At 56.9% G+C, this 57,671-nt stretch carries 48 protein-coding genes (1 of these 48 cut by a window edge); 27 read left to right on the top strand and 21 right to left on the bottom strand.

Annotated features, from left to right (window positions below; all coding sequences use genetic code 11):
* The first annotated feature begins 64 nt into the window (after positions 1 to 64).
* Complete coding sequence (locus QD409_RS18720) at positions 65 to 907, top strand: hypothetical protein (protein ID WP_430763347.1); 843 nt, start codon at positions 65 to 67, stop codon at positions 905 to 907.
* 560 nt (positions 908 to 1,467) lie between these two features.
* Here QD409_RS18720 and QD409_RS18715 read toward each other — a convergent pair.
* The 3 genes from QD409_RS18715 to QD409_RS18705 all read right to left on the bottom strand — a co-directional run bounded on the left by QD409_RS18715 (position 1,468) and on the right by QD409_RS18705 (position 2,623).
* A complete protein-coding gene (locus QD409_RS18715; protein ID WP_430763346.1) occupies positions 1,468 to 1,914 on the bottom strand; it encodes a hypothetical protein in 447 nt (148 codons plus the stop codon).
* 63 nt (positions 1,915 to 1,977) lie between these two features.
* Positions 1,978 to 2,139, bottom strand: coding sequence for a hypothetical protein (locus QD409_RS18710; RefSeq protein WP_430763345.1), 162 nt, complete (start codon positions 2,137 to 2,139; stop codon positions 1,978 to 1,980).
* A 10-nt stretch (positions 2,140 to 2,149) separates the two neighbouring features.
* Positions 2,150 to 2,623, bottom strand: a complete 474-nt coding sequence (locus tag QD409_RS18705; RefSeq protein ID WP_430763344.1) for a phospholipase D family protein — start codon at positions 2,621 to 2,623, stop codon at positions 2,150 to 2,152.
* Between the two features lie 140 nt (positions 2,624 to 2,763).
* Here QD409_RS18705 and QD409_RS18700 point away from each other — a divergent pair, with 140 nt between their 5' ends.
* The gene (locus QD409_RS18700; RefSeq protein WP_430763343.1) at positions 2,764 to 3,063 is read left to right on the top strand and encodes a hypothetical protein; all 300 of its coding nucleotides are present in this window, start codon (positions 2,764 to 2,766) and stop codon (positions 3,061 to 3,063) included.
* 103 nt (positions 3,064 to 3,166) lie between these two features.
* Here QD409_RS18700 and QD409_RS18695 read toward each other — a convergent pair whose 3' ends face one another.
* The gene (locus tag QD409_RS18695) at positions 3,167 to 3,754 is read right to left on the bottom strand and encodes a hypothetical protein (RefSeq protein ID WP_430763342.1); all 588 of its coding nucleotides are present in this window, start codon (positions 3,752 to 3,754) and stop codon (positions 3,167 to 3,169) included.
* Entirely contained in the window at positions 3,747 to 3,932 is a 186-nt protein-coding gene (locus tag QD409_RS18690) for a hypothetical protein (protein ID WP_430763341.1), read from the bottom strand. The genes QD409_RS18695 and QD409_RS18690 overlap by 8 nt, the downstream gene beginning before the upstream one ends.
* 273 nt (positions 3,933 to 4,205) lie before the next feature.
* Here QD409_RS18690 and QD409_RS18685 point away from each other — a divergent pair, with 273 nt between their 5' ends.
* Together QD409_RS18685 and QD409_RS18680 are read left to right on the top strand one after the other, a co-directional pair.
* Complete coding sequence (locus QD409_RS18685) at positions 4,206 to 4,874, top strand: SOS response-associated peptidase family protein (protein WP_430763340.1); 669 nt, start codon at positions 4,206 to 4,208, stop codon at positions 4,872 to 4,874.
* Positions 4,875 to 4,915: 41 nt separating this feature from the next.
* Entirely contained in the window at positions 4,916 to 5,563 is a 648-nt protein-coding gene (locus QD409_RS18680) for an SOS response-associated peptidase (RefSeq protein ID WP_430763339.1), read from the top strand.
* 366 nt (positions 5,564 to 5,929) lie between these two features.
* Here the strand turns inward: QD409_RS18680 and QD409_RS18675 are convergent, their stop codons facing one another.
* From QD409_RS18675 to QD409_RS18665, 3 genes are all read right to left on the bottom strand, one after another.
* On the bottom strand, positions 5,930 to 6,226 hold the full coding sequence (locus QD409_RS18675) for a hypothetical protein (protein ID WP_430763338.1): 297 nt from the start codon (positions 6,224 to 6,226) through the stop codon (positions 5,930 to 5,932).
* A 54-nt stretch (positions 6,227 to 6,280) separates the two neighbouring features.
* Positions 6,281 to 7,426, bottom strand: a complete 1,146-nt coding sequence (locus QD409_RS18670) for a PIN domain-containing protein (RefSeq protein ID WP_430763337.1) — start codon at positions 7,424 to 7,426, stop codon at positions 6,281 to 6,283.
* A gap of 238 nt (positions 7,427 to 7,664) precedes the next feature.
* Positions 7,665 to 7,889, bottom strand: a complete 225-nt coding sequence (locus tag QD409_RS18665) for a c-type cytochrome (protein WP_430763336.1) — start codon at positions 7,887 to 7,889, stop codon at positions 7,665 to 7,667.
* A 466-nt stretch (positions 7,890 to 8,355) separates the two neighbouring features.
* Here QD409_RS18665 and drt5 point away from each other — a divergent pair, with 466 nt between their 5' ends.
* The 5 genes from drt5 (at position 8,356) to QD409_RS18640 (ending at position 14,669) form a co-directional block, all read left to right on the top strand.
* Positions 8,356 to 9,882 carry an antiviral reverse transcriptase Drt5 gene (gene drt5 / locus QD409_RS18660; protein WP_430763335.1) on the top strand — a complete coding sequence of 509 codons (1,527 nt, stop codon included), beginning with the start codon at positions 8,356 to 8,358 and terminating at the stop codon, positions 9,880 to 9,882.
* A complete protein-coding gene (locus tag QD409_RS18655; RefSeq protein ID WP_430763334.1) occupies positions 9,879 to 11,915 on the top strand; it encodes an ATP-binding protein in 2,037 nt (678 codons plus the stop codon). Before drt5 ends, QD409_RS18655 begins: the two co-directional genes overlap by 4 nt.
* A 99-nt stretch (positions 11,916 to 12,014) precedes the next feature.
* On the top strand, positions 12,015 to 12,413 hold the full coding sequence (locus tag QD409_RS18650) for an RNase H family protein (RefSeq protein ID WP_430763333.1): 399 nt from the start codon (positions 12,015 to 12,017) through the stop codon (positions 12,411 to 12,413).
* 344 nt (positions 12,414 to 12,757) lie between these two features.
* On the top strand, positions 12,758 to 13,777 hold the full coding sequence (locus tag QD409_RS18645) for a thymidylate synthase (RefSeq protein ID WP_430763332.1): 1,020 nt from the start codon (positions 12,758 to 12,760) through the stop codon (positions 13,775 to 13,777).
* Positions 13,755 to 14,669 carry a hypothetical protein gene (locus QD409_RS18640; RefSeq protein WP_430763331.1) on the top strand — a complete coding sequence of 305 codons (915 nt, stop codon included), beginning with the start codon at positions 13,755 to 13,757 and terminating at the stop codon, positions 14,667 to 14,669. The genes QD409_RS18645 and QD409_RS18640 overlap by 23 nt, the downstream gene beginning before the upstream one ends.
* A 3-nt stretch (positions 14,670 to 14,672) precedes the next feature.
* Here QD409_RS18640 and QD409_RS18635 read toward each other — a convergent pair whose 3' ends face one another.
* The 4 genes from QD409_RS18635 to QD409_RS18620 all read right to left on the bottom strand — a co-directional run bounded on the left by QD409_RS18635 (position 14,673) and on the right by QD409_RS18620 (position 17,016).
* Positions 14,673 to 15,770, bottom strand: coding sequence for an ImmA/IrrE family metallo-endopeptidase (locus QD409_RS18635; protein WP_430763330.1), 1,098 nt, complete (start codon positions 15,768 to 15,770; stop codon positions 14,673 to 14,675).
* Positions 15,767 to 16,099, bottom strand: a complete 333-nt coding sequence (locus QD409_RS18630) for a hypothetical protein (RefSeq protein ID WP_430763329.1) — start codon at positions 16,097 to 16,099, stop codon at positions 15,767 to 15,769. The genes QD409_RS18635 and QD409_RS18630 overlap by 4 nt, the downstream gene beginning before the upstream one ends.
* 71 nt (positions 16,100 to 16,170) lie before the next feature.
* Positions 16,171 to 16,548, bottom strand: a complete 378-nt coding sequence (locus tag QD409_RS18625) for a hypothetical protein (RefSeq protein WP_430763328.1) — start codon at positions 16,546 to 16,548, stop codon at positions 16,171 to 16,173.
* Positions 16,549 to 16,605: 57 nt separating this feature from the next.
* Positions 16,606 to 17,016, bottom strand: a complete 411-nt coding sequence (locus QD409_RS18620; RefSeq protein ID WP_430763327.1) for a hypothetical protein — start codon at positions 17,014 to 17,016, stop codon at positions 16,606 to 16,608.
* 194 nt (positions 17,017 to 17,210) lie between these two features.
* Here QD409_RS18620 and QD409_RS18615 point away from each other — a divergent pair, with 194 nt between their 5' ends.
* From QD409_RS18615 to QD409_RS18600, 4 genes are all read left to right on the top strand, one after another.
* On the top strand, positions 17,211 to 17,432 hold the full coding sequence (locus QD409_RS18615) for a hypothetical protein (protein ID WP_430763326.1): 222 nt from the start codon (positions 17,211 to 17,213) through the stop codon (positions 17,430 to 17,432).
* Between the two features lie 96 nt (positions 17,433 to 17,528).
* Entirely contained in the window at positions 17,529 to 18,281 is a 753-nt protein-coding gene (locus QD409_RS18610; RefSeq protein ID WP_430763325.1) for an ImuA family protein, read from the top strand.
* Positions 18,202 to 19,713 carry a DNA polymerase Y family protein gene (locus QD409_RS18605; RefSeq protein ID WP_430763324.1) on the top strand — a complete coding sequence of 504 codons (1,512 nt, stop codon included), beginning with the start codon at positions 18,202 to 18,204 and terminating at the stop codon, positions 19,711 to 19,713. Before QD409_RS18610 ends, QD409_RS18605 begins: the two co-directional genes overlap by 80 nt.
* Positions 19,710 to 22,967, top strand: coding sequence for an error-prone DNA polymerase (locus QD409_RS18600; RefSeq protein ID WP_430763323.1), 3,258 nt, complete (start codon positions 19,710 to 19,712; stop codon positions 22,965 to 22,967). Before QD409_RS18605 ends, QD409_RS18600 begins: the two co-directional genes overlap by 4 nt.
* 56 nt (positions 22,968 to 23,023) lie before the next feature.
* Here the strand turns inward: QD409_RS18600 and QD409_RS18595 are convergent, their stop codons facing one another.
* Complete coding sequence (locus tag QD409_RS18595; RefSeq protein ID WP_430763322.1) at positions 23,024 to 24,496, bottom strand: restriction endonuclease; 1,473 nt, start codon at positions 24,494 to 24,496, stop codon at positions 23,024 to 23,026.
* A gap of 476 nt (positions 24,497 to 24,972) precedes the next feature.
* Between QD409_RS18595 and QD409_RS18590 the strand changes: the two genes are divergently transcribed.
* The 4 genes from QD409_RS18590 (at position 24,973) to QD409_RS18575 (ending at position 34,526) form a co-directional block, all read left to right on the top strand.
* Positions 24,973 to 27,510 (top strand): DEAD/DEAH box helicase family protein, encoded by a 2,538-nt coding sequence (locus QD409_RS18590; RefSeq protein ID WP_430763321.1) that lies wholly within the window; start codon positions 24,973 to 24,975, stop codon positions 27,508 to 27,510.
* A 122-nt stretch (positions 27,511 to 27,632) separates the two neighbouring features.
* Positions 27,633 to 27,803, top strand: coding sequence for a hypothetical protein (locus QD409_RS18585; RefSeq protein WP_430763320.1), 171 nt, complete (start codon positions 27,633 to 27,635; stop codon positions 27,801 to 27,803).
* 65 nt (positions 27,804 to 27,868) lie between these two features.
* The gene (locus QD409_RS18580; protein WP_430763319.1) at positions 27,869 to 31,636 is read left to right on the top strand and encodes an SIR2 family protein; all 3,768 of its coding nucleotides are present in this window, start codon (positions 27,869 to 27,871) and stop codon (positions 31,634 to 31,636) included.
* Positions 31,637 to 31,775: 139 nt separating this feature from the next.
* Positions 31,776 to 34,526 (top strand): HD domain-containing protein, encoded by a 2,751-nt coding sequence (locus QD409_RS18575; protein WP_430763318.1) that lies wholly within the window; start codon positions 31,776 to 31,778, stop codon positions 34,524 to 34,526.
* A 470-nt stretch (positions 34,527 to 34,996) separates the two neighbouring features.
* Here the strand turns inward: QD409_RS18575 and QD409_RS18570 are convergent, their stop codons facing one another.
* On the bottom strand, positions 34,997 to 36,136 hold the full coding sequence (locus tag QD409_RS18570) for a restriction endonuclease (protein WP_430763317.1): 1,140 nt from the start codon (positions 36,134 to 36,136) through the stop codon (positions 34,997 to 34,999).
* Positions 36,137 to 37,690: 1,554 nt separating this feature from the next.
* On the opposite strand from QD409_RS18570, the gene QD409_RS18565 reads away from it, so the two are divergent.
* Entirely contained in the window at positions 37,691 to 37,852 is a 162-nt protein-coding gene (locus tag QD409_RS18565; RefSeq protein ID WP_430763316.1) for a hypothetical protein, read from the top strand.
* Between the two features lie 197 nt (positions 37,853 to 38,049).
* Here the strand turns inward: QD409_RS18565 and QD409_RS18560 are convergent, their stop codons facing one another.
* On the bottom strand, positions 38,050 to 38,529 hold the full coding sequence (locus QD409_RS18560) for a hypothetical protein (protein ID WP_430763315.1): 480 nt from the start codon (positions 38,527 to 38,529) through the stop codon (positions 38,050 to 38,052).
* Between the two features lie 402 nt (positions 38,530 to 38,931).
* Here QD409_RS18560 and QD409_RS18555 point away from each other — a divergent pair, with 402 nt between their 5' ends.
* The 5 genes from QD409_RS18555 (at position 38,932) to QD409_RS18535 (ending at position 47,056) form a co-directional block, all read left to right on the top strand.
* Positions 38,932 to 39,819, top strand: a complete 888-nt coding sequence (locus QD409_RS18555) for a hypothetical protein (protein ID WP_430763314.1) — start codon at positions 38,932 to 38,934, stop codon at positions 39,817 to 39,819.
* Positions 39,816 to 42,083, top strand: a complete 2,268-nt coding sequence (locus QD409_RS18550; RefSeq protein WP_430763313.1) for a hypothetical protein — start codon at positions 39,816 to 39,818, stop codon at positions 42,081 to 42,083. The genes QD409_RS18555 and QD409_RS18550 overlap by 4 nt, the downstream gene beginning before the upstream one ends.
* 62 nt (positions 42,084 to 42,145) lie before the next feature.
* Positions 42,146 to 43,165 carry a TniB family NTP-binding protein gene (locus tag QD409_RS18545; RefSeq protein WP_430763312.1) on the top strand — a complete coding sequence of 340 codons (1,020 nt, stop codon included), beginning with the start codon at positions 42,146 to 42,148 and terminating at the stop codon, positions 43,163 to 43,165.
* Positions 43,158 to 45,020 carry a hypothetical protein gene (locus QD409_RS18540; RefSeq protein WP_430763311.1) on the top strand — a complete coding sequence of 621 codons (1,863 nt, stop codon included), beginning with the start codon at positions 43,158 to 43,160 and terminating at the stop codon, positions 45,018 to 45,020. Before QD409_RS18545 ends, QD409_RS18540 begins: the two co-directional genes overlap by 8 nt.
* A 164-nt stretch (positions 45,021 to 45,184) precedes the next feature.
* Positions 45,185 to 47,056, top strand: coding sequence for a hypothetical protein (locus QD409_RS18535; protein ID WP_430763310.1), 1,872 nt, complete (start codon positions 45,185 to 45,187; stop codon positions 47,054 to 47,056).
* Positions 47,057 to 47,169: 113 nt separating this feature from the next.
* Here QD409_RS18535 and QD409_RS18530 read toward each other — a convergent pair whose 3' ends face one another.
* Complete coding sequence (locus QD409_RS18530; protein WP_430763309.1) at positions 47,170 to 47,346, bottom strand: hypothetical protein; 177 nt, start codon at positions 47,344 to 47,346, stop codon at positions 47,170 to 47,172.
* Positions 47,347 to 47,424: 78 nt separating this feature from the next.
* On the opposite strand from QD409_RS18530, the gene QD409_RS18525 reads away from it, so the two are divergent.
* Positions 47,425 to 48,366, top strand: a complete 942-nt coding sequence (locus QD409_RS18525) for a LysR family transcriptional regulator (protein ID WP_208858729.1) — start codon at positions 47,425 to 47,427, stop codon at positions 48,364 to 48,366.
* A 185-nt stretch (positions 48,367 to 48,551) separates the two neighbouring features.
* Here the strand turns inward: QD409_RS18525 and QD409_RS18520 are convergent, their stop codons facing one another.
* From QD409_RS18520 to QD409_RS18510, 3 genes are read right to left on the bottom strand one after another with little or no spacing between them, the layout of a single operon-like run.
* Positions 48,552 to 49,658 (bottom strand): methylenetetrahydrofolate reductase, encoded by a 1,107-nt coding sequence (locus QD409_RS18520; RefSeq protein WP_092856273.1) that lies wholly within the window; start codon positions 49,656 to 49,658, stop codon positions 48,552 to 48,554.
* A gap of 3 nt (positions 49,659 to 49,661) precedes the next feature.
* Positions 49,662 to 50,240 carry a methylenetetrahydrofolate reductase C-terminal domain-containing protein gene (locus tag QD409_RS18515; protein WP_092856275.1) on the bottom strand — a complete coding sequence of 193 codons (579 nt, stop codon included), beginning with the start codon at positions 50,238 to 50,240 and terminating at the stop codon, positions 49,662 to 49,664.
* Positions 50,233 to 50,364: a hypothetical protein gene (locus QD409_RS18510; RefSeq protein WP_280949857.1), complete on the bottom strand. Its 132-nt coding sequence runs from the start codon at positions 50,362 to 50,364 to the stop codon at positions 50,233 to 50,235. Before QD409_RS18510 ends, QD409_RS18515 begins: the two co-directional genes overlap by 8 nt.
* A gap of 439 nt (positions 50,365 to 50,803) precedes the next feature.
* Here QD409_RS18510 and QD409_RS18505 point away from each other — a divergent pair, with 439 nt between their 5' ends.
* From QD409_RS18505 to QD409_RS18495, 3 genes are all read left to right on the top strand, one after another.
* Positions 50,804 to 51,532, top strand: a complete 729-nt coding sequence (locus QD409_RS18505) for a phosphodiester glycosidase family protein (RefSeq protein WP_208858732.1) — start codon at positions 50,804 to 50,806, stop codon at positions 51,530 to 51,532.
* A gap of 106 nt (positions 51,533 to 51,638) precedes the next feature.
* Complete coding sequence (locus QD409_RS18500; protein WP_430763308.1) at positions 51,639 to 53,114, top strand: glycosyltransferase family 2 protein; 1,476 nt, start codon at positions 51,639 to 51,641, stop codon at positions 53,112 to 53,114.
* 75 nt (positions 53,115 to 53,189) lie between these two features.
* Positions 53,190 to 55,712, top strand: a complete 2,523-nt coding sequence (locus tag QD409_RS18495) for an FkbM family methyltransferase (protein ID WP_430763307.1) — start codon at positions 53,190 to 53,192, stop codon at positions 55,710 to 55,712.
* Between the two features lie 117 nt (positions 55,713 to 55,829).
* On the opposite strand, the gene bmt is transcribed toward QD409_RS18495, so the two are convergent.
* Both bmt and QD409_RS18485 read right to left on the bottom strand, forming a co-directional pair.
* Positions 55,830 to 56,807 (bottom strand): betaine--homocysteine S-methyltransferase, encoded by a 978-nt coding sequence (bmt, locus tag QD409_RS18490; RefSeq protein WP_430763306.1) that lies wholly within the window; start codon positions 56,805 to 56,807, stop codon positions 55,830 to 55,832.
* A gap of 158 nt (positions 56,808 to 56,965) precedes the next feature.
* On the bottom strand, positions 56,966 to 57,671 hold the 3' portion of the coding sequence (locus QD409_RS18485; RefSeq protein ID WP_092855139.1) for a quaternary amine ABC transporter ATP-binding protein. It continues 347 nt past the right edge of the window; the window shows 706 of its 1,053 coding nt (coding positions 348-1,053); the start codon falls outside the window, past its right edge; it ends in the stop codon at positions 56,966 to 56,968.

Raw genomic sequence — 57,671 nt, 5'->3', positions numbered from 1 at the left:
TTATACGCATTGTGAATGTGCAGGTTTTTGCTACTTTAAGTGATAATTCGAGGGGGCGTCGGCAGTGAAAAATGGTCTCGTTATTGCGGGTTTAGTAATTTTCTCGGGGTGCACATCATTTGAAACTCCGTTGGAAGGTAAAGATGACATAAGGCTAGTAGGTGACAGGGTCATTTGCGAATTTCGTGATGCGTACAACATGCAGATGAAGAAAGGGAATACTTGGCTGCAGAACTATGCGGTATCATATTTGCTGACGCTGAAACGCGAAGACTCGATAAACGGAGGCCCACACATTGGGTACAAGGCTTCATTTAGTCACGACCGCAGTTTCTCACTCGGCGACGGTGCTTCGATTGGCGCAACTGGAACTGGAATACGTACCATCACAACAAAACGGCAGTTCAAGCTTGCTGACCTTCCCGCCGTAAAGAACTGTCCTGTAGCTCCACCAAAGATGTTCCGGGGGAGTCTCGGCATTGGAGAAGGTCTCGAGGAGGCTCTTAGTGCTCAAGGCGGGGCGGCAGCCGGCCCACCGTTTCAAAACAATCTCGCTGATCTCGGCTATACGATTTCGTTCGAAATCAAAACGTCCGCATCCGTCGATCCGACGTTCGGTATTCAGCGCATAACCGGAGTGGGAGTGAACATGGGCGCCTACTCGGATAAGACGAATACACTCGACATTGCTTATACCGACGCCACTCCTCGTCCTCAGGTCATAGATGTGCGAGTCACGAATTTTCCAGGCCAGCCGGGGTTGGTGGGAACGCCGCCCCGTCCCGGCGCTCACAAGAAACCGCTTATCGGAATTCCTCAATTGCTGATTTCTCCAGAGGTGGAGGATCGCCTCAATCAGACAATCAATAGGCTTCAGAACGACAGGCTACAGAACCGACTGCGCTAGCTTGCCAGGATCGTTGGCTTGTGTTTCGGCGTGCAATATTGACCAGATAAGGGGTCAACATTGCACGCCGATCGGTAGGGTATTCGCAGTAGTGTCTCTCCGAGATTGGCGTTTCGGAGGGGAGGGCCCTCGCTGCAACGTCGTCGGCCATCATTGAATCCTTTCCGTCGTCCATTTGATGGCTAGCGATGGCGGCGGCATCAGCGAAGTTGTTGTGCGGCGCCACCGTCAGGGGCGCAGAATAAATGCGGCCGCCTCCCGCACGGCTCCAGATTTGTCGAATTCGACCTGTCGGTCATATTGCCGCCCGGCATCTACCCGCAACGAGTTGCGGCCGACACTGTCCAGGACGACGCGTCTTGCCACCGGCGATCGATCTAGGATTGCTCTGTCAGCGACTTCGATTGGTGAGACTGAACAAGCAAGCTCTCTGTGACTGTAGGTTGGGATCCACCGCTTGAGATTATAGCGTTTGTCGATCCATTCCCGAAGAAAACCGGATCGCCATCTTGCCTTTCCGTCGATTAGCGCCTCGGCCGCAATCGCCCGCACCAGCGGGTTCACTGATCTGATGGAGATGTCCTCCAAGTGGCCATCGAGCAAGGGTGCGCGCAGCGCGTGGCGCAGCGTCTATGGCGACGGGCTGTTGTTTGCTGGATCAGCAGCTTTGCGAGTTCGGCTGTAATATCTGGCCGAGCGTAGAGCTGCTCGATCATGGATCGTTCAGGCTTACCCCATCGTTGCCAACCACGTTGCCGTCCAAACAAATCAAGCGCAGCGCGAGCGATGATATCGGGCTGTGTGAGTGGGAACACGCGCTGTGCACAGAAGAATGCCGCCGTGCGAACCGGTCCGACCCAATCGTTCATTCGCCACATGACCGCTGCGACAAGGAAGGGAGATTGGAGTCCGCCCTTGATCTTGTTGAGGAAAGCCTCACGCAGATAGCCATCGCCATGGAAGATGTAGACGAACTCCAGGCTAGGCGTCTGCTCGGGAAGTTTCAAGGACATCTGCGGTTTCGACAGTTTGGTCCAGAAGGAACCGGTCGGCATCGCATAAAGTTGAGCTTAGTGGCGGATCTGGAGCGAGACTGTGGCAATTGACGCCGGCGGAATCGCCTTGAATTGGTGAAGGAGTATCCCGATCTGGGCTTCCAGCTCAATGCCCTGATGCAGTGACTTGAGAAGCGCACGGGTCTTGGGCGACAGAACCTCGCGATTTCTATTCATCGGTTGCTTCCTAATTCGAGCCGTCGAATGTGCGAGCGGCTTTGAGCCGCTCATCCCAATTCTCGGTGAAGCGCTTGGCGATCTCTCGGCTATCGATAAAGGTGACGTTCTCCGCGTTTCGCTTTTGGGCAGCGGCGGTGAAATTGTATGAGCCGCCAATCACCAGGTGGCCATCGACGATAGCGATCTTGTTGTGCGCAATTGCCGGCTCGAAATCGATCCAGGCTGGGATTCCAGCAGCCTCGAGCAGTGTTGCACCGGAATACTTTCGCTCATTCACCTTATCCAGAATCGCCAGAACCTCGACGCCGCGTTTCGCGGCGCGCTGCAAGGCGGGAATGATGGGTAGGGAGGTGAATCCATATGCCTGCAAACGGATCGAGGACTGCGCCCTGTCGATGACATCAACAATGCGCTCCTCGCACCGCTCCGCCGGCGTAAAGCAGACCGAGACCCTTGCCTCTGCTGGCTGTGCAGCAAGCATTGGAGAAGCTGGTAGAACTAGGGTGAGGCTTGCAATGATGAGTTTCATGCGGGAATGGATATCAGCTCACGGACACAATGCAATTCAACGCCTTCTGGTAGTGGACGCCGACGATAGGGGCTTACAAGGTGGCCCTGCGAATGTCCGTTCAATTGAAATTTGGCGAAGAAAGATGGTTCCCGGTCAACCTAAGTCATCCGATTGAGGGGCGCGAGCAGAGCATCCGTGTTCGCGTTGTTATCGAGGGAGAGGAGCTGATTGTCGACGAGGTCGGCGATCGCCAACAAGACCTCGCGTTCACACCAACCGGCCTCCGTCGCCCGACCTACGAACGCTCTGAATTCGACTTGAAGTTAATCCTGGCAGTGAAGATTCCTGTCAGGGTGATTATCGTCCACGGCTGGCGGTGCGATGTCGGACATATCCGAAAGGTGGACTGATTTGCCAGCTTTGACAATCGTTCATCACGAAAATCTAAAACACCTGCGGGCTCGACATCGCCTCCTAGGCGACGATGTCGCGTGCACCGCCGCGCTGCTAATTTCAAGCTGCCTTCGCGGCGAGCATATCGTTGATGCACTCTTCGTTCCGGGCCTCAAACTGCTGCATTGGAAAGGCATTGATGAATGTGCGGATGGTCTCGTCGAGATCGGCGCCAGATTGAGACCAGCCCGGCCCACAGTCGATCTGCATTCCAGCAAGATCCTCGACTCGGAAGAGGCCGCAGGTTTCGTCAGCCTCGTCGTCAACCGCAAGCTCGAGCGTACCGAAGGATCTATGGTCGTCGATCCAGTAAACCGGAATCTGGAGGAAGCGGATACCGGTCCGGTTGCCAACTTCGGTCAGTAGTAAATCGTGAACCTCATCAGAGTTCAGCGGCTTTGGCTCATCCCAATAAAGTTCTTCGTCCAAGGTCGGATAGTCCATCACCTTCCCCAGTAGCTCGCGCATACTGTCGAGATGGCGCCGCATTTCGCGCGACTTGCCTCGGAAACCGGGCCTGTCGTCCCTGAATGTATCGAATGCATTCCGGTTCAGATGGCCGAAAAACTCATAAAGCGCCATCGCCTCGGCCTCGGTCATGCTGAGAACGCCTTCTCTGGGGCGCGGGTCTCTCGAATATTCAAACATGGCTATTTCCTCCGTTGTCAAAGGTCGGGACCCACCCACGGGTAAAGCCGACGCTCATTCCCGCTTCGCAAAGGGCAAGCTGGCCGCGGACAAATTGCAATTCAGCGAGCAATGCTCCGATTGTGGCATTGGCGTCACCTTCAAAAAGGCTGAGCGCAGCACTGATCTGGTCGAGCACCGGCTCGTTCCTGCAGGCAGCTTCGGATGTCATGGGCAATAGTCTCCCTGCTCCCCTGATGTTAGGGGAATTCCAGATGCTGATTTGTCGATATGGAATTGCGCCGCCGGCTTTCGGTGCGACAATTTGTTCTCATTATGTTCTAATTTGAGAGCGAGTCAAGATCTACCCTTATCTGGTCACCCAGCAAGGGATTTCCGCTTCCTTCTGGACGGTTGTTCTCATTTTGTTCCTGTGTTATTTGGAAGGCACCGAGACGATGGGGTTGGCGCGATGTCCAGGCTATATGTGGTTGCTCGTACGCCTGAGGAGATTGGACGGCATTTCAAGGTTGACGTTGTGCCCGAGATCGCCGTGCCGAGTGAGACGATCGAAGGAGGCCCCGGTCTGATCGTCATCGAAAAGGATGGCCTTCGGCTGCTGAAATCCGTGTCATGGGGCTTTCCTCGACAGACACGGGGGATGCAGTTCAATAGCGAGCCGCCCGGACGTATCGGTCTGGTCGCCGATCTCACCAATCCCCTCTGGGACCGAATCGTCTTCGACCCACGCTATCGATGTCTCATCCCGATCACCCATTTCGCAAACCCGGATGGTCCCAAGGGCCGAAAGACTCGAGCCTGGTTCTCCAATACAAAGGAGCCCTTGCTTGCCTGGGCCGGTTTCTGCCGGAACACGCCGGAATTTGGTCCTGTGTTCGCAGGCATGACGATGACGGCAAACGAACTGGTGCGGCCGTTCAACGACCGTATGCCAGTCCTCCTCAAGAGGGCGGAATGGGACCTCTGGCTCCATGGAAGCATAAAGGACGTCATCGCCTGCCAGTTTCGCGAGCCGTTGCCGTCGGATGAATTCGAAGTGCTGCCGACCTGCGATCTATGGAGGGGTGGCATGCCTCCGCGCCCGAAGTCTTTCCTCAACCCGGAGACCATGCCAATCTAGCCTCGCATGAAGCACCTTATGCTCGAAAGGATCGCAGCAGCATGTGCAACTTGTATACGGTTCGGAAGTCCGCGGAAGAAGTGGCCCGTTATTTCGGGGTGGCCAACCCGGTTAAATCCAACTCTCCGGAGGAGGTCTATCCCGGCACGCCTGGCATGGTCGTCACCGAGCAGGACGGCTCACGGGAGATGCGATCGATGATCTGGGGCTTTCCTCTGCGCCTCAAGACCATGAAGCCTGATGCGAAGCCCATCCCGGTGAACAACATTGCAGATCTCACCAAGGCGATGTGGATCGGCGTCGCACGCAAACCCCAATGGCGCTGCCTTATACCCGTCACGCATTTTGCCGAGCCGGAAGGACCCAAGGGGAAGAAAACCCGCACCTGGTTCAGTCTTCCTGATGAACCAATTTTCGCCTGGGGCGGGCTGTGGCGTATGTCGGACGAATGGGGATCGGTCTACTCGGGAGCCATGACGACGGCGAACGATGCAGTGTCGCCAGTTCACGACCGGATGCCGGTGATACTTCATCGGGACGACTACAATAGCTGGATGACAGGCACCCTCGATGATCTCCTGGCCTTCCAACAACGAGTATATCCACCTGAATTGATGGAGGTGGAGCGGACGAGCGATCTCTGGGTGAAGAAGAAGGCGTCCGGCGCAGAGGACGCCGTGTTATTGTGATGCCTCGTTGGACCTGACCATGACTTGCGGCCTATCGAGCACAATCCGGTCGCGGGTTTCGGTGACGGTTGGCGAAGCCGCGAAGGTTGCGCCTGAGAGCCGATCGCAAGTAGAAAAGCTGAAATATTTCAGATGCTTGGAAAGCCGTTCTAGCAGCGATTCAAAGTTTATCTGCAATCCTCGCTGCGGTACTCCTCCGGGACATAGCGAAGAATCATTCGCCCGATACCACCGCCGATCTAGCTATCGACGCTGCGCACCAACTCCTTGAGAGGGCGATCTTTGGCGGCATCTTCATCAGGAGCGACATTAAGAAGCGCGCCTAGGCATCGCATTCAGCCGGACTGAGTTGCTGCCCGGCGAGCATCACGTCGAGCGCTGTAGCCGCTCCACTACCGACAGGCCAAAGAAAGTTTTTTCGACCTCGTAGGACAGCTCCCTCGTTAAGCCTGCGAGCGCATAAAGCTTGTTGATGAAGCCGGTGGCCTTGGAATGAACGCACTTTGGCTTAACGACGTTCCCGAACGGTTTGCTAAATTCGACGAGCCACCAGTCGGCGCCTGCCCATTTCTTCAGAAAGAAGACCGGAAGAAAATGACGTCGGAGTGGTTCGTTCGTCATGCGAGGATGGTGGCGTTGCTCGTCGATCGCAATCGTGAACATCAATTTCGTCGGGATTTCCGCTGGCTTCGGCTGGAACAGCCGGTGGGTATCGAGTTATTCGTCGACGCGCCATCGATCCTCGTCGTAGTCATCGTCGCTCCAGTCAGGTTCAATGTGTCCGAAGTTCACCGTTATCTCGGTGTCGACGATTTCGACAGCGGTGCAGGTGACGCTGTCAAGGTTGTCGAAGTCCCCTTCGAAGGTAACGAGTGCGAATGCCTCAAAGTCCACAAGTCTCTGAGCTGAGCTTGAACCCATGGGCACCTCGTCCTTGTCAGTGGAATCGTATACGGAAAAGGTGAAATCGGCTTCGGCTTTAGCCGTGACGAACAGCTTCACCTTCGCAGCGATAAGCCTCTTGCCGACCTGAACCACCTTGAAGTCGTACGCCGACCCATTGTGTAGAAATTTGAAATCCGTGTAAATCAGGCGAGCACTCTCATCGGCTTCCCAGTTGAAACCTGCTGAAGCGTCCGTTTCAACTGCAAGTTCTCCCACGGCATCTGCCAACTGGCTTACAAGTTCGTCCCGCAATGCGGTAGCGGGCTCAGCGTCGGCGGCTTTGAGCAAGCTCTCGAAATGCGCCTGAGCTTCTTCTGCATCTTCCTGAAATTTCTCAAGAGCAACGGCAAGATCTTCCTCAACGTCAATGAACTCCGATGTCTTCGCGTACGCCTGCCAACCCTGATCCTTGGAAATCGCGAGTATGTGCTTTGAGTGTTTTCTCGCCCAGGCTTCCAGCGTGATGAGCGCAATGGCATCGGGAAATTCGCTCTTTTTCTTTCCCGAGCCCTCGAATGGTGGAGCAGGAGAAAAGTATCGTCGAATGAGTTCCTTCACGTCGACATCGTGTCCCGCGACAACAGAAAGGTTGGTGTCGGCCGCGAAGCGGTTTAACCGCTTTCTTGCAGCTTCTTCTGGGAGCAGCGCGTCCTGATGAGATTTTTCGAGTGCCTCCATGGCGTCCCCAGAAAGCACGCCGCTCTCCCTGGCCTCTTTGATCGCTTGACCGAGCTTGTCTCGGGCATTCTTGGCTTTCTCCTTGAGATACTTGTTCACCTCGCGGATTACGATCTCCGAAAGAACCAGCATTGCGGAGCCCTCTCGGAATTGCGTGAGCTGGCCGAGCATCCCCCCTTCGAGGTTAAAGCTGTTGTGATTGAACAAGTTTGTATCGAGAGTGATGGCGTCGTACTGCATGTTGGATTCCAGCTTTGCCCGCTAAACTGCGATAGCGCGAGCGCGGTGTAGGCGCGAAAAGAAGAGCGCGCAAGCCGGCAGGATTATGACACCTGGACTGGCGGCAAACCAAGCGAGATACCTTCCGAAATCGATCGGTTGCTCACCAACCCTCTACTTTGCCACCTGCTCAAGCGTGACGGAGCCAGCCTTGTCTCCAAAGCGGCCGACCAGATAGTTTGCAACCGCTGTGATCTCGCTATCGTTGAGCGACCTGCGGAAGGAGGGCATGCTGGCGACGCTCGTGGCGGTTTTTGCCTTCTGACCGCTCAGGACAATCTGGACAACATTGGAGCCGAGCGGGTCGTTCGGGGTCTTGCTCCCCTTGAGGCCGGCGAACGGCGTCGACATCCCAACCATGACAGCTTGCGCAATTTCCAGCGAAGACCTTCTGCCCAAGTCCGGCGTTGTCAGATCCAGGCACATTGCGGCCATCCTGTAAGGCGGACGGGGCCGCGGCTATGCAGCCCTTGCTCAGCAGCGATTAGTGCCAGACAATTGGGGTGGAGATGTGCGGGAATAGCGCTTGGACGCGGGTAAATAGATGTGGCCGAACCCAATGTGGATGGAACTCCGGCAGTCGTCTCAGGAGGGTAGGGATGATGCTGAAGCCGGTCTCTTGCCTTGATATCAAGTCATTTGGCTTCGTATCAGGCAGCGGCACCTCTTTAATGGATTTCGAAGATTTCGTGGAGGCCCCTCCCTGTCGAGGGTAGATCTGCAGCGTGTTCCACGAGGACAGAGCCGGCGGAGATTAAGTATCAACGCTCTATCCTAAAGTATTCATGATCGAAGTCCGCTAGTGAGCGTTGTGGCGCGCGTAGATTGTTAGTGCGATCTAATAATGCTAGTAGAGCTTGCGGTAAGGTGATGTCAGGAGGAACAGACACTTGGCCAAGACGCGAAGGCCGCCACCATATGGGTCCAAAGAATTCTTTCTCGAAGACTTCCCTCGGACGCTGTTTCCTCTGACTACGAACAAGATTCTTGTTGAATACGGTGCCAACGAACTGCTCACCTACGCGCAAGAGCTTGTGGACGGAGGCGGCTCGTTCCTTCCTCAGCGGAGGGTTCACGCGAATAAGGACGCAATCCATCTTCGGCGCACGGTGAAGCTTGACCCAGTTGCCGAGTATTATCTCTATCACTTGGTGTTCAACTCCAGGAGGATACTCCGCAAGCCGCACCGGGGCACCAGAGAACACTTCGGATACCGCTTCCAAGACGGCCGCCCTCTCTCTCCGTCCAAAAGCTATGCCGACTTTAAGCAGGCCGTTTGGGACGGAACCTTTCGATTCGAGGAGTTCATCTCCTTTGACGTCGCGTCCTACTTCAACAATGTCTATCACCACGATCTGCATGCTTGGTTCGCTGCACTCGAATCTGAACCGAAGACAGTCGAGGCGTTTGGCAAGTTCTTCAGGGAGACGAATGCAGGCAGATCGATGGACTGTCTGCCTCATGGTCTCTACCCAGCGAAGATGATCGGCAACGACTTCCTGCGTTTCATCGAGGATTCGTCAATGGTCAAGGCATCCCGAATCGTCCGCTTCATGGACGACGTCTATCTCTTCGGCAACAACCTTGAGGAACTAAAGGCAGACTTCGATGAAATTCAACGGCTGCTAGGTCTAAAGGGCCTGTCGGTAAACTCCAGCAAGACAAGGACTGGAGGCATGCCGCAAACCGACGAGGCTGAGGAACACCTGAACGAGATCAAGAAGCGCCTGCTTCAACGGCGGCGTCACCTGATAATCACGAATTATGCTGATGACGATGATGGCGGCGATGATGCCGGCACTGCGCTCGATGAAGAGGAGATTGAATTCATACTTTCCATCCTTAGGGAAGGTCATCTTTCCGAGGATGACGCTGAACTGATTTTGATCGTCATGCGTGACCATGTGGAGGTCATGGAGGAGTTTCTTGGGTTGTTCGCCGAAGGTTTCCCCCACCTCGCGAAGAATTTCTATGGGCTCTGCGCCGAGGCAAGGGACAAGGATTCGATAGCGGAAATCGTGTTGAGGGTGGTGACAGGCGACCGTCATGTTGGCGAATACCAATTGTTCTGGTTCGGCATGATGCTGGAGGGATACCTGCTCGATACAAACCGCGCGCCAGTGATCATCAACGCGCTATACCATCACCCAAGCGCCACGGACGTCACTCGGGCGAAGATCTTGGAGATCCCGGACCTGCGGTATGGTCTGCTGGAAATGCGCGAGACCTTTCTGCGCGAGGGGCGCTCCGACTGGCTGGCATGGGCCTCGGCTGTCGGGTCTCGCGCGATGGACAAGCAGGTGAGGAACTATCTACTCGACTATTTCAAGAACGGATCGCAGATGAACCGGCTCATCGCGGGAATCGTGCAGACGATCCCCTATGGGCTATCCGCGGAGGCCAACTCGACGCCATGAATAAGAACTACGGCTTGCTCGGCTTCTGCGGTGGGATGGTGCTCCTCCTCGCTCTGTTATGGCTGCATACTGGATCGCTCGCTCTGCCTTCAGGTGCCGACTCGATTTGGTTCAACGCAGGACTGTTCACGCTGCTTCTGGGAAGATTCGTAACTGAGTACCGGTTCACTAAACCGAACGATGTCTTCCTAAACTGCGTTGCCGTATTTGTCGGTGTTTCATCTCTGACGTCCCCTCCACACCGCGAATGGTGGGAGGCGCTCCGGTGGGGCTCGTTTTTCCTCGGAGCCGCTGCCGTCGGTTTGTCCTGGGATCTTGGCACCGAGGCTCGGCGGGAGGAGAGCAGGATACGTTCCTTAGTGTATCAAATTACGGTCGCTATAGGGAAAGCCGACGTCATCTTTTCGTTGGTATTCATACTTGCGATAATCAGCTATTTCGACGTGAATAATCTTCAGACGAAGGTTTTTGTGATCGTCTGGGGTATCATCCTGCTTGGAGCCAACCTGCAGCTACCAACCTTGGCCCGCACTATTCGGAAATCCAGAAACTTTCCGGATCGGAAGGTGCTCGGAGTCACCCATTCCTTCCTTGCGCCGTCCATCGTGTTCTGCACCCGCGTTGGAGACACGAGAACACATTTGCACCAGCTTGTGGGCTTCGCGCAGTCCGGTGCGCGCCCATGTCACTGCATGGGAATCGTCATCGGGGAAAGATCTTCGGCATCGGAGACGCGCATTGCTATAGCGCTCATCAGGAGCAGCGTTGCGGAAGCCCAGCTCAACGAGAACTCGCTGATGGTCACCGTGAGCGACGACGAGAGACAAGCCGTCCAACCACCCATAGACGATGCTGAAGTCGCCACCTTGGCGAAGGTTGTTGGAACCGTCGCGAAGGGAAGTAGCATCTCCCAGGTGAAGTTCGAGCTGTTCGGATCCCCGGACGTGAGGGCGGGTTCCATGCTCCGTGTCGGCAGTGGCGACAGCAACGTATTCTATCAAGTGTTCGACGGGCGGATTAATGAAGAGATCGCGCTCACCGGCGGGGAGCGCGCATATGTTGAAGGCGAGGCAGAACAGATCGGTCGCTGGGATCAGCAGCGCGGCGGGTTTGACACCCACGACTGGGTCGCGCGTGAACGCGCGCCGGTCTTCCTAATGGATCAGGACGAGCAGGCACCCGTCTACGAGCCCGCGGCTTCCGAGATGGTGGTCGGGAACGTACCGAATTCGAACTACCACGTCGTGATCGACACTCATGGCCTCGTCCTCTATCACGCGGCAATCCTCGGTGTTACAGGAAGCGGAAAGTCCTTTCTGACGTACGCTCTGATCGAACAATGCGCCCAGCAGGGCATCAAGGCTATCTGCATCGATCCTACGGGTGACTACCAAAGGTACCTTCATGATGCTGTGATGGTTCCGTCGACGGGCGCCTTGCGTGCTCTTCTTAATTCGGACGCGCACTCTATCGGCATCGTTGAGACAGCATCTTCGGATCGGAATCCAATAGACCAGACGCTCGAGGTGGCGCAGGTGTGTTTAGACTGGTGCAAGGCGCACCGACAAGACGCGGATGTCTTGAACCCCCGGCCGAAGGTCCTCCTCGTCCTCGAGGAGGCTCATCTGCTCGTTCCCGAGTGGAACTTCAATCCGACGCAAAACCTGCGAGACAATGTCAACCGCACTGCTCAGATCGTGCTCCAAGCAAGGAAGTACGGGCTAGGATTTCTTATCGTCTCGCAACGCACTGCCAACGTCACGAAGAGCGTTCTGAACCAATGCAACACCGTTGTGTCCTTTCAGGCATTCGACGAAACAGGCTTCGACTTCTTGAAGAACTACATGGGATCATACCACGTTACGGCATTGCCAACCTTGAAGGCGCGCCACGGAATTCTGGTTGGCAAGGCCTCTCGTTCACGCAGGCCTCTCATGGTGCACTTCAACGATCAGCAACGAAACGTCCGAGCCCAAGCTGCTCCCAACATGCCGATACCGGCCAATCCAGAACCGGTGAATGCAGACCTCTAGCGTAAGGGACGCCCCCAATGGCTGGTGTCTACGGCCCAAATCAGCTTTAGCTTTGGTGTCCTATCGCCATCGGTTCCCTATCAATGCGATGCCCTCCGCATGACCGACGCGCTTCACACCTACACCGACGGCTCCTTCGACGCCGCCTCCCGCTCCGGAGGATGGGCGGCCGTCGTCTATGAAGGTGACAGCCAGTTGTTTGCCGCTTACGGCAAGGGGATCAGCACATCGAACAACACGTTCGAAGTCCTCGCTGTTCTGAGCGCGATGGCCTGGATCGCCGCCGAGGCTCCGGCACGGTGGGTCACGCTCTGGACGGACGCCGCCCAGGTCATAGAAAGGCTGCTGTCGATGGAGGACCATATGGCGCAGCAACGGCTGGCAGCGGATCACGCCGAACCCCGCACGCGCGACGGCGGCCGATTAACGACATGGAGATCTGGCAGCGACTCGACCCCTTCTGGAACAGCATCCGGATGTAGTCGTGGAACGGTGTAGAGGACATTCCGGGGTTGGTGGCAACGAACTTGCCGACATCCTGGCGAGGAATGCCGCGTGCTCGGCAATGACTTGGCCGGCAGCCCTAAGTCGAAGTGCCTTGGTGAAGGAGCGTTCGAAGGCATTCCCGGCGTTGAGCATCAACGACGTGCAGAGCGTCATCGGCGTGGCGATCGGCTCCGAGGTCATGACGTGGACCATCGAGGGGCGGGAACGACACAGCGTGGCGTGCGCTATCCACTACAGTCCTTGGTGGCGATGTGTGCTTTTATAATAAATCAAATAGTTGCAATCTAATTTATCCGTCATACGATCTTGGCGAACAATGGATTCGGGGCGATCACGTGGAAATCGAGCACGAAGGAATCGACGACGTTTTGATGGACCTCTACCCAAGACTTCTGTCTTCGGGGGCTGCGGCGGTGGGAACTCGTGGAGGAATTCTGGAAATCCTGGGCGTGACCCTTCGCATCAAGAATCCGCTTGCGAGGGTCAGTCGATCACAAGACAGAGGCAAGCCGTTTTCCGCCCTCGGTGAATTGCTCTGGTATTTACATGGTTCCGACAAACTTGAGTTCATCGAACCCTACATAGGTCGATACAGGGACGATGCTGAAGACGGAGTAATTCATGGCGCATACGGGCCACGCTTTCACGCGATGCGCGGCGATATCAATCAGATTGGCAATGTTGTCAGGCTTCTTGAAGAAAATCCTGAGTCCAAACGCGCGGTGATCCAGCTCTTTGATGCTGCCGATATCACGCGACGTTTTAAGGAAATACCTTGTACAACGACGATGCAATTTCTCGTCCGGGACGGCCGCCTTTATCTATCGGTTACGATGCGATCGAACGATGCCTACCTCGGACTACCACATGATGTCTTCTGTTTTACCATGTTGCAGGAAATGATGGCTCGCCGTCTACAGTGCGAACTCGGTGAATACTATCACTATGTAGGGAGTATGCATGTTTATGACCGGAGCGTAGAGGCTCTTAAGGCCTACCATGCGGAAGGTTGGCAGAAAACATCAATCATGCCGGAGATGCCGAAATGCGATCCATTCACGGAGGCTAAAAAGATCATTGCGCTCGAGCAGAGAATACGAAGCGGCGAGGATGTGGATGCCGCAGTTGAGTTTAAGGAGCCCTATTGGGCTGATCTGATGCGCCTCATCCAAGTCTACTGGGCTACAAGGCAACGTAAGACAACTGATCTCAGCAAAGTTGGCGTGCTTAAAGGCCAGTTCGTAAACGAATTTTTCGCCAACTTTATGACACGTCGCCGTCGCATGCGCGAACATGGAAATGTAATCAAGAAGGCCGAAGGGGAGACTACAAATGTGGCCGAAGCGACAGGCTGAATGTCGTCGGCTTTCCGAGGCATTGCGCCGCCATTCTGTGAGCGTTCGAGCTCTTCCGGGCGTAGACAGCGACGCCGCGCGAGAGACACTTGCCTGGCAGTTCATCGCCAGTCTTCGTCGGGAGGACTATTATCAAGCCGTCCAATTCAAGGCCGTAGATTGCCGCAGAGCCAATCCAAATTCCGAAATGTTCGATGCTGAGCGCGCGGTCGCGTTCCATCTACAGCAGAACGATGTCGAGGAGGCTTGCTGGCTGATCTTTCTGATGACGCACTTTGCCCGGCCGACAACCGGCTGGCGGCGACTACGTGACGTCTATGGAGTGCTGGGTAAGGGAGTTTGGGACTGGAAGACGGTCAGCGCAAATCCGCAAGCCATGATCGATTGGCTCGCACAGAATTGGAAAGATATTGGCGGCAAGTTCGGGAACCATAGAAAGTATGAGAGCCTCAGGCCCGATTCTCACCGTTGCTTTGCAAGCGTGCTTTCCAGCTACCTTGCGTGGATTGGACAAGATGGCCACCGTAAGTTCTTTGCCGACGCTGTAAGGGCAAGCGGCAATAACCCCGGCGTGATCTTCGACTCGCTATATCGAGGCATGACCATCGCAACATTCGGCAGGCTCGCCAGGTTCGACTATCTCGCGCTGATCGGACGCTACAAGATCGCGCCGCTCGCCGCCGCTTCAGCATATCTCGACACAGCGACAGGTCCTAAGTCTGGAGTACGCCTCCTATTTCTGGGGAATACAAAGAATCGAACCCACGACCGTGAGCTTCAGGTTTGGCTCGACAGGCTCGACCAGGATCTTGGAGTAGGCATGGAAGTTATGGAAGACGCCCTCTGCAACTGGCAGAAGAGCCCCTCGAGTTTTGTTCACTACAAGGGATAGCCGTTAGGCGAGGGCGGGAGTGATCTCATCCCAGCTCCAGCGCCGCTTGAGATAGTTGAGTTTGTCGGGCCCAATCATATCTCGGTGTTGCATTTGCCCCACTGTGAGCCCCGGTGCAACACCGATTGAGACGCTGAATCTGAGGACGTCGTCGCGGTCGGCGCGAAGCCGTTCGAATTCGGATGCGCGATTGGCAGGAATGATACAGCTTTCCGCGAAGCCGTTCGCTTCCAATTCCTTGTCGTCCACTGGAGTCTCGTCTCCATCGACGAAGGTGTGGGCCTGATGCAATATAAGATGCCCGATTTCATGGAAGAGCGTAAACCAGAAGTGATCGTCGGAACGATATCGGAAGCTCATAAGAATCATCGCCTTGTCGGGGTCGACCATCCTCGCTGCACCGCTTGCCTTGCAATCTTTCGGCGGCTTTACCACGACGAGCGCAACGCCGACTTCCGCTAGAAGCTCTCGGAGCTTTGGAAGAAAACTCTCCGGATGACGAACGCGCGATAGCTTACGGATCGCCTCCAACCGATCTTCCAAATTGCCTGGGTTCCAAGTGTGAGTTGTCACCATGTCGGATTCGAGTTCTCCGCGGCGCAGCCAGAGTAGCATCGCGTCGTTGCTCGAAGAGAAGGTATTTGAACTTCTAAAGTCGGTCTCACCGACTAGCTTTCCGTAACGCTGACTCCACGACGCAACCGTGGGAACGTTGAAGTAAACCAAACGGCGGCGGACTTCCTCACTCTTCCTCTCTTTAGTCATTCGTCCGCGCGGCTTTATGCCAGGCGCCGGTAATGAAAGAACAAGATCTTCGTTGTCCGCCTCGCGAATGCGCTCGACCGCCCTAGCGACGGCAGAATCGAAATTCTCCTGCCGAGTCAACCAAAACTTCTGTGTAGCCCCGAGCAACGTCGCGAGCCGTTCTGCCGCGTCCGCGTCGATTGTGGCTGAGCCATCCAAAAGGGCACGAACCTTGTCCATGCCGTCATCAAATAGAGCAGCCAGTTCGCGAGCTGCAATGCCACGACGTTGCATTACCGTCCGAATGGAATCGCCAGGCTTCGAAAACCAGTCTGGTGTCGAACGCTCTTCAATCATTGTTGGCCCGCAATTTCAGTCAGCTTGATATATTGAACAGTCGACCAGTCGACCTGTCCAGCCCCATCAACGAGTTGGTAGTTGTCGATAGCCTCGAAGGAGGCCGTGTATAACGTACCAAACGCAACGCGAAAGGATTTTGTTGCAGCCGACACTAGGTCCTCCCCAAGGAAATCATGCCATTCGCGCGCATTTTCGAACGCTTCCGCGTCAGCGATCATGGTGGCAAGCCGGTCGGCATGTGTCCGGCCATAGGCTTGCTCTGCCATAACCGGGTCGAGGCATTGGTTCTTCAGCTCGGGACTAGCGTACGAAACCTGCGTGCCCATCTGCTATATGCGGCTCTCGATTCGCAGTCTTCCGATCGTGGCTTGTGCCACGCTGTCTTTGCTGAGAGCGATCATTTAGGCAATGCCGATCCTTGAGGCTTTGACGCCCGCTTCGCTCTAATCTGTTCGATGCGTGACCAGTTCCGAGCCAATTCCTTTTCACCGGCCTCAGCCATGACCAGCCCTCGTAAGGAGCACAGCGCAGCGAGCGTTACCAGGACGCCGCCAGTCTCTTGTGTAACGTCGCCTTCCTTACGGGAAAATACATAGTCAACAAGCGCGTGCGCGTCTGATGAACTACATCCGGAAGCCTGAGCCAGTTCCAATGCCTCCTCAAGAAATCGATGTGTACGCTCATCGAGATCGGCCTGGGCTGCTGCCGGGAAACACGATTGAAACCAATCCTGCACCCGTGATTGGAAGCTCGCGGTTTTCAAGGATTCGTCCATGGCTCCTCGTCGTCGAACAAGACTCACTTAGCTCTGCACAGACGATAGCACGCGCAGTTACTCATACAACGTCTCCGTGCGATTGGTTGTTGATAACTCCATCATCAGGACGTACCTGAAGGTAGTGCTTCCGCTAACCGCGGCTGGACTAATGTCGATGAACATGTCTGCGGCATATCCGCCGAGGCTAGCCTCGGCGAGAGTTCGTTTACAGAACATTCCAGCCTTGCGCTTGAGTAGCGGCAGCACGCTTGTCAGAACAAAAATGGCGGGGCGGATAGGCAAAACGAATAAGCCTGGAGGAATGATACCGGGGATGCGGTCCGTGCCGATGCTAAACGGACTCATGCGATCGGATTCAAATCCCGCCACACCGCCAACTAAAACATCCCGCAGGAGCAAGAATTCGGTCGCCTGGCGCTGATCATTGTATTGTGTTTGACGGAAAGCCGCGCCAAATCCAGACAACACCGTCGTACCAATCTATCGCGGCCTTCGCCCGCGAGTTATTTTTATATCTCTCGCGTGATGAGCTGTAGAGTGCGCCAATGAGAGCTGGCAGAAGCGCGATCGGTACGATCGTGAAGACGTCTGGATAAAAATATAATCCAAGAGACGTCACGCCCACCAAGACAAGTCGATAAGTCCATAGATGTTGCTGTATGAATGTAATCATCGTTGCGTTGGCAGGTGGCGGACTATCCGGTGAAGGGCTGCTGGCTTGTGTATGGTGCCCTGAACATAGTAACCGCTCGGAATCAAGAAGCGCAAAATATTTCTACAGCAATGCTTGGTTGCTTCCTTGTCCTATTGGCCTGAATCATCACGGTATTTTCAAATCCTCTAAAACCAAGGGAATAAATTCCTGTTTTGATCCATCTTGACTTGGTCTGGGATTAAGAACAGAACAGGAACATAGGTCATTTGTGACGACATCAGGTCGTGCTTTTACCCCATGAACCGAAAGGATTCAGTGAATAATGGCGGCTGCCCGCGAGCACGTCATATCGGACCTGCGTACCCGCATTGCCGCCCTGGAGCGGCCTGTCGGACGTAAAGCAGACCATTTGCCCTTCGGAGTTCCTGAGATCGACGCCGTCCTTCCCGGAGGTGGCCTTGCCTATGGCGCTCTGCACGAGTTCGCCGGCGGTGGGGCTGGTGTCGTCGATGGTGCGGCGGCAGCCCTGTTTGTTGCCGGAATTGCCGCACGGACGAAGGGAAAGATCGTCTGGTGTCTCACCCGGCCGGACCTGTTCTTTCCGGCCCTGGCACAGGCTGGCCTTCATCCGGATCGGGTCGTCTTCGTCGAGGCCGACAAGGAGGAGAATGTCCTGGCGTCGATGGAAGAGGCCTTGGCTTTTGGCGGGCTTGGTGCCGTTGTCGGCGAGATCGTCCGGCTGCCGATGGTTGCCTCTCGCCGCCTGCAATTGGCCGCCGAGAAGACGGGCACCTTGGGTCTGGCCGTCAGACGTTGGCGCAGGCAGACGGAAGCGTCGGATTTCGGGCAGCCGACGGCGTCGACGACGCGGTGGCGGGTCAGCCTGCTGCCGTCGGAAGAATTGCCTGTACCAGGTGTCGGCCGAGCGAGGTGGTTCCTGGAATTGATGAGAGTGAAAGCAGGCGAATGCGCCGAGTTTATCGTTGGAGCGTGTGATGCCTCGGGTCGTATCCATCTATCTATCGGACCTTCCGATCGACAGGATCAGGCGGGCAGATCCCGCCATATCGCCTGAACAGCCGGTCGTCGTCATCTCAAGGAGCGGCTCCAAACGCTGGGTGTCAGCGGCTGACGCCATGGCACGGAAGGTGGGCGTCCGCGTCGGCATGAAAGCGGCCGAGGCGCAGGCCCTGTTCGGCGGCCTTCTCATGATCGATGCCGATCCCGCAGCCGATGCCACCGTGCTCGAGCGGATCACGCTTTGGGCGCTCACGCAGTATTCTCCGATTGTCGCCATGGATGGTTCCGATGGGATCGTCATGGATACGGAAGGCGCGGATCACCTGCAGGGTGGCGAGTTGCCGATGCTGACCGGGATTGCCAACCGGTTCCGGGCGAGGGGGCTTGCGACCCATGTGGCGATCGCCGACACCTGGGGTGCCGCCCATGCCTGCGCCCGCGCCATCAACCGCGAGATCGTCATCATCCCGCCCGGAGAGACCGTTCGCGCAGTCGAACATCTGCCGATTTCCCGGCTGCGGCTGCCGGACAAGATCGTCGGGGATCTGAGGACGCTGGGTTTCAAGACGATCGGGGAACTGTCGGCAACGCCACGTGCACCATTGGCCCTTCGCTTCGGCCCCGAAATCGGCAGACGGCTCGACCAAATCTTCGGTCGACTATCGGAACCCATTGACCCGATCCGGACGCCCGACCTGATCGAGGTCAGTCGCTCCTTTGCCGAACCCATCGGTGCGGCGGAGACCATCAACAAGTATGTCGGACGTCTGATCGTGCAGCTTGTCGCCGAGTTGCAGCGCAAGGGGCTCGGGGTACGACGAACCGACCTCATCGTCGAGAAGGTCGATGGCATCAGGCAGGCCATCCGGGCGGGGACCGCCAAGCCATCCCGTGATATCGCCTGGCTGACGAAGCTGTTTCGGAATCGCACCGAAAAGATCGAACCGGGTTTTGGTATCGAGAAGCTGACGCTCGTTGCCGTCGTGACGGAACCGCTTGCCGACCAACAACGGTCGTCCTCATTGGTCGATGACAGCGCCGGAGACATCACGCCGTTGATCGACATCTTCGGCAATCGCGGGCAGCGCGTCTATCGGATGGCACCGGTCGCGTCCGATGTTCCCGAACGCAGTATCCGGCGTATTCCTGCGGCCGTCGAACAAGTCGTGGAGTCTTGGGTGCATCATTGGCCGCGGCCTGTGCGTCTGCTCGCGCAACCAGATCGCATCGAGGCCATTGCGCTTCTCCCGGACCATCCTCCTGCCAGCATTACCTGGCGTGGAAAACGACGTCGAGTGAAGCGTGCCGACGGCCCGGAGCGAATATTCGGAGAATGGTGGAAGCGCGACGCTGAGCTGGAAGCGGTGAGAGACTATTTCGTGGTCGAGGACGAGGCCGGTGAACGCTTCTGGATCTATCGCAGCGGTGACGGCATCGATCCGGAGACGGGATCGCATCGCTGGTTTCTGCACGGGATCTTCGCATGAGATACGCCGAGCTGCAGGTCACCACACATTTCTCCTTCCTTCGCGGCGCATCCTCTGCCGACGAATTGTTTGCAACGGCGAAGATACTGGGGATCCAGGCGCTCGGCATCGTCGATCGCAATAGCCTTGCCGGGATCGTCCGTGCGCTCGAAGCATCGCGGTCCACTGGGCTCCGTCTGGTTGTCGGTTGCCGCCTCGATCTGCAGGACGGCATGTCGATCCTGGTCTACCCCACGGATCGTGCTGCTTATTCCCGTCTGACCCGACTGCTGACACTGGGAAAATCCAGGGGCGGCAAGGACAACTGCATTCTCCATATCGAGGATGTGGCTCTTTATGCCGAGGGCCTGATCGGAATTCTTGTGCCCGACCTTGCCGACGAGACCTGTGCCGTCCAGCTCAGGAAGCACGCCGAAATCTTTGGCGATCGTGCCTATCTGTCGCTATGTCTTCGTCGACGACCGAACGACCAGATGCGACTATACGAACTGTCCAATCTGGCGGCGCGTTTCAAGGTGAAGACGGTCGTGACGAACGATGTTCTGTTTCACGAATCCGGCCGCCGGCAGCTTCAGGATGTCGTCACCTGTATCCGCAACAACATGACCATCGATGAGGTCGGCTTCGAGCGGGAACGACATGCGGACCGTTTCCTAAAGCCGCCGGAAGAGATGGAACGCCTGTTTCCACGGTATCCGGAGGCTCTACAGCTGACGATGGAGATCGTCGACCGCTGCAAGTTCTCGCTGGAGGAGCTAACCTATCAGTATCCGGAGGAGGCGATCGTACCGGGCAAGACCGCCCAGGAATTCCTGGAGCATTATGTTCGGGAATGCATTCCGAACCGCTATCCGGAAGGGTTGCCGCAATCGGTGCTGAAGGTGGTCAGGCATGAACTCGATCTGATCCGAACCATGAAATATGCGCCGTACTTCCTGACGGTGTTTTCCATTGTCCGCTATGCCCGTAGCCAGGGCATTCTCTGCCAGGGGCGAGGCTCCGCCGCCAACTCCGCCGTCTGCTATATCCTTGGCATCACCTCCATCGATCCCGAGACCAACAACCTGCTGTTCGAGCGCTTCGTATCCCAGGAGCGTGACGAGCCGCCCGATATCGACGTCGACTTCGAGCACGAGCGGCGGGAAGAGGTCGTCCAATGGATCTATAAGACATATGGGCATGACAAGGCGGCTCTCTGCGCCACCGTCACCAAGTATCGGGCGAAAGGGGCGATCCGCGATGTCGGCAAGGCGCTGGGGCTGCCTGAGGATGTCATCAAGGCCTTGTCATCGGGCATGTGGTCGTGGTCGGACGAGATCAGCGAGAAGAACGTCCGGGAACTGAACCTCAATCCCCACGACCGCCGTCTGGTTCTGACGCTGAAACTTGCCCAGCAGCTCATGGGCGCACCCAGGCATCTGGGCCAGCATCCCGGCGGCTTCGTGCTCACGCATGACAGGCTGGATGACCTTGTCCCCATCGAACCAGCCACCATGAAGGACCGGCAGGTGATCGAGTGGGACAAGGACGACGTCGAGGCGTTGAAGATGATGAAGGTCGACGTGCTGGCGCTCGGCATGCTCACCTGCATGTCGAAAGCCTTCGCTTTCATCCGTGAGCACAAGAACATCGATCTGAATTTGGCGAATATCGAGCAGGAGGACCCGGCGACCTACGCCATGATCCGCAAGGCTGACACGCTTGGCACCTTCCAGATCGAGTCCCGTGCTCAGATGTCGATGCTGCCGAGGATGAAGCCGCGAACCTTCTACGACCTCGTCATCCAGGTCGCCATCGTCCGGCCCGGCCCGATCCAGGGCGGCATGGTCCATCCATATTTACGCAGGCGAGAAGGCAAGGAGGTGGTCGACTATCCGACGCCCGACTTGGAAGCAGTTCTCGGCAAGACCCTTGGGGTGCCACTCTTCCAGGAAAGCGCGATGAAGGTGGCGATGGTCTGTGCAGGATTCACGGGTGGCGAAGCCGACCAGCTCCGCAAATCGATGGCGACCTTCAAGCACACCGGAGGTGTCTCCAAGTTCAAGGACAAGCTCATCAGCGGCATGGTTCGAAACGGATATACCTCAGAGTTTGCTGAGAAGACCTTCAGCCAGCTCGAAGGTTTTGGTTCCTATGGCTTTCCGGAAAGCCATGCCGCCTCTTTCGCTCTCATCGCCTATGCTTCCAGCTTCGTGAAGTGGCATCACCCTGACGCGTTCTGTGCGGCGCTCCTCAATTCCCAGCCCATGGGTTTCTATGCTCCAGCACAGATCGTCCAAGACGCCAGGCGACATGGAGTGGAGGTTCGACCTGTTTGCGTCAACCGATCCCGGTGGGACTGCACGCTCGAATCCGCTGAAGGCAGTGATCGCCATGCCGTCCGCCTCGGCATGCGCATGGTGCGCGGACTGGCAGAAGCCGATGTTGCGCGGATCACCGCCTCTCGCATGGATCTCCCCTTCGAGAGCGTCGACGACATGTGGCGGCGATCCGGAGTGCCCGCCGCGTCCCTGGTAGAACTTGCAGAGGCCGACGCCTTCCTTCCGTCCCTCGAACTCCAGCGTAGGGATGCGCTCTGGGCGATCAAGGCGCTCCGGGACGAGCCGCTGCCGCTCTTTGCCGCTGCCTCCGAGCGGGAGGCACGAGTGATTGCCGAACAGCAGGAGCCAGAAGTCACTCTTCGACAGATGACCGAGGGGCACAACGTTGTGGAGGACTACGGTCATACGGGGCTGACATTGCGCGAGCATCCGATCGCCTTCCTGAGACGCGATCTGACCGAGCGGAACATCGTCACCTGTGAGGAGGCAATGAGTGCGCGCGACGGGCGTTGGCTGATGACGGCTGGTCTCGTCTTGGTGCGACAGCGGCCCGGCAGCGCCAAGGGCGTGATGTTTCTGACGATCGAAGACGAGAGCGGCCCGGCAAACACCGTGGTCTGGCCGACATTGTTCGAACGGCGCCGTCGGGTTCTTCTGGGGGCTTCGCTGATGGCGATAAACGGACGTATTCAACGGGAGGGGGAGGTCGTCCATCTGGTGGCGCAGCAGCTATTCGATCTTTCGGCCGATCTATCCGGTTTGGCTGACCGCGACCAGTCCTTCACGCTCCCCCTGACCAAGGCGGATTATTTTACGCACGGGGGTGGTCCTGATCCGAGGGAAAATCCGAAGCGCACCGTCAAGCCGCGGGACATCTATGTTCCCGACCTGCATATCGATACGCTCAAGGTGAAGAGCCGGAATTTTCATTGAATCCTTCCGCCGTCGCTCGGATCGGGGGCAGCTCATATAAGTTGGCTTGGAGGAAGTTAAACTTGGTCTTCCCATTGATGTCTGTAACAGGCACGGCATTCCAGCACCTGGATCAAATCATCAGGCAACGGATCTCGACCGATTTGCTGCTTCACCTGCCAAGCCATCTGCGGATGTTCTTTTAGCAGATAGTCACCCGACACTTCGTACCTGTGGGTTATCTGGATGAAACGATCTTCCTTTTGTCCGAACCGGACGACAGCAACATCATTCGGTTTCAGGTGCCCGAACCGTCCGTCAACATCGAATAAGTTCTCCAGCTCTCCGCCCCGGAAGTTCGCATACAGTTCACACAGCCTATCGGGCAACGCTAACCCCTCCTTGTTGTAGATTTCTCCGAACTTGGGCTCGGGAAAAGACTTTGGGAAGAAAGACACCCGCGTGAAGTCATCTAGTCCGATTTGCTGCTGCCCCTTTTCTAAAAAGGAGCGAGTACCGGAGACCGGAGAGCCATTTATGAAGTCTGTAAATATATGCGGAACCTCATTCCAGCTATCGCCTTTGTCGTCGATCACCTGCATATCATCATAACGAATGATGCCATTTACGCGAAACATTGCTTGGTTCTTCCGAGGCAATCTTTCCCAATAATCCCTAACGAGAGCGACCTTTTCTCGTCGTTCGCGGTCACGAGCTGATTCCTGCATGCCATCGCGAGGGTTTCCGACCACTATGGACGGCTCTGCGAAATCAAAGACCTTCGATGCCTCGTCAAAGTACGCAAAGCACCATCTTATCGACACAATCAGACCGCGTGGATGAAGTTCGACAACTTCAAAGTCCTTCCAGCGGGGGTTTTTGTCGAAATCTGCATACTCCCATTCATATGGATAGAACCTGTCCTTCGAATCCCGTGCCAAAATCCAAGAGTTCGCAGCATTATCTCCGAGTACTCGCATCACCTTGTTTTTGTTCGCGACTTCGGATCTGATTTCGGTCGCGCGCGATCTTCTTCGAACGACGTTCGATATACCGAAAAAAGTAAATAGGATCCTATCGTTCTTCGGTTGATAGAGCTCGGTTTCAAGCATCGCATTTCCGAGAAGATAGAACTCCAGGACGCCTAGTCTGGTCAGCTCATCGCGGAAGGTGTCGTAAGCCTTCTTGGAAAAATTCGTCGCCGCAGCCAGGACGTAGCCATATGGCACATTGTTCGGATCGATGTCCGCCAGGATCTTCTTTATCCTGCTGGGCGGGATTGTTTTTTCGCGCTTGCACTGGATCATCCATACATTGCCGTCCATTGGGCGAAGGACTTCGTTGCCTTCGTCATCGACGGTGGTTGTAGTGGTGCGTTCGTAGGCCCTGATATCGAAGCCGTCGTCGTCCCCGCCTTTGCCAGTGGCTTCAATCGTTTGCCAATCCCGAAAGTCATAGATCAGCTCGCGGACCAAGTCTTCGAAACGCTTCGGATCAAGGTCTTCGAAATGGATTGGATTTGTTGTTCTCGTTGGTGTCGCTTTGCTCATGTTCAAAAGCAATAGCACTCTCAACGTCGTGAATAAACGCCAGCTTTTTTCGCAATTAGGTAACTCCTGCCATCAGCTCCGGGTAGATGTGGCCATGTGCATGCGTTCCACGAACTTACGATCTGGCGACCGCGGACGGCGCCCAGGAGCCGTCCAGCACTACCGCCTTCGGCCAGTAGGCTCTCACATAGAGCGAGATGTCGCCCTTCGGCGTGGGTGAAGATTGAAACGGGCCGGCTCTGCATCGAGACGACGCGCTCGGCAGCAGAGGTTTTGCGCGAGCGGTCGGGTTCCTCGCTCGCGAATATCACGGACAGTTCCCTTCGTTCTCGAATTCAAAGCTCTCCTGGACCGGAACGAACGGTTGCAGCGGTGGCTGCCGTGGCCGGTTAGGCAGGAAGTTAGTAAGCCCGTCGCCCACTTCTGTGATCGGACGAATCAGATATTGTGCTTATCCTAGGGCGAGGAGAGGCATCATGATCAACTACTCGGGATTGTCGCGGCCGAAGAGCGTCGCCGCGCCGACTGATCCCATCGAGATCTTCAAGAAGACTCCCAACCTAGGTGACGCGCCGAACGACCTATGGAAGGGACAGGCCGAAGCACTATCGTCCTGGCACGCTAGCAGAAAGATCGAGGACAACCTCATCATCCTGAACACAGGTGCTGGCAAGTCGATCGTCGGCGTTCTCGTCGCCCAAAGCCTGGTCAATGAAGAGATCGGGCCGGTGGTATACGTATGTGGCACCATAGATCTGGTCCGACAAACCGTTCGGGAGTGCGAGCGGATTGGGATCAAACAGTCTACGCGCACAGGAGGCGCCTTCGACAACGACCTATTCGAGACTGGCAAGGCTTTCTGCATAACCACGTACGCGGCCCTATTCTCGTCGCTGACCCCATTCAGGGGGGAGAAGGCGCCGGCCGCAATACTCTTCGACGACGCTCACGTGGCGGAAAGGATGATCCGCGACGCCTTCACGATCAACGTCCAGAAGCGCTTCCATCCAGACTTGTTCCAAGAGCTCGTCGCGATTCTTCGGCCTGAATTCGACAACGTCGGAAAGCTTGCTCACCTGAACTTCGTTCTCGACGACATCGGGTTGCGGTCGGTGACGATGGCGCCTCCTGCGAGCACCTATCGAAATGCCCATGTGATACGGGAAGCCTTCAAGAGGCACGAGTATCGAAAGAAGCCGGACTTGATGTTCGGCGTCATCCAGCTCTTCGAGCACCTGCAGTTCTGCTCCGTCTTTATCTCTTCGGATCAAATCGAGATCACTCCTCCGTTCATTCCCACCGGAAACTACGATTTCCTTCAGAAGGGAGTCCGTCGAGTTTACCTGTCGGCGACCCTCGACTACGACACCGATTTCGTAAGAGGATTCGGAGCTTCAAAGGCAAACCGGATCGAGCCGAACAACGATGCCGGCAATGGCGAGCGGCTCATCCTTCTCGCAAACGACTTCGAGAAATCGGAGAACGAGAAACTCGTGGCAGCAGAGTTGTCAGCAAAGCGCAAGGTTCTGATATCGACGCCTTCCTACGCAAGGGCGAAGAAGTGGGAACCCATGGTCGCGCCTCCCAGTACCCAGGACTTTTCCGAACGCTTGAATGTTTTCCGAAATGCCAAGAACGGCATGTTTAGTCTCGTCTCGCGCGTCGACGGTATCGACCTTCCACAGGATACCTGCAGGATCATGCTGATTGACGGAGCGCCGGCAGGCTCGAGTTCGATGGAGAGGTTTCTCTTCGACGTGCTACAGATGAACAACTTGTTCTCGATGAAGCTAGCGAGCCGTATCACACAGCTTTTCGGCCGCATCAATCGAGGGAGAAGCGATTACGGCGCGTTCCTCGTCTATGGCCGCGATATCAATGTCTGGTTGAAGAACGAACGCAATATCGCGCTTTTGCCTGATCTGCTCCGAAAGCAGGTCATGCTGGGCCAGAACCTTCAAAAGGACATCCCCAAGGCCACGCAAAACCAGGTCGTCCAGCTCGTCAACGACGTGATCGATCGCAAGCCCGACTGGCTTGACTACTATCGGGACACCATAGACGGCCTGAGCCTGTCCAAGGAGGTCGCCGACAAGGTGCGCGAGCGCGAAACGGCCCTCGCTGTCGGCGCGAAAGCCGAAAGCGACTTCATGTCGGCGCTCTGGAACGGAGACATTGCGGGCGCACGTAAGGCCATCATCGAGGTGCTCAACACCGTGGCTGTCGTCGATCCGAAGCTTGCAGGCTGGTATTCTGTCTGGCTTGGCATGACCTATGAGATTGAAGGAGACGACGAAAATGCCAGCGTCCATTACACGCGGGCAAGATCAAGGTTGACACAGCGGCTGAACCTGCCGTTTCGCGCCGTTTTCGAGTCCGGTGCTTTCAAGGCCCAAGCCCAGAATGACTTCCATCACAAGCTCCTTTCTGTATGCAACCAGGGACCGCAGGCGCTCGCCGACTTCGTCGCCAAGCTCAGGGCCGAGATCGATCAGTTGGCGCGTCAGGATCTGTCATCGAACCAGCACGAGGAGTCCCTGCGAAGGGTCGGAGAGCGGCTGGGTTTCAATGCTTCGCGACCAGACAATGACGTCAACGCCGGACCCGACGTCGTATGGTCCGATGAGAAGACGAAGACGTTGATAGGGTTCGAACTTAAGACCAAGAAGGAAGCGGGGAGCGAGTACAGTAAGGCGGACGTCGGTCAATGCCATAACCATATCGAATGGCTTCGGGCGAACTTCGAAGGTTTCACCTTCGATGGGCTGCTCGTGGTTGGTCCGGAGGCGCCGTGCTCGAACCAGTCGAATCCTACTGCCGACATGTGGCTCGCAACCGTTCCGCAGCTGCGGAACTGCATTGGACGCCTATGCGCGCGCGTCGACGACGTGAGGGGTGGGACGACGATCGCCTGCTGGACCGCCTTGAACGAAATGGGACAGCTCGCGGAATGGCAGCTTCCAGGAATTCAAGCACAGGTACGCACGAAGAGGCTGTTCGACCTGAAGAGCTAGCGCTTCCACCACGGCAGACCGACGGGACCCCAAATCAATTGTCAGCTCCACGTTCGCAATCGTCGACCGGGAGCTATTGCGCCGAACAATGGCCCTGCCCCCGACTGGCGAAAGGATCGTCTTTGGCCACGAGTCCAGCCTTCGATCAACGTGACCTTACCGCCTTCCACGATCGCGCCAACGACGCAGTCGCCGGCAAGTTGCTTCAATTCTTCGGGTGTATGCAGATTGAGATCGATCTTGCGGCCGAGCATGTCCTAAAGTCTCTCCACGACGATGCCTATTTCGACTGAATCCGCAAGAAACTGAGTTCAACCATTACTTGAAGTGACGGGACCGACGCTCTACGATTTTTGACATGCGATTCTGTGCCAACGGTCCGTTTATTCCCGACGAGCTTCTCATCTCCCGTGATCGGGGAGACGTGGTATTTTTCTGTGGGGCAGGGGTATCGCAGGCGCGCGCTAAACTCGATAATTTCGTCCAGCTCGCGCGCAAGGTCATTGAGAGGCTTGGAGCAGGGCAGGATAGTCCGGCACGCCGTCTGCTAGAGGTCGCGACCAACGCGTCACCTATTGCCGGAGTTGGCGGCTTTATCGCAACGGATCGCGTCTTCTCGCTACTTGAACGGGAGTTTCTAACAGCAGATGTCCAGGCTGCAGTCGCCGCCGAACTGCGTCCTACCGCGGAGGCGGACAAAAGCGCGCATCGCTTGATTTTGGACCTTGCCGCCGTCAGCGGGACTGACCCGCGTCTGGTGACAACCAATTTCGATTTGCTTTTCGAGGAAAGCAGTCCAGGCCTGCCGTCGGTTGGGCCGGGTCACCTTCCCGACCCAAGAAGAGCTGATTTTCGCGGGATAGTCCACCTGCACGGTCGAGTGACCGCAGACTATCTTGGACCGGACGAAGATGGTTTCGTTCTGTCCAGCGCCGATTTCGGCAAAGCCTATCTTGCAGACGGTTGGGCGACCCAGTTCATGCAGTCCCTGCTACGCAAGTACAGCGTAGTCTTCCTTGGCTACTCCGCGGACGATCCGCCGGTCCAATATCTCCTCGAAGCGTTGAAATCGACATCGGACGAAGGCGGGCGCATGTACGCGTTCCAGTCGGGGGAAGGATCGACTGCGGCGGCTTTGTGGGAACAGAAGGGTGTCACGGCTCTGGCATACGATCCAGCGAACGGATATCGATCGCTGTGGGAAACGTTGGAAGCTTGGGCGGTACGCGCGCGGAACGTCGATACATGGTATTCGTCGATCATTGAGGCCGCCGCGGCGGGCCCTGAGAACCTCGAGCCACATGTCCGTGGGCAGGTCGCGCATCTCGTATCGACCGAAGAGGGGATGCACCAGATTCTCGATTCCGAGAAGTTGCTCCCGGCATCGTGGCTGAAGGTGATGGACCCGAAGGAACGTTATGAACGGCCCTATCGGAACGATGACGGCGCCACTCGGTCGGTATCGGATCCCTTCGACCGACGGTGTCTCGATTCTGACGAAGTGCCGGAACCAGTCGATCCTGACAGGATGTTAGCAGAGAGGAAAATCCCCTCTGGCGCTTGGGACGCGTTCTCTCTTTCGAAGGCGGATCTCGCCGAAGTTGGCAGGGAGTCCTTGACCTCTTTTCGAGGTCAAGAAGCAACAGTCGATGGAACACTCCCGCGACGTCTTGGTCTCCTGTCCCAATGGCTGTGGCGCGTATCATCAGATCCCGAGGCTTTGGAGTGGGCTATCGGGCAGCAAGGCTTTCACAACAACGTCCGAGCGGGAGTCCTAAACCAGCTCGAGGCCCGATTTGAATTTTTTCAAGAGGGGATTTCCGACGGCTGGCAATACCTTTTTAGAGCCTGGGATGCACGCCGCCCCGGAAGTCACCACGAGATATTCAGGATAGAACAACAAGTTGGTCATACGGGATGGACTGAGGATCTCGTGCGACAGCTCGCCCTTGTTTACCGACCACGCCTTATAATCGAGCGATCGTCAATGTTCTCGTTTGGCCGTACTCCACCACGGCCATACTCATTGAAAGTGGAGTATCCAAAGCCGCATCGCATGCTAGAGGTTTCGGACCACGTTTTGGCATACGCAGTTCGTCAGTTCGTCCAGAATCTCGAGCTTGCGAAGTCGTTGGAATTTGAAGTGCATGACGGGGACCGCGTCTTTCTTCCTTCGACTTGGGAGAACCCAGAGGGGGGAGGACTTGACGTCTACGGATTGGCCGGACCGGTGCGTGTCGCTCAAAGTCTCATGGCGAGGCTAAAGTCGTATTCCCTCGAACTTGCTCGTGCGGAATTTCTGCGATGGCCGAAATCCGATGATGGGATATTCGCTCGACTTCGAATCTGGGCGGCCGGACAAGCGGGGCTCTTGTCTCCCCAAGAGGCCGCAGTCGTTTTCATTGAATTGAGCGACACGGCTTTCTGGGACGATCAACAAAAGAGAGATCTGCTTCTCGCACTGCGATCCCGCTGGAACGACTTGGCGATCGACGGTCGACGGGAGATTGAAACCAAGTTCCTCAAGACGTCCTTCCCTTGGCAGGGGCAGGTAGACAAGGCGCTGGTCTATGACGAGATAAGCCGCGTTGAAAGATTGGGGTGGCTGGTCTCGCAAGGTCTCGACATATCGGTAGAAGCGAAGCGTGCAATAGAGCAGCTCCTCGAGGTGCTCGGGGAGCACGCCCCGAATGTCGAAGAGGCGGCAAGCTCTAATGCGGGAGGAGTCTTTTCGATTGGGACGAATACCAGTCCGGGAAGCCTAACGGATCTCCCCATCGCGGAAATCATCGCCAACGCCGGGGACCCGGCGAAGATCGACTTTAGCGAGCGCGTCGTCCACGATAGGTTTCGCGGACTGGTGGACGCCAAGCCAGTGAAGGCTCTTTCCGCCCTGGCATATGTCGCCAATCGGGGTGAAGCCCCTACTGCCCACTGGAGCAGCTTCCTGAGAGCGGAAGGGCGAAAGACAGACTCCGTCAGGATGATAGGCCTTATAGGGGCTCGCCTTGTGGATCTGCCCAACTCATTGTTCGATCCAATCTTATATCCCGTCTCGGATTGGCTGAACGCGGTGGCTGACAAGTTGTATGATCATTGCCCCGACAAAATCGGTCCTCTCTGGGAGAAATGTGTCGACGCCATCAGGCGCATACCGCCGGGGAAGGGTTCCAGGAACAGCGAGCATAGTTGGGTAGATGAGGCATTAAACTCGCCAGTCTACAACTTGGTGAATACCTTGCTTTCTGACCCAGCACTGAAGTCAATGAGAGCGGGGCGAGGATTGCCACCAAGCTGGAAAGCCAAAATGGATGGGATCCTAGCTGTTCCTGGCCATGTTCGATGCCTGGCGCTTGTACTCCTTTCCCGTCGTTTAAACTTTCTATTCCACGTCGACCGAAAATGGACAAACTCAGCCATCCTTCCGGCCATGAAAGACGAAGACGCCGCGTCGGACGCATTTTTCGATGGATTCCTTTCACAGAACGCTGCTCCGCGACCACCATTGTTTCGAAAAATGAAGGATTCCCTGCTTTTTCGTGCACGAACATCCAAAAGCCGCCGGAGCGATAGCAGCCACCTCGCGGGAATTTTGACCTTCGTTTGGTCACAGGAAATCGCTCGCCGAAGGCAAAACCTGAGCGATATCGAACTTCGTGAAGTACTCATTCATGGAGGGCCAGGCATTGCGACAGGAGTCCTTTGGCAACTGCGACACTCCCATCAGTCGAACGTGGTTGCTGCGGACGTAGTCCTTCGCTTTTTCCGATCGGTCTGGCCTCTTCAGAAGGCGTTGCGCACCGAACAAATCTCAGCTCGGCTTGTCGATTTCATGCTTGAGTCAGGCGCTCTTTTTCCACGTTTGCTTCCCTTGATCCTTCCGCGCTTGACATCGTGTAATGGATTCGACGCCTTCGGGTTGGCAGAGGACGGCGAGGGTGGTCTCACTGACTCATATCCTGCTGAAGTCCTATCCCTTCTGTGCAAACTTCTTGCCGGCGATCCTTCAAAATGGCCGTACGCGACGGATCGCGTGCTTGAACGGCTGGCCAAGAATCCTGCTGTCACCGCAGATCCACGTCTTCATGGTTTGCGCCAGCGGCTCGGAAGACGATTCAGATCTTAGCGTGTAGGTTCCTGGTCTGTGATACAGCCAATGAGCTAGAGCTTGGGCTACTTCGATACTTTACTCGCACACCAACTTGGTTGATTTTTCAGGCGCTTGCCTCCATCACTGTCGTCTAATCACAATTATGGGGTGCGAGATGAGCTACAACCCAGTCGAGGATCTCCGGACCACGCCGGTCTACGCGGCGTTGCTGGCGTCCGATTCGACCTACGCCGGTCGCATTGAGACTTTCGTTGGTGAGTTGGCGCCGGTTCTTGGGACGACCGTCGACCACTTTCCGTATTACACCCGACATGACGCGATCCACGGCTGCAACGTCGTTCGTCGTATCGGCAACGTCCTCAAGCCAGCTTGTCTGCTGCCTGGCACGGACTTCACTCTTGCCCCCGCTGAGCTATTCCTCCTTATCGCGGCTGCATATGCCCATGACCTTGGGATGACAGTTTTCTCCGGCGAAGAAGATCGAATCCTTGCTGGGCTCCAAGTCGAGAAGACGGCACATTGGAAGCTAGATCCCACCCTGCAAGCTCATCTTCGAGACCAGCATTCCGCGCGGGGAGGGGCATACATTGAGGAGCACGCCACTCGGCTTGGCATTCCATTCCCGCTGGTGAAACCGCTCGATATGATGATGAGAGCTCACAATCTTGGTCTGACGGAACTGGAGAGCCAACTCCAGCTACCGATTGCGGTTGACGCTCGGCCAGTCGACCTTAAGCAGCTTGCCGTAATCTTGTGCGTTGCTGACGCAATGGAGTTCAGCGACACGAGAGTCGTCGAGGGTGTGATCGAACGAATAGCGAAAGATCCTAGTGATGCTGCGAAGCGCTCGTACCTCGAAAACATGAAACATCTCGCGATCGGAAGTGGACTGGCGGTCCGAGATGATGGCGGGGTTTTGGTTTCCGGCACCTTCTCCGATGAAGAGTCGCTAGCCCTGGCTCATCTGACGTTTGATGAGATCCAGCACTGGATTCAGGGCTACTGCGACATGGATAGACGGGCGAAAGCACCTAGGCTAGCGGTCAATGCTGAACCCATCACACGCAATTTGATGTTCACCGGAGGACGTTTCGAACGTCTAGGCGTCCGCCTGAACAAAAAGAATGTTATCGAACTGATCTCATCCAATGCTGTCTGGCAGCAAAATCGCGGAGCCGTCGTAAGAGAGCTGGTCCAGAATGCGGTCGAAGCGTGCCGTTACAGGAGGTATCACTCGGGGCCGTCGGACCGGTACGAACCTGCCGTACGGGTCGAGTTTGATAGAGATAGACGTGTCATGAGAGTAACCGACAACGGATGTGGGATGTCGGAACGGACTGTGCTGAATAACTTCCTTACCGTCGGAAGCTCAAGATCCAAAGAACCCGATTATGCTAGGGGAGGATATGCATCGATCGCGCGCTTCGGCGTAGGTTTTTGGTCGGTCTTCACTATAGCCACTCGTACCAAAATCAGCACCGCTCCCATTGAACAAAATTTGCGCGACCCAGTTAAGGCGGCGTCTGCTGAAGGGTTCGAATTCGAGGTGTCGCTATCAGAGTTAAAAGAGTACACGGTCTTTCGCCCTCGAACCCGGCCATGCGGAACGTCGGTAGAGTTGTTCCTCGATGATGCCGTCATCATTGACGAACTCTACGGACAGGGTAGGGAGGCGATCATGTGTTCCGAGGTGCCGATCAGCTTCTTCCTTGACGAGAAGGAAGAGGTACTGCCGACCACCGTCCCAGACGTTACACCGGCAGACATTATTGGTGCTCGTGGGCGGCTTGTGGCCGAACGAGGCATCGAATTCTTCCAATGGAGGCACAGCGAGGATGGAATGGACGTCTCGATGGCGCTTGCGTACCGAACAGACGGTGGACGCGCCACTTTCCTGGTCGAAAAGGGTCAATCCCTTCTAGGAGCATTCGGTGGATTGAGGCACAGTCGTACCGCAGTCGCAGGCTTTCCAGTTAACGTCAGACTTCCGCGCCTCTGCTTCGATATCGATCGGGTTGGGCAGTTTGCCGCCAACCGGATGGATCCGGCGAACTTTTCCTTCATCCTTGATCGGCAGGGCCTCATCAACGATCGTGAAGCCCAAGCCCCCGGACGCAAGACTGTGGCGCTGATACACGATGGCTACAGACAATTCCTGAAGAACACTAGTTCCTACAACCCAGCGAGCATTGCGGCCCTGGAGCACGAGGCGGCTATGCACGGGGGGCATGTCGTGGACTCCTATACCGGTACCGAATTGCAGGAAGCCGCGTCTGAGTATCCGGATCTAGCCGCGATCAGATTAGATCAGGCTATTCCGGGACAACGTTTTGGCACGCAGCCAATTTTCGCCGACCTGAATGACCTGAAACGCATGAAGGGTGAGGTATTCTTTATCCAGATCTCCAAAGGGGAAAGGTACTACTACGATTGGCATGAGTTCGAGGCCGCAGGGATTGCGCACCATCTCGTTTTGGGTTTGCATCCGGAGATTTCCGGCCGTCCTATGTACGTGATGACGTCCAATCGCATTGGTTCGATGCTCTTCGATTGCGACGAACAGAGCACTGTTCTGTTCGCGCACTCAGAGCAACTAGGCCTCATCGTCTTGCAACGCATCGACCTTCAAAGGGTAGACTACTCCTCGCCACCGCAGGGTATGATCGTAGAGGTGCATGGTCGATGGAGCGGAGCCATCTATCGCCGTCGTTTTGATGGACCTAACGGGAAGCCGTTCGTCTTTCTTGGGCGACATCGACTCCTCGTGAAGGAAGGAACAAAACTCGAAGACCATCTAGTCGAATTGGCCGCCGGTAAGCGATATCTAACGATTGCGAACATCGCAAACGAACTGCAAGAGGCCGAGAACGGCTTCACACCGCCACAGATAGCTCATCTGATGTAGATCGACAGCTTGACGGGCGCTATCCGGTGGGGAGCTGTTGATCAGAGCCGAAACGGTTCGAAACTCCGTTGGCTCGTTCTTGCACGAGGTCTGGCCCGTTCTCAGCTCATTTTTTCATCACGCTATCGGACGTCTCGCATCGAGAGACCAGCGCGATTTAGCCTGAGCAGGTCAGACAAGAGCGTTTCAGGCGGATGCAACTGGGCGCGAAGATGAACGAACTCGTGCATCTCCTTCAAATGTTGGGTCATCATGCATCATTATCCCCAAAGTGGTTCAATTGAGCCACTTTGGGGATCTTCGTGTTTAACGACCACATCATCAAGGCCCGATTGTCTAAAGGGTGGTAGTCTAGGACCAATATACTGCTTCGTGCCGCCAGCCTGCAATTTCTGCAGTGAGGAGGAGCAGATCTGTTTGGTCGCTAGAATGCCCCAAAGCGGCTGTGCAAATCGGGGCACTGGAGAAACTCACGGCGAAGCCAGTCTGCGTCGAGATCTACTGTGCTTTTTTTCGGTGTCTGGTTCCGTGCCTAGAACCGCGCTATGGAATGCTGCAAAGGATTGATCGCTTTTCAGAAGTTTCTCGATATCTAGCTTTTTGACTGCTTTCTGGAATTCACTCATTACACCGACACCGCTCTTCTCCTGCCGTCGCATCCGCATCGGCCGGAAATCGAAATCTGCAAACCATGCTTCGATCCCAGGGTCGGGGATGGACGCGCGCCAATTCTTGACGGCGACTTCGCTCTCCAACATCTCCAGCGAACCCTCGATGTCGCCGTCGCCGTCCACTATAAGCAACGCACTCACATTCTCCGGATAATGGTACTGAAATGTTCGCGTTACTCTCGCGACCGGGCGCTTTCCCATCGCCGTGATGATCTTGATCCAGCGTGGTGGCGACTTGTTATCAGCCAAAATTCGCTCGGACAGCATGGAGAGAATGGTTCGGTCCGTGTCGCCTTCGCACACAATAACCAGGTCTGGGCTCGAACGCGGCGCCGCCACCACGTCCAGCACTCGATCGGTGGAAGCGTCGTAGCGAGCGGTTTCCACGGTGGGCATTACGCGTCCGACATCATTTGAGCTTGGCGTTTGGACAATCCCAGCTTCCGCGGCATCTCTGAGCTTCCTTTTGAGGACCGCCCTGAAGCCTTCTCCTCCCAGAATTGCAGCGTCCATGTCCGGCCGATCAAATAGAATGAGATTAATGTTTTTCCCGAATGTGAGGGCGTCTGCCGCAGCCTTCGAGTAACCCGACATGGAAATAAACACCCCGAGTGTGCCCACGAGCTTCCCATCTATCTTTCCCTTGAACATATACAGTGTAGAGGCCGGAAGTGGTTCGGCGTGCCATTTCGCCTCGATTAGGAAAACGGTACCATCCGGGAAGAAAGATCCGTCAATCTCTTCGGCGCCTTTAACTGTCTTATAGCTAGTCCGCGGTTCTAGTTTCTCGAGAGCAAGGGCCGCGGCGATCAAATTCTGGAACTGATATCCTCGCCTCCGCTTCCCGCGAGCACGGCTCTTCTCTGGCAATGCGAGAAGCCTTAAGTAAAACGCTTGTATCGCTTCGGGTGTGCTCAGGTCAGTAGTCTTTGGCGGCATATGCGCGTTTCCCTTGCCTACGAAATGCGCGTATCCGATTACCTATAAAAGATGGGCGGATGATTAATTGCGATATCAGGCAAGCGGTGCTTTGGAAGGTGCCGACGGCGCGCACGAAGAACGTGCGGGACCGGGCCCGGATCGATCCGTCGTCGGATAGGGTTCCATTAGTCGCGAATCTGGTCGCGATAATTACAGCAGTACGAGAGAATCAATCTTGGGGAGGAGATCATTGCGGCCACGGGAATGGCTGAAAAGTGGTGCTAGCCTTCTCAAAAAAATCGCTGTTCGACCCGGTCCTGATTTTTTTTATTGCGGACTGCGCGTGCCTTTTCCATCGCATTTTGCCGACCCGCCACGTTGGTTGTTTGAAATTTATTAGCCGGCTATGATCGCACTGGCTGTATTCACTCACATTGAGACGACGGCCGACAGAACACATGTCATATGTGGTTGGAGAGGTGAATTCACGCCTCCCTCTCTTCTGCGAAGGGAGATGAGGCGGCCGTATCGAACAAGGCAGCCAAGTGGGATGGCAAGGATTCGACTGACCGAACCAATGGATTCGCAACATGGCCCGAATGCTTTCGCGTGTCGGCTGTGTTGCAACAACGCGTCGCACTCGTCTCCAGGCCCCGGTGTTTGAGACGATGCCACTCACTTCCAAATTTGCGTCGGGGAAGCAATGTTGTGGCCGCGCCGAAACGCAATATCTGGCAAGTGTTGACAACCCTCTCGATCTAAGATTCGCCAAGGTGTCCATCCTTGCGGGAAGTCGCTCGTACCTGACGCGATCGGATATCGGACAACGCCAATACGGAGCCACGGATTCGAGCAAATCGCGATCGAAAAACGGCGTACGGTCGCAATTCTTTCCCGTGCTTGTGCTGACGCCTTCTCGCCACACGTTTAGCGATAGATTCGTTCGTCTGGGAAATTCAATCACTCTCGACCGACGTCTCTCACATTCCGAGCCGCGAAGTTTGGGAGGGCCGTCCGGATCCGCGTCGAGGCCCGCTGATGCGTTCCGGCCCCGCGGTAGTCACTTGCAAATTCGACCAAAAGAGAGTCACAATTGGCATAGTCGAGACATAAGATGGCAGAGCGCCGCTAACATGCATCGGCTAAAAAAAGAAACGGACCATGGTGCAAACATGGTCCGATTTCATTGGGTAATCCCGTCGGAACCGGGATTAAGCCATCGCCAGTCACTAAGGAAACCGACAATGAATAAAACATAGCGTGCTACATCAACCGAATCAACGGTAAATCCGGTAGATCGGCTGCGTGTGATGCAGTTTCGGCCGTTATAATCGTGTTTTATCGGCGCGACGTCCGTGCTCCAAGCCGGCCCTAGGGCCGAATGCGACGGATGCAGGCCTCCGAACTGATCTTTGGTGAAAATTGCCAGGCTCGGCACGATGGCTAGCGAACTGATTCGGCGTCTCTTTCTCCAAGTCCAATCGTCGCCGGTTTGCGGCCTCAACTGCCGCCGATCGGAGCCATTCAGTCGACCCCACGCGGCATCGCGTCGGCGGTAGGAGAAGTATGCTCATGAAATCCATCGTCCACATAAACTACCCAGAGCCGGCTGCCGACATTGACCAGGATCTCGACGGCGATGAATTCGAACTGCTTCCCTCAGAAGAGATAGGCGACGTCCTTCGCGGGGTGTTCTGCGCAATCTCAACTCGTCCGAACCGTCGTCTGGGATAGCAGCAGGATCGGATGTTCGGCGCGGTTCATCGATCCAGGCGTCGTGCCGCGCGTTGATCGCACTGATCGATACTGCAAACTCAAAGCGCTCCCGTCCTCGAGCGAGGATAGGGAGCGCCACGGGAGCCGTCGCCGCCCATGTTCGTCACAATAGACAATTTATGGACCAACTTTCGTATGAGGTTCAATTTTGGAATTCATAAATTATCATCGGGGATTTTTTCCCCCACAATCCAGTAACCCTTCTTGGGAATATGGATGAAATCGGGGTCCTCCCATAGCGTGCGACCAATGAACCTTGCTGGATCACTCGTTCTTATCGTGAAGCCGCATTCGAAATTGATCTTCTCAAGCAGCTCGGATCGCCTGAGAGGCCGACCTGCTTCCAGCAGAAGTTTCTTCGCTCTCGTCACGACTTCGAAGGTCTGGCTTCCCCTGTGGAAGCGCTTGCCACGTTTGGCGCCGTCGGAGTTCGACTCAGCGACGCTCGGAATGACCGACGATTTTAGTAACTGCCGCAGCAGGCCCTGCGCAGCTTCAGCTTTCTCAAGCCGTAGGTCGATCGCGCGTCTTGCCTGCCGGAGCTGGTCGACTTCGCCACTAACGAGCCTATAGGCTTCCTGTATACCGGGTCCGATATCAGGTTCAGAATCTTCTGCTTGGAATTTTCTGTTCATTGTTTCTGTACCATGTACAAAAGGATTCAGCTTGGTGGTAGCGTCTCAAAGCTAGAGAATCTGTACCTAACCTCTGACGTGTCGCCATTCAAGAACTCAATAAGGATGAGGAACATACTATGACTAGCATGAAGTCTCGGTAACCAACAGCCAGCCAACGTTACATAGTGCTCCGCCATCGCGGGGAGTCCTTCGCTCGCAGTCTTTGCCGCTACGATCATGAGAACGCTTGCGACGATGAACTCGCGCCGAGTCCATCGCGAATGGGAGGAATCTGGCGGCGACTCCTCACTGTAGTGCCGGACCACTAGAGTCTGCGTAAAGCCGTGTATTCCAGGTGCCTTTTTACAACCGTTGCGGGCCATTTCAAGACCCGTTAGGTACAGAAGCTTGGAGCCATTCATGATAGATGCCTTCGATCCATTCGCCATCTATGGCGTTGCCGAGGATGACTGCACACCGGTCGACGACCGACCGGTCCAATTCGCGAGTTCTGTCCCAGTAATACACAGCCGGCCCATTGCGTCCGTGTTCTGGGCGGAGAACGGCGGGCCAATCAGGACCATCATCGATGGGAGAAAGACCCGGCCGACGGGCTTTTTCCGATCGATCAAGGGCGGGTCTCGCTCTATGCCATGGGACTCGTTCCTTGAAGAGAGAACGATGCAGCTCGCCGATCTTAGCAGCCGGGTACATTACCTTCTTGCTCAGCCCCATCGTATCGAGGTCGCGGTACGTGGGAACCGCGGCAGGCCGCTGGTCTACTTTCCTGATCTGTTACTACGGACGGAGACTTCGTTCGCAAGAGATCTGGATGCTGGTATGAGCTTCGTCGATGGCGCCGCTGTTCCAACGTCGCGTCAAGTTCCCGACCAGGAGTTGGAGACCGTCATCATTGAGGTAAAGGCCGACGTCGACCCTCGCGATGAGGACGAGCGCTATCAGACCAAGCTCGAATTCGTCAAGGAAGTCTATAGGCGCCGGGGGTTCCGTTTCTTTGTGATTCGAGATTCGAAGCACCTGCGCTCCGCGTTCATCCGAACGGTGCGCCTCATCGACTGGCGAAAGTCGGTCGTGATCGATTTCTGGGATGAACAGCGATGCCTGGATGTCTTTGGGGGCGGCAGTGTCGCAGCCAGATGGCAGCTTGAGCGTGCGCTTGGCGGCGGCATTCTCGGCCGTGCGAAGCTCCACGGCCTTCACTATCGTGGGTTTGTCTCCGTAGATCTGAGGAGCGGGGTCGTCGATGATGCGCCAGTCTATCTTCTCCAAACGGGAGGCGACCGATGATACTCGACTTGGCCGAAGGAGACAGGCTCACTCTTCTCGTATCCGGTGCTGGCAAGACTTATGAAGTCATAGGCGACGCTGGTGCAGATCCGATCATCCTGCGGGCCGTCGAAGACAACGTCGAGAGGCGCATCTCGCGTCTTGATCTGGCTGTGTTGCAAGGCTCCGGCAAGGCTCTGCGGACCTTCAAGAAGGGACAGGTGATCAGAACCCTCACGGCAACTGAAATCAAGGCATTCCACGAGCCGCCTCGAACCGACAAGCTGACCGAAACCGAGCTAAAGAAATGGGACATTCGAAAGCGCGACATCATCCGTGCCGCGCGTCTTCTATGGTATGTGCAAGCTTGGGACCGGAATCCCGTAAGCAGAGGGGAGCCGTCACTCACAGCATTCATCCTAGCGAACCACAAGGACGCCCAGGCAACCGGTCACGAGGGCATTTTGAGTGCCAGCTCCCTCCGCAAGGCGATTGCCAAAGGGGAGCGTGGACATCGAACGCTGCAGATGTATCTACGGAGGACTGGCGGCGCACGGAAGAAGTCGAAGTTTCCAGAATGGGTCTACGAGCTGGGGGAGGAGATGGTCGTCCATTTCTACTCGGATCCGTTAATCAGGTACAGGGACGCCCACGGGTGGTTCGACGGCCGCTTCTACAGTCTACGGGGTGCACACGCAGAGAACACGACGCCTCACAAGATGTGGAGCGGGGAGCCTCCATGCGAACAGACGCTTACCAACTGGATCAACGGGGCCAGATGCTTGGCGACCCTCACCACGAAGTACGGTCTGCGGGAGGCCAACCGTCGTCTCCGCGGGAGGGGTGAGAGCTTCGAGCCGGTCGCTCCCATGGAAACCATCGTCCTTGACCAGACGCTCGGCCCAATCTGGGCGGTGGAGAAGGTCGAGATGGACGGCACGGTGGCGATCGTCCTGAAGCGGCCTTGGCTTGTCTGGGCGATGGACCTCTATACGCGAATGGTCGTCGGCCTCGTGATGACGTTCGATCCCCCGAATATCGCGACCTTGATGGCGTGTCTGCGGCACGTTATCTGCCCCAAGACGGAATGGCTGGACCGGTTTGGTGAGTGCAAGGGAGCGACCGACGGCTTCGGAGCGTTCAAGAACGTAATCCTCGACAACGCCTTGGCCCACATCGGTGTAACGATGCAGTTCGTAGGGGACGTCGCGGGCTTCCAGGTCATTTATGCGCCAATTCACACTCCAGAATACAAACCCTGGATCGAGCGCCTCAACGCGACGATGAACGGCCCGCTCAGATCGCTTCCGGGCGGCATTCCGGGATCGAAGGACGAGGAGATCGCGGCACTCGATGCCCGCGCTACGGCCGCGCTTGGGCTGGATTCAATACATGCTTTGGTCGCCCATCACATCATTGCATACCATCTCGACGTCCATGCCGGAATCGGGATGGCCCCTGCGAGAAAGTGGAACGAAGGTCTCCTGGAGTTTGGGCGTCCTATGGTGGACGACGCTCGCTCATTCCGACTTCTTCTCGGGCGATACAGGATCGGCGTTCTCACAGCGGAGGGAGTGCGGGTTAACGGTCACCGCTTCCACGAAGCCGGCATTGTGTCGCGACTGATGAACGATTTCGCGCGAGCCGGCTCAAGGCGGCCCCGCAAGGCAGGCCAGTCCGACAGCTTCCGAATCCACTTCATCTACGACGAAATGGACACGTCGCGGATCTCGGTCATCAACGAGCTGACCGGCGAGATCGTGGAGCTGCCGAACTATGACGAGCACTATCGAGAGAAGCCGGTATCATTTGCGTTCGCAGCGGGTGAACGCGACTATGAACGACGCCAGAATCGAGAGTTCCACAGCCGGGAGGACAAGGCTCGAATGCGCCTGGAGTACGAGAAGGAGCTCGCGTTGCAACTTGCCAATACCAGCCACGGCGAGGGCAAGCGCCTCATAAGGGTTTATAAAGGCAAGGAGAAGTTGGAACTTGGACCTGGAGGAAGGGTCCTCGACCTGGCTTCGGAGCCGACGATAAACGGCATGGCGAAGGCCGAAAGCATTCCCATCGGCATGGCCTTCATCGATCGGGTCGATCCGCTGACAGCGCCGAAGGGGCGTCGCGTCAAGCGGAGCTCGAAATCTTCCAATGTCGGGAAGCGCGGGGCTCATATCACTACCGATGCCACCTGCATCGAGACCGAGGAGGCGTTTGAGATGGTCGGCGCCGTGGTCGATGACGAGGCGCTCCTCGACGAGATCGCCAGGATCCACGGGTACTAAGGCCGTGCCGGCCTAAGTCACAGAAATATCAAGATAGATGCACCAACACAGGAGATTGGACGATGGACGCAAGTTCAGCGCTGGACGAACTCGACTTCTTTTTCAAAAACATGGGAATCCGTCATCTGTTCATGAAACGTGCACACCAATGCTTTGACCGACTCCGGGCTTCGAGACGCAGGATTATTTCGGGCGAGGGATTTGCCACCGAGGCGAATTGCGCCACACTCTTTGCTGGTACGCAGAGCGGCAAAAGCACGACGGTACGGGAATACATGCGGGCCTCCGTGGTCGACTACTGCTACGAAATCGGTCTTTTTCCGCCAGACACCCCACGAAACGTCGTTGTCCAATTGCAGCGCAAGGTCATCTACGTTTCAGTCAGCGGAACATCGACCCTGATGTCCCTGCTGGAAGACATCCTCCGTGCGTTCGGGGACCCCAAACCGCAGCGAGGGACGCAGGGCAACAAGAAGGAACGCATACTGAACTACATCACGGAGTTCGGCACCGAACTCCTCATATTCGACGAGATGAATCATCTCAAGATAGGTGCCCAGCTCGGTTCTATCCACAACGAGGCGACAAGGGTCCACAACACTTTGAAGGACTTCCTTCTAGGCGGTTGCCCGGTGGTTTTCGTCGGGACAGCCGAAGCGGAGAAGAAAGTCTTCAGCGACCTTCAGATAAGGGCCCGATGCAAAGACAGGCTCTTTATTGGTCCACTCAAATGGAACGACAAAGAGCATCAAGCAACCTATAAGGAGTATTGCGCGCTGCTAGGGTTGGAATTGAAGAGCCTCGGCCTCTTTCCTGCTCGTAGCAACTTTATCACAGGAGCCACACCGAGGTGCCTTTTCTTCGCATCCGGCGGCTACTTTGGCCATACCACGAACATCGTTGCGCTTGCGGCCCGCTATGCTCTCGAAGAGGGCGCCGAGAATGTCGGCTGGCGGCATCTGTCGGCTGCGGCGGCTGAATACGCCATCTTCAATGGACTGGCGAAATACAATCTCTTCGAAAGGGAAGAGCTTGAGCAAAAGCAACTGAAGGCCGGTTCTGAGGAGGCCGCCCATGCCTAGCGCGGATACAGTCGCCGGGCTTGTCGAACATCTGGTAGATCGGGCACGCGATGTCGGCCGCGTGCTTGCCATACCCGTCGACCCGAACCCGGAGGAGGGTTTGAGGGAAGCGGCCTTCAGGGCAGCCTCGACGAATGGGTTCCAGACGACGGACGTGGTCGTGGAGCTCGCACGATCAAAATCGTTCCGTAGCCTTAATAGCGTTCATGAGGGGATGGCGGAAGATGTCGATCGCCTCGTCACCGTTCTAGGCATCCGAAAGGATGCTGAGCTTGTCAGACAGTTCCACACAGTGCGGGGGATGGCAGGCAAGGACTGGGTGCAGATTTTCGGAATCGACATCCGGCGCGGACATTTCGTGAAAGAGAGGCGTGTCGCTCCGCGATCTCTGCGCAGGAAGGACTGTCAGGATGCTCTATGGTCGCTGAGACCGTTCAGCTTCGATCTGTCGACGAGGGAAATGCTTCTTGATCACTGCCCTGTATGTAGACGGAAGCTCGGGTGGTGGCGAACATTCGGACCGTCCTTCTGCGACAAATGCCCTAACGCCGAAAACTCCTGCAGAGGCGGGACCGACCTTCGCTATTTCCCACAGCCATGTATCGAGATTTGGGACGACGAGGCGATCCGGCTTGTAGCTGGGCTGTTGGATCCCCGGATCGGCCGGGCAAGCACCCTTCATCCCAGCCTGGCAAGCAACCGGCCTGGCGCGATCTTCCAGTTGATCGTCGAGATCGCCGGCCGCTTGGACAAGAGGAGGTCGGGCTGGGGCGGTCCGCTCAGTCCTCGCTCGATCGAACGTGCGGCGCGGGCCGTCCTCGATTGGCCCGAGGGATACCACGATCTCAGGAACGCCTGTCAGGAGATCGGAGAAGGATCAGGCATCGGTCGCGAGCGGACGCTCGATGACCTACACCATGTTCCGAGACTTGCTCCAGACATACGCTCGATCCTCAAATCGCAACATGAGGAATCGAGGAGACGTCGCGCAGCGCGCAAGGCTCACCTTGCGCAACAAATTGCTCCAGACGAACCGGTAAGACTGAGCAGACCAATCGGTCATCCCCGAGGGGAGTTCGAGCGGCTGATCGGCTCCGTCGACCAAGTCACCCAGATCGAAGCTGTGGTTACCATGCTACGGCAGAATAGGCAGGCGAGGCTTCTTGCCGCGAACCTCGGATTGCCACTTCCGTATCTGCTACATCTGTTTGAAGCCGGCATACTTCCAGAGATGGAACCTCTCCTGCAAGGCGCCTGGCAGGCGCCGCATCGCGCTTTTAAGGACACCTTGCACAGCGCGGTGCGTCGCGCAGCCGGGTGCGCCATGGATCAAGATCGGCAGCTCGATCTTCTGTCGTCGTCGTGCGCCTTGGGACATCTGGCGGGAGGAGGATGGGCCGCCGCGTTGAAAGCCATACTCGATGGTGATCTTACCGTGTCGTGGAATCCTTCGAGACTTCCTCTCGTCCGCCAGATACAGACCTGCGACTTCGAAGCTCTCCGTGAGATCGTATCTACTTCTGGCGATCCGACGCCTTCTGATTTGGTTCCGTTGACAAGACAAGAGATGTCTCTGGCGATCGGAAAGTCGATTTCGACCATCAACAACTTGGTTCACGCGGCCATAGTGCCGGGAAATGCCTCCGGGCGCGACCTTAACGAATTCAGGAGAAAATGGATGTTTCTGTCCGAAATTGGGGATCTCGCGTCGTTAAGCGGTAGTACGGAGCAGCGCGATTTCCGGAAGCTGCTCGCCAGCACGCATGTATCCAGATTATCATCGGGCAACGTCACGTTATGGTCGCGACCGGCTGTTGTTGCGCTGTTTCCGAACGATATTGTCAGCCCGCCTTAGGATATTCGGGACAGCAATCGAAATAGCCGGTCATAGAGCCATCGCGATCGATTCTGTCCCAGCGTCTGTGCCGATACACCAGACGCCGTTGCCCCACCTCGACCAGGTAACGATGCGTCTCGTATCTGCCTTTGCTGTGGTGTCGTCAATTCAAGGAGCTGCAAATGCGCCTAGGAAATTCCAAACTCTCGGTCATCCCACAAGGCGAATTCGTTGGTCACCCAGTCGAACCTACGGTATCGAGCGCGATGAGAAGAAGCCAGTTGCTCGGTAGGCGTATGCCTATATCGGTTACGCCGCAAGCAGGGGAAGGACTTCCTGAACTATTTTTCAGGGCAATGAGTCGTAACGGATATCAGTCAGCCTCGAAGTTCTGGCCAATAGTAGGACATTACCCGAAGCGGGTATTCGAGCCCCGCAATTTCGTTGACCTGACGATCGATGATGAGAGTATAAGCGAGTTTCTTGGAACTCCCAATGGTCCCGACGACATTGAGCCATTGCGTTACGTTAACAGGGGAAGGGGCGTCGTATCGTTCTTTGGCACCGATATGAAGGTCGGGCGGCTCGCCGGTAGTAGGAGGGTCTCACCCAGATTTCTCGCAACTCATGGCTATATGAAGGCCATATGGTCTGTGCTCCCCATCGGTTTCGATCCTACCAACTTTGAGTGCCTCCTCGAACGCTGTCCAGTATGCGACGTCGAACTAAAGCTTTCGAAGACTCTGGGATTGTACTCATGTCACAAATGCGCAGATGGCAATGGCGGCACCACAGACTTGCGGGACCATCCTCAACCCATCGTGGAGCTCGACAGCTACGAGAATCTAAAGCTCTGCTGCTCTTTGATCGACCCTGGCCTCGCTGCAGACCGGCAGTTGCCGGCGGTGATCCACCCGGAGCTTAGGTCATTTGGTCGAGGGGAGATATTCGAACTGATCGTATTGATGGCATTTTTGTTGGATCAAGCGAGCGGAGCACAACGGGCAGCATCATGTTCCCCGTCGGCGCTCGATAGATCCACTTCCGCTGTTCGTAACTGGCCACGAGGCATCTTCGAGCTCAATGACGAAGTTGCAAGCACGACGAAACAATCGCGGAGAAGGAGGGATTTCAGGAGCCCAATTTTCGATGCAGTGCAAGGCAATCACTATCTTTTTGGTAGTGATTCTATCCATGTTTTACGTAACCAGATCCGATGTGGATCTGCTCCAAGAGATTTAAGCAAAGAGGGAATTGCTAACGGACATCGTCACGTTCTTCCCGATAGAAGAACCTGGAGAGTGGGCGGTTTTGATATTAGAGTTGCAGAGGAACGGTTAGTATACGCCTCGACCGTTGCTGCTAGTTCTAGGAAGATAATTCGAGAACATAAGGCAACCGGACTGCCAATCATTGAGCTTGTCAGATTGTATGAAAGTGGGCTCGCGTTGTGTCCGGACAACGATCTGCGCGGGCTTTTTCGAGAAGTTGGGGATGGCGATCTGCAGTGCAAAATTAGTCATTTCTCAAGCAGGTTTGATGATGCTGGTGTCGCACTCTACGATCTCGTCAACACTGAGAGAACGGGAAGCATTCGTTGGTCCAATGTCCTACACCATGTAGTCGACGGAAAATTGCCAGTAACCGTTGCTCCTGGCAGCCGTCCGTTGATACGTAGACTAAGGGTCCACAACTTGGCACTTGCGGCACAAATTGTATCTGAAAGCGAGCCAGGGAACATATTCGATCGAGTTGCTCTTCAAAATGCTGAGGCAGCTTTCTACATCGGCGTTGGGGCCGATATCTCCGCATTGATGAGCAGCGGTCTTCTGCAACCTGGCGAGTTGACATTTTCGGTCGTGCGTCAGTTCCGAAAGCGATATGTGTGCGGTGCGGAGGTCGCGAGGTGTCTGGAACTTTTGAACTATCCAGAAAGGTCGAGCGCATCGATTTTTAAACGCCTGACTCGAGAAGGTATCGCGTCAGTTCACTCTCACCCCAAGATCGTGCATCGAGCTGCGTTCAACGAGTTTCTCGCTAGAAATGGCTACTGACGTTCATTTCTCTAGCGAGATTCACTCAAGATTGGAAGTCGATACCGTACATCAGAATCGACTTCGTTTGACTGGATCATATGAATTCAACGAGTTAGTCGAGTCGCTTTTGATTAGTTTCGACAGAGGGTGCGATCCGGCGGAAGACCGCGCGCATTCACATCGTCGATCAGATGGGCGGGAAAGCGCGTCGCGATTTCATCGAGCGTGTGCTGTGCCGTCCGTTGGACTCTCCTGACATGCAAAAGGTTTAGAAGGCGAGAGGTTTCGCCGAATGCTGTGTCAGCCATGGTTTTGCTCCTTTACGGCTGCCTGTATCAATCTCACTACGTCTAACATGGTGTTTCATTGACATTCAGACAAATGAAATGATATGGTGTTTAAAATCAGAAAAATTGAAAGGTTCCGATATGACCGCTCCGCTCCGCCGGCCCATACCGTTGCTTGACAATGAAGTTCTGCGCACCTTTGTCGCCATCGCCGAGACCGGCAATTTCTCCACCGCCGCCGATGCGGTCTTCCGTACGCCATCTGCCGTTTCTATGCAGATCAAGAAGCTGGAAGAGCAGCTTGGCGTCATATTGTTCCTGCGCGACGCCCGCTCGGTGAGCCTGACGCAGCACGGAGAAATGCTGCTTTCCTATGCCCGCAACATCCTGGCGCTCTCCAACGAGGCGGTATCGCGCTTCATCATGCCCGAACTCAGCGGCGTGGTGCGGCTTGGCGCACCTGACGATATCGGCGAGCGCCTGCTGCCGACTATCCTGAAGGGTTTTTCGGAAAGCTATCCCGGCATCATGGTCGATGTCGTCGTGGATATGAGCATCCAGCTAAAGAAGCGCATCGAGGAGCAGCGGCTTGACCTTGCGCTGATCAATTGCGCGACGCGACCTTTCCCGACGGAAGGCGAAGTCATCTATACCGAGCGTCTCGTTTGGGCCGGTGCCAAGTGCGGCACCGCCTATCGCCGCGACCCGTTGCCGATCTCCATTTGGGAGGAGGGATGCATCTGGCGCTCCGAAGCCATGGCGCAATTGGAACGGCAGAAGCGGGCTTATCGCGTTTCCTATCTGAGCGCCCATACGATGGCGCAGCGCGCCGCGATCGTCTCAGATCTTGCCGTCGCGCCGTTCCCGCGCTCCTATATCACCGAAGATATGGAGATCCTCGGGCCGAACGAGGGATTGCCGGAGCTGACCTCCTTCGACATTCGCCTTCTGACGGCATCGCAGATGACGGGGCCGATGAAGGCCGTGGCCGACAGCATCCGTCAGGCCTTCGTCGAAATCGGGCGGAAAATGGCTGCATGAGCCGCGGGCGATCACCCGCTATTTGCGTCGACCGTGATGTCTGATGCCGTTCCTTGTGTCGGCGGTAGCCCGCCCAAAGCGGCGATGCGTGTATTGGGCCAACAGTTGATCAGCCCTTGCCTTTACCGAGGCGAGGCCTGTTCGAACGCACATGCTTGCTGCAGGGCGGCCTAAGTCTTTCGATTTCAATCCGCCTTGTGCTGCGGGTGATGGGCGGCTGCCTCGACCATTTCTTGCTGGCGTTCCTCTTGACCCTCGCGGATATGGCCCAGACGCTCGGCGACAAGCACGTCGCTGCGGCTGGCTTCATGTTTCCATGGCTGGCGGCCGCGAAGCACGCCCGATTCATGCACTATTTCTGCGACATATTCTTCCTGGCGGTAGGCCATGACGTGAATGCCGGAAACGCCTTCGATTTCCTTCACCTCGTTGATGATGTCGATGCAGAGCTGCTTACCTTCCTTCTTCTGGTCGGCAGCGCCCTCGATCCGCCGGATGATCTCGTCGGGAATATGCACTCCAGGCACATTTGAGCGCATCCAGCGGGCAGTTCTGGCCGATGCCAGAGGGCCGACGCCGACAAGAATGAAGCACTTTTCGGCGAGGCCGAGGTCGCGTACCTTCTTCATGTATTCCCGAAACATCGGCACGTCGTAGCAATATTGGCTTTGGACGAACTGCGCGCCGGCTTCGATCTTCTTCGCCAGCCGATAGGGCCGGAAGTCGTGGGGTGGCGCAAAGGGATTGATGGCCGCGCCGAGAAAGACCTTCGGCGGCGAGGTCAGCTTGCGGCCGGACAGGAATTTCGCCTCGTCGCGCATGGTGCGCACAGTCTCGAGCAGCGACATGCTGTCGAGATCGAAAACTGGCTTGGCCCCCGGCTGATCGCCGACCTGAACGCCATCGCCGGTAAGGCACAGGATGTTGCACACACCCATGGCGGCCGCGCCGAGCACGTCGCCCTGTATGGCGATGCGGTTCCTGTCGCGGCAGGAGATCTGCATGATCGGCGCATATCCCATGCGGGTCAGCAGTGCACAGATGCCGACGGAGGACATATGGCAGTTGGCGCCGGAAGCATCGACCGCGTTGATGCCGTCGACCCAGCCGGAGAAGATCGCGGCACGCTCGTAGACATCTTCCGGGTTGGCGCTGTCGGGCGGATTGAGCTCCGCGGTCACGGCAAATTCGCCGCGACGCAGCACGCGCTCCAACCGCCCGAGCGAGGAATGGCCGGGCAGGGGATCAAGCGGCAGACCGACTCCCAATGGATTTTCGTCAATCTGCGCCATGGATCAGGCCTTCCTCTTTGTCGCTTGACGCGTCGCGGCAGCTTCCGCCGTGACGCGCAGCCAAGACGAGGTCCCGCGTAGCGACTGGTTCACCGGCGCCTGCACCTTCATTATCGCATCGCCATGGACCATGTTGCTTGCGCCTTTCCAGGCCTGCACCCAAACGCAGGGCATATCAGGCTCGACTTCGCAATTGCCGTTGGCGCGCACGCCGCCACAGGGCCCGTTGCGCAACTGTTTCGGACAGTTCATCGGGCAGGACATGCCGGTCGATGACAGCGCACACTGGCCGCACATACGACAGTCGAACAGGAACCCTTTCACATGACGCTCGACGAAGGCGACTGGCCGCTCGGCGCGTTGATAGCCGATTAACGCCCAAAGTGGATGGAGAAGGAGGAAGAAGCTGGCGAAGCGACCGTAGAACCATTCGAAGAAGCGTGAATGGCGCACCACCCAGAGACGTACCGCATATTTGCGTTGGGTGCTGCGGTCCGGCGAGGCGCTGCCGGGCACGCGGTTGTCGCCGGCGGCTTTCTTCACGGGTGCCGCGGTGTCGGGCTTTTGCATGACGTCAGCCATTGTCGAGGTCTCCGGTCGTTACCGGCCGTCCGTGACCACGAGCGCGTCTCGCCGTCTGCCTGCCTCTTTTGGCGATGATCCGGGCCGGAATGCCCCGCTGGTCAACGGCAATGCGGTCCGCCATGCATAAATCTCCCTTTCATCCGACAATGCACGGCAGCCGATTGCCGGACTGCGCTTGGCACGACGCTGGATGGGCCGAAAAGCGACGGACCGGAAAAGCGTGTCAGCGATCGGCGGCAACGCGTATCGGCCTCCTATGCCGCCGGGTTCGACCTGTTTCCATATCTGTACGCATTCAACATAGCGGCAGGCGCGCGTTCACAGCAACTACTTCCAAAGGTCGAACTAATCTTCCCATGGCGGCTCCACCGTTTGTCGCCGGCCACGAATCTCAGGCGATCGGGTGCACGCGCCAGACCGCGGCGCATGTGTTTCATCAAGTTCCCGATCGTCTGGCCTGCCACCGCGGTATCACCCGATCGTCTTCCTTCTTTCGCCGCAATCGCGTAGCGCTCTGTCGCCTATGTCATGCGTATGGAGTTGCGCGCTTGATTCGATTGATGCTCATCCTTGCCGTTCTTGCCTGCGCCGGCGCTGCGTCAGCCGGTGAAGCGTGCCGTAGGGTCCAGCACCTCGGCGATGGTTACATCGTGTGTACCTACGATCCGGCCGTTGACGATATCCAGCTTTTCCAGAATGATCGCAGCGGCAAGCCTTACGGTTCCTTCCGGGCACTGGAGATTGATTTGCGCCAGGATCGCATCTATGTGCGCTTTGCCATGAATGGCGGCATGTATCTCGACGATCAATCGCCCGTCGGTCTCTTCGTCGAAAACGGTCGCGAGCGGAAGTCGATCAATACGAACAAGGGCTGGGGCAATTTCCATCTGCTGCCGAACGGGATCTTCTACCTCTTGCCGGGGCGGGCGGGCGTGATGGAAAGCAAGGCTTTCGCGGCCTCCGGCATCAAGCCCTTCTACGCGACCCAGTCCGGCCCGATGCTCGTCATCGGTGGCAAGCTCCATCCGTCATTCCTTGCCGACAGCACCAGCTTGAAGATACGAAACGGCGTCGGTGTCGCTGCCGATGGCAGAGTTGTCTTTGCGATTTCCGATGGGCCGGTGCGCTTCCACGACTTCGCGACGCTTTTCCGCGACGACCTCAGCTGCGCAAACGCGCTGTTTCTGGACGGAAGCATCTCCAGCCTCGACATTCCGGAATGGCAAAGGCGCGACAGCTTGTTTCCGCTCGGTCCGATCATCGCCGTGACGCAAATGCTGCCGGGTTGAGCGCGGCAGCGCGCAAGGTTGGAGCCAGCCACATTCGCTAATCGAGGTAGCGGGGGATCTCATATCCTCCGGATGCACATTGTCGGATTGAGGCTTCGAAATATTGATGACGAAAATTGCAAACGAGGCAAAGGCGCTGATCTTCATGACGGCGCGCGATTGCGAAATGTATGTCCGGCAGTCCCTCGCAAGTCTTTCGCGGCAGACGCTTGACGACTTGCATGTTCTTTTTATCGACGATTGCTCCAAGGATGACACCGGCATTATCGCCGCGGCACTTCTGGGCGATCTCTTTCCGGGCCGGCACACCTTCATCCGCAACGATGTGCAATTCGGAAAATCGCGCAACGCCTGGGAGCATCTGAGGCCGCGCACCGGCATGGCCGAGTTCATCGCCGTCCTCGATGGCGATGACCAGCTGATCATGCCCACCATTCTCGAGCGGATGTCGCGGAGCTATGCGAGCGGTCAGGACGTCGTTTGGACGAACTTCATCACCGATGGCGGCGGGCTCGGCGGCAATGGCGCTCTCGACCCCAATCTCTCGCCGCGCCGGCAAGGGTGGAAGACCAGCCATTTCTTCAGCTTCCGCGCATCCTTGCTGGATAATGTTCCCGAGGGCTATTTTCAGGACAATAACGGGCATTGGTTCATGGCCGCCTGCGACATCGCTCTCGCGCTGCCTATCCTCGATCAGACGCGACGCTACGAGTTCATACCGGTCAATGCCCATTGCTACACTGCATCGAATCCCTATTCGCATCACAATCTCGACCCGCAATCGCGCGGCCTGAATTCCACCTCGCAGCAGCGCTCGGCGCAGGACGCCTTCAGCAAGCCGCCGCTGCCGCTGACGCGGCCAGCGCAATCGACGGCACCGCGGGTCGCAGCGCCGGCTTTCACGGGCAATCGCCCGTCCGACGTCGTTTCTGCCGCCGTTACCGTCGGCAGCGCGGATGCCTGGCAGGCGACGGCAAGCGAGATCCTCGTCGCCGGCTATCCGACCCTGCTCGACGCCCAGTGCGCCGCCGGCCGCGATCCGTTCACGCCGATCCAGGTATGGGCGCTTCGCCGCGCGGCGTTTGGACGAACCGATAGGCCGAATATACTGCACATCGGCGCACCGCGTTCCGCATTGGCGCTGGCATCGCTGATATCGGGCCAGGATGCCGGCCTGAACTGCCTGTGCATCACGCCCGAGCAGGTGGGCGATCTCGAAGCGCGTTTCATCACCGGCGGCCTGATGGAGGGTATTTCCATCATCGAGACCGAGACTGCCAATGTGAGTTTCGAGGACGTTTCGGCGATCTTTCCCGATACCCGCCAGATCGGCGAGGAGGTCAAATTCGATCTCGTCGTCGTGGACCTGCAGAATACGTCCTATCCGGCCGAGAGCGCCTTGCTTGCCCTGCCGGCGCTGGCCAGCAACCTGGCGCCCACCGGCTTCAGCCTCTGCCTTTTCGCGCAGGACCGAGCGACCGAGGCACTGGCGGCTCAGCGCTGGGCCAGCGTCAGCGCGGGCTTGAAATTCAGCCTCGACGCCATTGGCGGCAGCGGATTGATGGTCGTCGGCGGCCGCTGACGATGGTCTCCGCCGCACCGACGCGTTGCCGATAAGCCTTTGCCCCCAAACCTTTGCATGTTGGAAAGAACTGCGATGACGCTGCAAGCCATGATCGCCTGTGAAGTGAACAGCTACCGGAATCCGGTCCGGTTCCACCTCCCCAATCCGGACGATCACATTCAAAGGATTATCCTGCAGGACCGCGCCTTCTACGAGCGGGCCATGCTGGAGGATGTCGGCTCCTCATTGCCGGAAGATGCCTTGGTGATCGATGTCGGCGCTTATATCGGCAATCACACGCTCTTCTTCTCCTCGGTTCTCGGTGTCAGAACGGTCGCGTTCGAGCCGAATCCGGCTGCCTTTGCCGCGTTGCAGGCCAATGTCGAGCTTAACAGCATCAACGGGCTGGTGGAGCTTTGCCCGTTTGCTCTTGGCGCCGCTCCGGGTGTCGGGGAGATCGGCAACACGGATCCGACCAATCTCGGAGGCGCGCTTTTCCAGCCGGCCGATCAGGGCTCCATCCAGATGGCGAAGCTCGACGATCTTGTCGGCGATCATCGGGTGCATCTCATCAAGATCGATGTCGGGGGCGCTGAGGCCGATGTGCTTCGAGGCGCCCAGGAAATCATTGCCCGCTCTCGGCCGAAGCTGCTTGTCAGCGCCGGCACCCGCGCGATCCTGGCGGAGGTCGAGGCTGTCCTCCGGCCGCTTGGCTACCGCAAGATACAATTCTACAACGACACGCCGACCTATCTTTTTGAACCGATCCATGCGGAAGCTGCCGCGCCCGTGCGGGTGGTAGATCTGCTCGACCCGCGTCACCTTGAGATGCTGCCGCCGACACGTCAGGTCGTCGCCGGCATGGCGACGGTCGCGGGAAATGAAATTGCCTTGCGCGCTACCGTCATGTCGCTCTTGCCGCAGGTCGATTGTCTCTACGTCTATCTCAACGGCTTCACGCAGGCGCCGCGCTTTATCGCCGACCATCCGAAGATCCGGCATTTCATCGACACCGACGGCAGCCGTTACGGCGATGCCGGCAAGTTCTGGGGGCTGGAGCAGGTCGAGGACGCCGTTTACATCACCTGCGATGACGACATCATCTATCCCGACGATTTCGTCGCTCGCATGGTCGGCGAACTCGCGCAATTGCGCGGTCAGGCCGTCTTCGGCGTCCACGGGGCGATCATCCTGCAGCCGAGCCGGGGTTACTATAAGGATCGCGGCCGCGCGGTCCTTCATTTCGAGCACGCTTTCATGCGCCGTCGTCGGGTTCATGTCGCGGCGACCAATGCCTGTGCTTTCCACTCCGGCACGGTGAAGATGAAGCTCACGGATTTTCGCCATCGCAACATGGCTGATACGTGGCTTGCGCAGTACCTTCATCGCGAAGGCATTCCTGCCTATATCGCGCCGCGAAAGGAAAGGTGGCTGCTGCCGATAGAAGTGCAGCGCCCGACGATCTACGATCAATCGAGCGCCGGCACGGGTTCGGCCTACGACAGCTCGCGGAAGCAGGATGAAGTCCTGTCGTCGATGTACCCGATCTCGCTGCTGCGATCGGACGCTGCAGACGCTTCCTCGATCATCTACCTCGTCGATGCGGACCGGGCCGACGGGTTGGTGGAATTCATCATGGCGGTTGCCGCCCGCGAACGTGATCCGGTTATCTTCGTCACCTGCGATCACGAGACCGAGGATATGCGCAATACGGCGCTTCATCCCGATTTCCTCTGCGAAGTGCACCTTGTTGCACGCAGCGGCGGTCATACGCCCGTATATAAGGAACTGCTGTCGAAATATGCCGAGCGCGTCCGCGCCTGGACACTTCGCAACGGTAGTGAGCTGAAGTTGGCGGACGCCGATGAGTGGGGAACATGGTTCGAGCCGATCGAACCGCTCGTCAATCTTACGCCTGCCGTACCTTCCTTCTTGCAATCGGCGGCAGACAATCGACCGGGCTTCGATTCGGCAAAATACTGGGAGCACCGCTATCTGGCCGGTGGCAATTCCGGGGCTGGTTCCTACAATAGATCAGCGGAATACAAGGCTCTCATTCTCAATGCCTTCGTTGCCGAAAAGCAGTTGGGACATGTCGGGGAGCTTGGCAGCGGCGACGGCAATCAGCTTCGCTATCTGAATTTCGAAAACTACACCGGTTTCGATGTCTCACGCACGGCGATCGATCTTTGCCGGAGCATCCACGGAAGCCGCCCCGGCTGCACCTTCGTCTGGCTTGGCGAACCGCAACTGGAGATGAGCCGATACAACGAAGCGTTCGAGCTGACCTTGTCGCTCGATGTGATCTTCCATCTTATCGAGGAAGATGTGTATCGCGCCTATATCGAGCGGCTGTTTGCCATGTCGAGGCGCTACGTGATCGTCTACGCTTCGAACCACGACGGTCCGGACCGCCATGGCGCCATCCATGTCAGGAACCGGCGCTTCACCGATGACGTTGCCCGCTGGCTACCGGAATGGAAGCTGCTGAAGCACGTCGACAACCCCTACAAGCATCCGTTGATTTCGGAAGCGGATTTCTTTGTCTTCGGCAAGGACGAAGCCGAGGATGTATCCTTCCTGGATGACGTCAACCATACCCCGCTCGGACAATAACGGGTGCGATTTTGCCCGGAAGCATCGGTTTAAGGCAACGCCGGCCGCAATCGTCTTGCGGCCGGCTTTGACGTTTGTGATGCCAGCCGCGCCGCCGCGTTCGCGTTCCGATGCCGATCAATCATATTTGGTGGTCTCGATATGGAGCGGCCCGATCCGTTCGATGATCGTCTCCAATGTGGGGCGAGGGCCGGGCACGTCGCTGTCCAGCGCCTGCCGCATGGCGGCCAGGTGGGCGCAGGACGTACCGCAGCAACCGCCGATGATTTTGGCACCGGCGTCGCGTGCGAGGCGGGCGTAATCGGCCATCAGGCTTGGGCTACCCGGGTAGTGAAGCTCGCCGCCACGATATTCGGGGATGCCGCAATTGCTCTTGACGACGACCGTCGCCGACGGGTCCGCCTCGGTCATGAAGAGCAGGCTCGACAATGTATCGGCTACCCCCGCGCCGCAATTGGCGCCGACGGCGAGCGGTCCTTGGCCTATATCCGTCGCGACGCCGTGAATGTCCCGCGGATGCAGGCCTGCCGTGGTTTTGCCGTCCGCGTGGAATGAAGCCATATAGATATATGGCAGGCCGACCTTGACGGCTGCTGCTGCTGCGGCGCGGATTTCGTCGGGCGACGACATGGTCTCGATCCAGATGAGGTCGGTGCCGCCGGCCTGCAGGCCCTCGACCTGTTCGATAAAGGCTAAAACGGCGTCCTCATAAGCCAGCGTGCCAAGCGGCATCAGCAATTCGCCCGTCGGCCCGACAGAGCCGGCGACGAGGATCGTGCGATCGGCCCTGTCGGCGACGGAGCGCGCGATTTCAGCCGCCCTCTTGTTCAAGCTGTGCACGCGATCCTGCGCATGGCACAGCTTCAAGCGGTAGCGCGTTCCGCCGAAGCTGTTGGTCAGGATGATGTCGGCACCGGAATCGATGAAATGCTGATGCAGCTTTGCGACCAGCTCAGGATGCCGCTCGTTCCAGAGTTCCGGCGCTTCGCCGATCTCAAGGCCCATGGTGAAAAGGTTTGTGGCCATGGCGCCGTCGGCCAGCAGAACGCCTTTTTCGGCAAGGAGATCGGCGAGGGGGTTGGCGGTGACGGTCATTGCCTCTCCTCGGACAGGCGGGCGCTCGGATGCAGAGCGCAAATATGGGCGCTTCTGCATTTCGGTGCAATGAGCGAACGGCCTTGGAGCAAGATCCAGCCTGCTCATAAAAAGAAAGCGCCCTTGCGGGCGCTCGCTGATGTCGGAGAAAGATGGCTCTACGCGGCTGCCATCTGTGCTGCTTCATGAGTCGTCGGTGTGACCATGGCGGCAATGATGCTTTGCAGATCGATCGTGCCGACGGGCTTGCCACCAGCGTCGGTGACGACGGCACCCGTCTGCCCCGCGTCGGTTATCTGCTTGGCGACGATTTCCAGCGTCATGTCGCCGGTGACGCGCATGCCGCTGAGTTCGCCCACAGAAGGCTTCATGATGGTCTGAGCCTGGATGACGCGACCGCGGTTCACTTCCTTGACGAAGGCGGTGATGTAGTCGTCGGCCGGCTGCAGCACGATCTGCTGTCCGCTTCCCTGCTGTACGACCTTGCCGTCCCGCAGGATCGCGATCTTGTCGCCCAGGCGCAGCGCCTCGTCGAGATCGTGGGTGATGAAGACGACGGTCTTCTTCAACTCCTTCTGCAGATCGAGCAGCACGCTCTGCATGTCGACGCGGATCAACGGGTCGAGTGCCGAATAGGCCTCGTCCATCAGCAGGATGTCGGCGTCATTGGTCAGGGCGCGGGCGAGGCCCACGCGCTGCTGCATGCCGCCCGAGAGCTGGTTCGGAAAGTGCCGCTCGAAACCCTTAAGGCCGACGCGTTCGATCCAGTATTGCCCCTTCTTTTCGCTTTCGGCACGCGGCACGCCCTGAATGTCCAGGCCGTAGATGGTATTTTCGATCACCGTGCGGTGCGGCAGCAGGGCG

The sequence above is a fragment of the Rhizobium sp. BR 315 genome (assembly GCF_050577975.1).
In the GTDB taxonomy this organism is placed as follows: domain Bacteria; phylum Pseudomonadota; class Alphaproteobacteria; order Rhizobiales; family Rhizobiaceae; genus Rhizobium; species Rhizobium miluonense.
The sequence above is the reverse complement of the archived record's forward strand: the minus strand, read 5'-3'. Positions and strand labels throughout refer to the sequence as shown.

Bases quoted from the DNA above. Each gene is read 5' to 3' on its own strand.
- QD409_RS18580 (WP_430763319.1), top strand. From the start codon at position 27,869: ATGCGATTCTGTGCCAACGGTCCGTTTATTCCCGACGAGCTTCTCATC.
- QD409_RS18535 (WP_430763310.1), top strand. From the start codon at position 45,185: ATGCGCCTAGGAAATTCCAAACTCTCGGTCATCCCACAAGGCGAATTC.
- QD409_RS18560 (WP_430763315.1), bottom strand. From the start codon at position 38,529: ATGAACAGAAAATTCCAAGCAGAAGATTCTGAACCTGATATCGGACCC.
- QD409_RS18705 (WP_430763344.1), bottom strand. From the start codon at position 2,623: ATGCTTGCTGCACAGCCAGCAGAGGCAAGGGTCTCGGTCTGCTTTACG.
- QD409_RS18500 (WP_430763308.1), top strand. From the start codon at position 51,639: ATGACGAAAATTGCAAACGAGGCAAAGGCGCTGATCTTCATGACGGCG.
- QD409_RS18515 (WP_092856275.1), bottom strand. From the start codon at position 50,240: ATGGCTGACGTCATGCAAAAGCCCGACACCGCGGCACCCGTGAAGAAA.
- QD409_RS18555 (WP_430763314.1), top strand. From the start codon at position 38,932: ATGATAGATGCCTTCGATCCATTCGCCATCTATGGCGTTGCCGAGGAT.
- QD409_RS18590 (WP_430763321.1), top strand. From the start codon at position 24,973: ATGATCAACTACTCGGGATTGTCGCGGCCGAAGAGCGTCGCCGCGCCG.
- QD409_RS18600 (WP_430763323.1), top strand. From the start codon at position 19,710: ATGAGATACGCCGAGCTGCAGGTCACCACACATTTCTCCTTCCTTCGC.
- QD409_RS18495 (WP_430763307.1), top strand. From the start codon at position 53,190: ATGACGCTGCAAGCCATGATCGCCTGTGAAGTGAACAGCTACCGGAAT.
- QD409_RS18520 (WP_092856273.1), bottom strand. From the start codon at position 49,658: ATGGCGCAGATTGACGAAAATCCATTGGGAGTCGGTCTGCCGCTTGAT.
- QD409_RS18610 (WP_430763325.1), top strand. From the start codon at position 17,529: ATGGCGGCTGCCCGCGAGCACGTCATATCGGACCTGCGTACCCGCATT.
- QD409_RS18575 (WP_430763318.1), top strand. From the start codon at position 31,776: ATGAGCTACAACCCAGTCGAGGATCTCCGGACCACGCCGGTCTACGCG.
- QD409_RS18595 (WP_430763322.1), bottom strand. From the start codon at position 24,496: ATGAGCAAAGCGACACCAACGAGAACAACAAATCCAATCCATTTCGAA.
- QD409_RS18510 (WP_280949857.1), bottom strand. From the start codon at position 50,364: ATGGCGGACCGCATTGCCGTTGACCAGCGGGGCATTCCGGCCCGGATC.
- QD409_RS18525 (WP_208858729.1), top strand. From the start codon at position 47,425: ATGATATGGTGTTTAAAATCAGAAAAATTGAAAGGTTCCGATATGACC.
- QD409_RS18710 (WP_430763345.1), bottom strand. From the start codon at position 2,139: ATGAATAGAAATCGCGAGGTTCTGTCGCCCAAGACCCGTGCGCTTCTC.
- QD409_RS18670 (WP_430763337.1), bottom strand. From the start codon at position 7,426: ATGCAGTACGACGCCATCACTCTCGATACAAACTTGTTCAATCACAAC.
- QD409_RS18680 (WP_430763339.1), top strand. From the start codon at position 4,916: ATGTGCAACTTGTATACGGTTCGGAAGTCCGCGGAAGAAGTGGCCCGT.
- QD409_RS18605 (WP_430763324.1), top strand. From the start codon at position 18,202: ATGCCTCGGGTCGTATCCATCTATCTATCGGACCTTCCGATCGACAGG.
- QD409_RS18685 (WP_430763340.1), top strand. From the start codon at position 4,206: ATGTCCAGGCTATATGTGGTTGCTCGTACGCCTGAGGAGATTGGACGG.
- QD409_RS18565 (WP_430763316.1), top strand. From the start codon at position 37,691: ATGAAATCCATCGTCCACATAAACTACCCAGAGCCGGCTGCCGACATT.
- QD409_RS18530 (WP_430763309.1), bottom strand. From the start codon at position 47,346: ATGGCTGACACAGCATTCGGCGAAACCTCTCGCCTTCTAAACCTTTTG.
- QD409_RS18540 (WP_430763311.1), top strand. From the start codon at position 43,158: ATGCCTAGCGCGGATACAGTCGCCGGGCTTGTCGAACATCTGGTAGAT.
- QD409_RS18505 (WP_208858732.1), top strand. From the start codon at position 50,804: ATGCTCATCCTTGCCGTTCTTGCCTGCGCCGGCGCTGCGTCAGCCGGT.
- QD409_RS18570 (WP_430763317.1), bottom strand. From the start codon at position 36,136: ATGCCGCCAAAGACTACTGACCTGAGCACACCCGAAGCGATACAAGCG.
- QD409_RS18655 (WP_430763334.1), top strand. From the start codon at position 9,879: ATGAATAAGAACTACGGCTTGCTCGGCTTCTGCGGTGGGATGGTGCTC.
- QD409_RS18545 (WP_430763312.1), top strand. From the start codon at position 42,146: ATGGACGCAAGTTCAGCGCTGGACGAACTCGACTTCTTTTTCAAAAAC.
- QD409_RS18625 (WP_430763328.1), bottom strand. From the start codon at position 16,548: ATGGACGAATCCTTGAAAACCGCGAGCTTCCAATCACGGGTGCAGGAT.
- QD409_RS18640 (WP_430763331.1), top strand. From the start codon at position 13,755: ATGTGGCCGAAGCGACAGGCTGAATGTCGTCGGCTTTCCGAGGCATTG.
- QD409_RS18550 (WP_430763313.1), top strand. From the start codon at position 39,816: ATGATACTCGACTTGGCCGAAGGAGACAGGCTCACTCTTCTCGTATCC.
- QD409_RS18675 (WP_430763338.1), bottom strand. From the start codon at position 6,226: ATGTTCACGATTGCGATCGACGAGCAACGCCACCATCCTCGCATGACG.
- QD409_RS18700 (WP_430763343.1), top strand. From the start codon at position 2,764: ATGTCCGTTCAATTGAAATTTGGCGAAGAAAGATGGTTCCCGGTCAAC.
- QD409_RS18635 (WP_430763330.1), bottom strand. From the start codon at position 15,770: ATGATTGAAGAGCGTTCGACACCAGACTGGTTTTCGAAGCCTGGCGAT.
- QD409_RS18695 (WP_430763342.1), bottom strand. From the start codon at position 3,754: ATGTTTGAATATTCGAGAGACCCGCGCCCCAGAGAAGGCGTTCTCAGC.
- bmt (WP_430763306.1), bottom strand. From the start codon at position 56,807: ATGACCGTCACCGCCAACCCCCTCGCCGATCTCCTTGCCGAAAAAGGC.
- QD409_RS18630 (WP_430763329.1), bottom strand. From the start codon at position 16,099: ATGGGCACGCAGGTTTCGTACGCTAGTCCCGAGCTGAAGAACCAATGC.
- QD409_RS18615 (WP_430763326.1), top strand. From the start codon at position 17,211: ATGAATGTAATCATCGTTGCGTTGGCAGGTGGCGGACTATCCGGTGAA.
- QD409_RS18650 (WP_430763333.1), top strand. From the start codon at position 12,015: ATGACCGACGCGCTTCACACCTACACCGACGGCTCCTTCGACGCCGCC.